The sequence below is a fragment of the Vibrio sp. 10N.261.51.A4 genome, assembly GCF_041471945.1.
In the GTDB taxonomy this organism is placed as follows: Bacteria; Pseudomonadota; Gammaproteobacteria; order Enterobacterales; family Vibrionaceae; genus Vibrio; species Vibrio crassostreae_C.
Window position 1 is genome coordinate 1 of sequence record NZ_JBFRPJ010000013.1, and the last position, 57,417, is coordinate 57,417.

Here is a 57,417-nt window from a genome sequence, read left to right on the forward strand (position 1 = left end):
AATCGAAGAGAACAAAGACCGTGTGGATTACTACACACTACTAGAGCTAGACACGCTAGGTGGCAAACTTTACGGTCAAGAGTTTGTCGACTGGTTCAAAGCTAACGAGAAAGGTAAAGACTTCCTATTCCGTCTTGCTCACGAAACCGGCGTAATCTTACTACCTGGTAAAGGTTTCGACACAGTACACGCCTCAGTACGCGTATCACTAGCGAACCTTACTCACCACGAGTACGAGCTAATCGGCCGTGCAACACGCACTGTATTGGATGAGTACTTCGCTGAGTTTCAAGACGCATAAGTTCAAGTCTGGCTTAGAATCAAATACATGATTTAAAGCCGATGACGTCCAACTCATTAAGAATAAGCCTCGGCGATGTCGAGGCTATTCCGACCAAATAAGCACAGTGGTTAGATCGATAAAACTTCCTATCTTGATGTTCCGTTGTGTTTATTTAGTCGTCTTATCCAAGTATTCAAATCCATTTCAAACTGAAAGAGCGACGCATGAAAAGCATTATTTCTATTCAATCTCACGTGGTTTACGGGCATGCAGGAAACAGTTCTGCGGTTTTTCCAATCCAAAGAATGGGACTCGATGTGTGGCCAATCCACACTGTTCAGTTCTCTAATCACACTCAATATCAACAAGGTTGGACCGGGCAAACATTCGGCTCAGATGATATTCGAAACTTGATTCGAGGCTTAGACAACATCAACGTACTGAAAGACTGTGGTGCGATCCTATCGGGTTATCAGGGAAGCGCAGACCAATGTAAAGCGGTTGCCGAGTCGGTTAATTTAGTTAAAGAAAAGAACCACAGTGCACTCTATGTTTGTGACCCTGTAATGGGTGACCCAGATAAAGGTTGTATCGTTGAGGATGGCGTTAGAACCGCCATTACTAAACACTTGCTTCCTATTGCCGATGTTATAGTGCCAAACCAATTTGAACTAAGTGAATTGACCGGCATTAAAATCCTCTCCCTTTATGACGCGGTTACAGCATGTAAGAAAGCATTGGAGCTTGGTCCAAAGATGGTGCTCGTGAAGCATCTTCACTCATTACCCGATGACGCGTTCAGTATGATTTTAGCAACGAAAAAGGCATGTTATTTAGCCCAACGACCGAACATTGAATTTGCTCAACAACCGGTTGGTGTCGGTGACCTTATCTCTGGCCTGTTTACCGCAGGGTTAATAAAGAGAATGTCTCCCGTAGCTGCATTCCGACATGCAAATAACGCGGTCTATGGTGTGTTGGAGCTAACTAAAAGCTATGGCACTTGGGAGCTACAAACAATCAATGCACAATATGAATTTGTAGAGCCTACCCACGATTTCAACGTGGTCAAAATCGGGTAGAGCGTTTAACTCCGATAGTGGTGGAGGGTGTACCTATTCGATGGGTCGCATCCTACAAACGAGATTACGAGCTAAGACTAAACCTAGCTATATTACTCCCAGAAAGAGACGGACTTCACTTTATCCCTATTTATTAACTTCTCTGTTTATAGCTGTTCTTTTGATTAAACAGAGTCTCTGAATCATTTTAGAGAACATTAAATGAGCCTAATTATGAACCGTCTAATTTCCTCGGGTTTTACCGTTGCTTTGTCATTACTTGTAGTGGCATGTAGCTCACCCCACACGTTGGATGTACGCGTACACAAAGACAATTACAAAGAAGTGGTTGTAGAAGAAGCGATATCAGTAAAAGAGCCATTGCGTATGTGGGCGAGTGAGAACCCAGACTTCTTATACTCTCCAATCGATCAAACAACGCCAATTAAAGTGTCAGGTGAGCAACTAAATATCTTAGCTTTGTCAGGAGGCGGCGCGAACGGAGCCTTTGGAGCCGGTATTTTGATAGGGCTGGAAGAATCTGGCCAATTGAAAGACTACTCAATAGTTACTGGCATCAGTGCAGGAGCGCTAATAGCACCATTTGTATTCATCGGCGGAGATGCATTTCCGAAGATGAAGGAGGTGATGTTAAACATCAATGACAAATCAATGCTCGGCAAAAAGAACTTTTTAAACACCGTGTTTAAAGATGCTTTTACTGACGGTAAAAACTTGAATCAATTTATCGCTCAGGCGTTCCCTGAACCGATGATCGAGCAAATTGCTGCGCGACACCGCAACGGTAAGCGTTTGTTTATTGGTAGCACACACTTTGATTCTGGAGAGCTTGTCATTTGGAATGTGGGCGCAATTGCAAATAGTGACATGCCAGATAAGTCTGAACTTATATATAAGGTTTTAGCAGCAAGTGCTTCTATTCCTGGAGTCTTCCCACCGCAGTTTATCAATGTGAAGTACGAAGGTAAAAGTTATGAAGAACTTCACGTCGATGGTGGTTTAGCCGCTCAAGTATTTTTCAATCCATCTAACTTCGACTATCAGCAGATCTCAGATGCTCTTGGGTTAGAAAAACCACCACAGCTCGATGTTATTCGAAATGGAGCACTGAAAGCGCCGTACCACTCGCTGAGAGATAAGGGTCTAGATTTAGTAGCAAAGAGCGTATCAAGCCTGACTCTTGCTCAAACACGTGGTGATTTATATCGAATGAAATACATCTGTGAAATCAACAACATTGATATGCAATTTACTTACATCGAGCACGACTTTGGTTACGCCAAACGAACCAAAGACATGTTTGATGAACACTATTTATTAACCATATACGAATATGGTTATCACAAAGCAACTCAGGGCAAACCTTGGGTAACAGAATTACCTTAATTTAGGGATATCGTAAAATGAATAAAACAGCTTTAGCGCTACTTATCATGGCAACGTCTAGCGCTGCCATGGCACAAAATGTGACCTCAATGGAACAGCAAAAAGTCGATAACGACATGCTACAACTGGCCGACGTTCAACAAGAAGCGGCGTTGTTCATGGTTGAAGAAAATTCAGACTACGTGGAGATTGATTACATTGGTCAGTGGGTTGACGTGAACAATTACGTCACACACAAAGAAGCTAAAGAACGCCAGCTACAAAAGACCACCAAGAAATATATTTACTCGCAAACAGGTGAAACTCTAGAATCCATCGAGCAGCGAATTGCTGAGCATATTCAAGTGGACCAACCTAGATATTTCAGTGTCGATGTTTACCGTAATTACCACGGTGATTCTGGGGACTTTAACTATCTAGCTCGAATTATCGAATACATTTAAGTTATTCGTTTGACATCAACGATAAAACCTACTAGCTTAAGTAGGTTTTTTTGTTTCAAATTGACGAATTATTTTCACTAATATTATTCTGACAAAGTAGATATTTCGCCAACCTGTGATAATTTAAATACATAACGATTAAAAGTAAGCACAACAAAATGAATTTCAGCATTGAACAACTTCTCGCGTTCGTTACCGTTTATGACCAACTCTCTTTCAGCAAAGCCGCCGTTAAACTCAATAAACACAGAACGACAATCGGGCAGGTTATTACTAACCTTGAAGACCAACTCGCGGTAAGCCTATTTGAAAGGGTTGGGCGCTCTGTAAAGCCGACAGAAGACGGGCATCTTCTTTACCATTACGCTAAACAAACCATTGAACAAGCTCGTACCTTCGATAAGGTAGCATTGAGCCTCTCTTATGGCGGGTTGGAAAACATCACCTTTGCTTATTCTGGTGTGATACCTCATCAAATGCTTTTGGATATTCGAAAGAAACTGCGTCGTGATTTCCCGATGATGCGAGTGAACTTTTTAATCCGAAACAAAAAGGATATTAAGCAGGGCCTTCAAAGTGGCGAGTACCACTTTGGATTAGTCAATGTGCATGACAGCCGGGGTATACACAGCTTTGATGCGACTTTTCTAGGTCACATTGAGTTTTCCCCATTCGTTCAAAAAAATGGTGAGTTCTCATCTTTGGCGCAAGAGGATGTACTTTTAGCGTTAAGAAATTCAAAGCAGTTTATCTTGAGATCGTTTATTGAAGAGGGAATGTCAGAAAAAGTAACCATCAGCTCCGATAACGAAGAAGTCGATCAATTGGCGTTAGTTATTAAAATGGTTGAAGCCGGTTTAGGGTGGGCACTGTTACCAAAAACGTTTGCTCATTCTGAATTTTCCCATTACGACATTGAACCTATACAGTCGTCTGAAATGCACCAAGGATTCAAATTCGGTTTTGCGCTTTGGTGCAATCATTCTAAGCAAGTGAAGGATGTAAAATTATCGGTTTTATCTGTTATACAAGAACATGTTGATCGAGTATTGAGTCAATATTAGCAAAGGAAGAATGTAGGTAACTTATTAATAGAGGCTCATTTATATGAGCCTTTTGCGTTTCTGTCATCTCGAAAGCTCTTTAATTTTGTAGGGCGACATCCTCTATATAGGAGTAGGGCAACACCATTATTTGGCCTATTCTATGCCCGTCGATTAAGGACCCCCTTTATTGGCAATAAGTGTTTAATTTCTATGTTTATTGCAAGGAAGCAAACTTTCGGCCGGGTTTCGTCACCCGGTCTTTTTTATGAGGCAAATTTTATGACTCGCTGCGGCGGCATTGTTCTTCTTTCCTGCTTTTTATTTACAACATCTTCTTTCGCATCGTTTTATGATCCTGTTGATGGTCAATTTGATATGGGGCATCACCTTGCGGAAAACGCATATGGATTTTTGCCTATCCCAATTTTGATTACCGAGCCTGCGGTGGGGTACGGCGGCGGTGTGGCTGGTTTGTTTTTACATGAGACGGATGAGGAAAAGCGACAAAGAAAGCAAGCTGCTCTTTCTGCCATAGATGGTGGTGCGCAGTTAGTACCCTCAGCAATGTCAGTAGTGGGCGCAGTAGGGACAGAGAACGAAACTTGGTTTGTATTTGGTGGCCATAGACGATCTTGGATGAATGATTCCATTCGTTACACAGGAGGCGGCGGCTTTGGTGTTGCGAATTTGGATTTGTACACATCAATCAACTGGGGCCCCATAGATCATGACCTTAGAATAGGCACGTCAACTTCGGTAGCCGTACTTTCACAAAAGGTGCAGTTCCGGATTGGGCATACGCCTTGGATGTTGGGAATAAAGCAGTTATTAGCTAAGTCTGAGATTGAATTTGATAACATGGTTTTAGACCGTATTTTGGGTAACGAATCGGTTACTTCTGGTTTAGGGTTGGAGGCTGAATATGACACAAGAGATAATTTATTTTATCCAACCAAAGGTTACAAATTGTCTGCAGATTACATGGTGTACGACGATGCGATTGGCAGTGATTACAATTACCGAAATTTGAACATAGATGGCGAAGCCTATATCCCAATTGCCAATAAATGGACGTTAGGCTTGGCTGCAAATTATCAAAGCTTCGAACAGCAAGACCTGTTTGTATCACCCACAGCGAAACCGTACGTGTCGTTACGCGGGGTGTCATCTTATCGGTACCAAGGAGATGAGATTGAAACAATTCAAGGCCAATTGACGTATAGCATCACTCATCGTTGGAAGGTGTCTGGGTTTTACGGTTCAGGGGTTGCAAAGCAAGATAACGGCATAAGCCACGACAGTACCGTCAATGCCGGAGGTGTCGGCTTTCGATACCAAATCGCGAGACGTTACGGTTTGCACCTTGGGATGGATTATGCGCAAAGCCATGAAGAACGCGCTATCTACTTTAACGTAGGCAGTGGTTTCTAGAACAACGGAATAGGTTAAATTTTTCCAAGAAAAAAGGCGCTAATTAGCGCCTTTTCGTTTTCTATCACTTTCTTACAGTAAGATTACTTCTTACGGCAGAACTCAGCGATTACGTACATTGATTGACCGCCGTTTGTTTTACCAGAAACAAGCTTAGGATCGTCACCAACGCTGATACCACGAATAACAGTACCTTGCTTAATCACTTGGTTAGTACCTTTGATTGGCAGGTCTTTGATTACTGTTACGTCGTCACCTTTCTTAAGTTCAACGCCATTCACATCAAGAGGCTTGTCATCAGCAGACATGCCGATTTGTGCCCAAACTGATGTTTCTTCTTCAAGGTACATCATGTCTAGCGCGTCCTGAGCCCAGCTTTCTGTGTTCAGACGAGTAAGTTGACGCCATGCCGTTACTTGAACTGGCGCTTCCTGGCTCCACATGCTGTCAGTCAGACAACGCCAGTGGTTGATATCTTTAGGATCGTCAATCTCACCAAGACATTTGTCACATACCATGATGCCGTGATCCACTGTTACGTGGCTGTGTGGCGGCACTGCGTATGCAGTAAGAGAAGAATCAGAACCACATAGTTCACATTTAGATTGGCAGCGTTCTAGCATAGTAGCTTCAGAAGACATAATGGACTCACATTTATTAGGTATTAAATTACGGGGCTATTATCCACTTTATTTACAATAAAGAAAGAGGTCGTACGGTATTCTGTCTTGATTAATTTTAGCTGAGATCAACCATTTGTGTTTTAAAGTTTTATGCAAACGGTCAACTAGGGGACTTGTTCGAACGACAGAGACAAAAATGCCAGCGGTTAGGCTGGCATTTGGTTTAGTGAAAAGCTTAAGTCTTAGTTATTCCAATAAAGCATCCGGTGCTGCTGCATCAAGGCTATCCGACTCTAAGAAATCAGCTACTTGAGCTCTCATTGATAGGGTATGAGTGGCATCAGAAAGGTCTGCTTGCGGTCCGATGATCGTTGAGTGTTTAGCTATTTCGTTATATTGAACAAACACACGATTCCCAGTTGAAGGGCTAGCTTTTGTTGAGTCAGTCAATCCTAACGTCGAATCTAACCCTTCAGAGCCAACAAATGAAGCCGTATATGATAACGGTGCACCATTATCATCATTGCCATTGTTTGGTACCGTTTCATCATTTTGCGACTGGATCAACAACGTTGGATAGCTAGAGCTAATTGATGACTGGTCCTCAGTGTTTGCTATTGAATGTGGATCGACCGTGTCAATAAGGGTTTGAGCGGCGACTTTAAATGCAACTAATTCAGTTTCAATTGCTGCGGCACTAGTTGGATTTTCCTTAGCAAAAGCGGTATAGCAATCGCCATCTTCAATGTCAGCCGCAGTACAAGCTGAAGCCACTGAATCCCGATACGTTGCATTTAACTGTTTAGCTAGATTGTGTTTAATTTCGGGGCCAAAGGTTTCCGATGCGAAGAGTAATTCAGCAATGTGCCCACCTGAATTAGCATATACCGCCGAGCTAAATTTATGTGTACCAGCAATTTCAGATGTAGCTACTGACGTAAATCCAGTAATACCGCCCAATGAGTGGCCCATAAATTTAACGGTTGTGTCTTTTACATCAACTCCGGCTAATGGTGTACCAGTAAAGTCATTCCCCACTTTTTCAAGTGCCATACGAAGACCTATTACATCAAGTGCACTTTGACGGATGTTGTCACGCGCAACGGGCAAAGCGCTTAGATTCAAGTAGTACAGAGCATTATCGTTAGTTGAAATAGCACCTCCGGCAAGTGAACGAGACCCATGAATAGGGTGGTCAATTGCAATGACAGCAAGACCTTCAGCCGTTAAGTTTGCCGCAAACGCATACGCATTCTCTTTTACAGAGGTAATACCGTGTTGGTAGATTACAACCCCGGTTATTGGGTCAGTCACAGGAGTAAACAAAAGCACATCAACAGCTTCAAGTGATTTAATTTGTGGTATTGGTGAATACTGAGTGACAATGCGATCACTATCTAGAGCTGTTCCACTTGCGTCCTTTGTGAGTGTTTTTCCCATTAAAGTCGTGACATCAGCTGCGCTAAGGTTTGTTGGGTCTAATCCTAATTTAACCAACTCTCCACCAACGAAAGAACTTGTAGAGTTATCCGTTAGTGCGCTTTTTATAACCGCTAAACTGTCCAATGCTGATGCAAATGGCGTTGTAGAGAACTTAGTTGGATCGGTTTCCAAGAAATATGGGAGTTGAACAGTACCTTTAGTCACGTTTACCGACGTAGTGCTGATACCAGCGTTAGAGTAAAGGAGATTTATCCCTCCAATCAAAGTGGCATTTTCTGTTGCATCGTCATCGGCAAGATATTTTTTAAAGTCAGCATCTGCAGCGATTGCTGTAGCAAATGGTGTTGTTGATGAGGAATCTAAACTAAGATTGTAAGCGTTTGTCAGATCGATATTATTTGGGTTTGCGCTGCCATTCCAATAAGTCGAAAGTGGGGCCCCAGCATCAATCATTCCGCCAATCAACGATGCTGTAGAGGCAAGAACATCACCAACAGAAGTTGTAGTAAACCAAGCTGAATACACAATCTTTTCCGCATCAATACCAACAGCGGCAGCTATAGCTTCTTGACCTTTAATTAAAGTTTGCGCACTAGCTAAGTCACCGGTTGAATAAGTTTTAGTGGCTGTTTTGAGAGCCGCATAGCTTTGCGATGTACCTACTGGGTTACCATTTACATCTGTAACGTCATCAGTAACAACAAGCAAATATTCAGACTTCTCATCAAAAGGAGTATTAGGTGTAATTGCTAGGTTTGAGCCTACTTTGTAAACTTTGTATTCAGAGCTAGCAACAGGTGTTGGTACTTGAGCCGCTGTGGATGTGTCTGTTAGCTTTTTAGAAAGCTTCAACAATGTCACTCCGGAAGTAACAACTCCAGGAGTATCACCAAAACCGTCGCCTTCAAACTCGATGTAAATTGGCATGCTGGTCGAAAAACCATCGGCATAATTTAATGCTGCTTTTGGGTTAGAAATGCTATCGTCGCCACCTGTTGGGATCGCTAACGTGCCATCTGTAGAGTCAAATAATAGGTTATTGCTTAAAGGAACTGATGCATTACTACCTTGCAAGAGCATTTTTTGAGTTGTCGCTCTTGCCAAAGACGTTTCTAGATAGGCTTCAAGTTGTTGGTTACTTGTTACCGAACTTTCGGTGTTGTCGCCACAACCTGCTAGCAGGATCGCTGAACATAGTAGAGAGATCTTAAAGTTACGTTTCATGATACGATCCTGATTTAGTTAAAAGTGTAGTTAAGCTGAACTGAAGAAAGGTAAGCGGTACCTTCTGCTTCGAAAGTCCTTTCTTGCTGAGCGCCATTTGTCTCAGTGAACTCACCGTCATCACTTACAACAAGTGCGAATCCTGCATCGACAGTCATATTTTCGCTCCAAACATAAGTGAAGCCAGCGCTATACCACATACGATCACTATCAGGAATGCTTAAAGTTGCTTCACCAGCTTGTTCGTCATAAGCGTAACCAGCTCTTAATGTCCACTTACTGTTTAGTTGGTACGTTGCGCCTAGTGAATATCGATTGTTGTCTTCATATTTTTCAGGTTTGTAGAAGCACTGACCTACTACACCGTTGTCAGTACAATCTGGACTTGTTGCTTTTAACTCCTTAAAAGTACTCCAATCAGTTTGTTGCCAACCGTAGTGGATTGCCCATTGTTCGTTAAGTTGGTGAAATGCTGAAAGCTCCAGAATAGAAGGAAGCTCGATTTGAAGACGACCATCAACCTTGGGAGATGTTGCTCTACCTGAATCGTAGCTGGTAAATTCACCGTCATCGAAATCAAGATCAACAGAAGAGCGGTAAGCGATACTAAAGCGATTGTTTTCGTTCAGCTCATACATCGCGCCAACATTCCAACCATAGGCAAATGTTTCACCGGTCATGCCTATAAGTTTGTCAGATGGATTTCCACCAACAAAGTTAGCGAGCTCGCCTTTATGGCGAGTAAGTTCAGCTTCCGCATACACAAGGTTTAAACCTGCACCAACGCTAAATGATTCATTCACGCGATACGCAATATTTGGATTTAGATTTACAGATAAGAGCGACGTATCACCAGCCATATCACCTGCCGAGATGTCATCAGGGTAATCCGTAGCAACACCATAATTGGTGAACATACCGATACCCCAAGCCCATTTTTCGTTGATTGGGCTGATGTAATATGCGGCTGGCACGACTTGTAATGGAGCAACATCTTTTGAATGCTCGTTAGCGTCAACGTCGTAAACGTTAACCTCTGGATCAACGATAGAAACCGCGCCTGAAAATTGGGCTGTATCAAATAGGGTCATTGCGGCGGGGTTTCTCGCTAGTACACTCGCGTTATCAGCTACTGCACCTTCACCTGAAAAGGCACGACCAAGACCTGAGGCAGAATGCTCAGCAACTTGGAAACCAGCCGCAAGTGAGTTACATGCAAATAGTACTGAAAGTGAAACGAGAGAGCGTTGTATTGTTTTCATCCTTGACCCTCCTAGGGCATCGAATTTCGTTATTATGGTTTGAAAACACACTGAGCATTTTTGGTGTTGAAGCTCTAATGTAAATGGCATGTTAAATTCATGTTTTATATAAAGTCAAAGAAAGAGTTGTTATTTTGTGAGGTTATGTTTTAAAGGGGCGGCACTTTAACATCGATAATATAAGTATAATCAATAATTTATTCGTGGTTGGAGGTGTGACCAGAGTGTTTATGCATCGTTGCGGTATAAATAGTGTTCAATAGCTCAATATGTAACAACTTTGTTTCTGTTTACCACCATTCGCTAAATCGGCATAATATCGACACTCGTTAGAAGTCATTAAATTGGAATTTTAAGTTTGGAATTACTCGCGATAGAGTTTCTTGGTAAACCGCTTCGTTTAGAAGGAGCAATGGCAGGGTGGCAACAGTTGTATTGGGATAACACTTTGGTATCTCAATTAGATGCGACCACAGACCAAGAAGACGCCCGAAAACACGAATTTACACTACGCGCTGGCGAAGAAACGTTGCAGTGTCACGTTGAATCGACCGTTCAGTGGCAACCGTTTGAGATGACGTATAAAGCGTCGGTGAATGGGCAAACCATTACCGAAGGCAATCGAAACACCAAAGATATTGAACAACAAACTCCTGTTGTCGCTCCTAAACCAGAGAAGCGTTTTAGCTTAATTGGGTTGGTGTCGCTTGGTATGAAAGCGCTTAAAAGCGCCAAGCTAATCAAGGTCGTACTTGCTTCTGCGAGTTTAGCGGCCTATTCATGGTTGTTTTCAATTCAGTTCGCTTTGGCCTTAATCGCCTGTTTAATGTTCCATGAGTACGGTCATATTAGAGCGATGAAATACTTCGGCATGAAAACCAAAGGGATCTATTTGATACCATTTCTTGGTGGCTTGGCGTTATCCGATGAAAAGATTAATACGCGTTGGCAAGATGTGGTTATCTCAATCATGGGGCCATTGTTCGGCCTGATATTGTCGTTAGTATTTATGGTGCTGTATTGGGCGACTGGCGAAATGTTCTTTGCCGGCCTTGCAGTATTTAATGCTCTATTAAACCTGTTCAATCTATTGCCGATTTTGCCTCTCGATGGCGGACATGTTCTTAAAAGTATCAGTTTCTCGATGAACAGTGTGCTTGGCATTGTACTTTGTGTCGCGGCTGCCGTTGCTGGTGTGGTATTGAGTTATCAGTTGAATTTAACCCTGTTTGGTTTCTTATTGATCATGGGCAGTGTTGAAATACTGTTTGAATGGAAAGGACGTCATCACAGTCACTTGTTACCGTTAGACAAATACGGGCAAGTCGTGTCGTTCGTTTGGTATGTAGGTTTAGTGAGCAGTTTGATTGGTGTTATCTGGTATTTTGCATCTACTGGTGATCAGCTATTAAGCCTACCATTACAAATTCTTGGTACTTAACGAGTGAGTTTCTGTTGTTGGAATTATCCAGCTGCTTAGTGCACTTGAACTGTTAGCAAGCAAGAAACTGAAAATGCCCTAACCAATATGGATAGGGCATTTTTGTATTTACACCAGCTAGGCGATTCTTACTTAGATTACGCTTTGCAATTTGGTCTTGGTGAACCTGATTGAGGAAGCGTTTTTATCGTTGCTTGTAGATCTTTAATACGCGTACTGTGGGAAGGGTGCGTAGAAAGCAACTCTGGCGGTTGATTACCCCCTGATGCTTTCGCCATGTTTTGCCACAAGTTGACACTTTGGTTTGGATCGAAACCTGCTTGAGCCATATACTCTAAACCAACAACATCGGCTTCAGACTCTTGAGTTCGCCCATACGGTAGAATAACGCCATATTGAACGCCTAACCCTAACGCGGCCATCGTCATACCTTGATACTGTTTGTATTCTGATGCGCCTAACGCGACGTTAGTAATAGACAAGCTAGTATTAGCGATTTGAGACTGAGACAGGCGCTCATTACTGTGGTCTGCAAGAACGTGTGCCACTTCGTGACCGATAACCGTCGCGAGTTGGTCTTGATTGACTGCGACCTTGAGTAAGCCCGTGTATACACCGATTTTTCCGCCAGGCAGGGCGAATGCATTCACTTGGTCACTATCAAACACAACAACTTCCCATTCACTAAAACCTTGTTTAGGAATATATTGAGTGATGCTGTTCGCTACGCACTGAACATAAGCGTTAGTTTTGGCATCTTTGCTGATGGGTTGTTCTTTTTTCATTTGTTCAAAAGACTGTGCTCCAAGCTGAGACATGTCTTTATCTGAAAAAAGCAGCAATTGGTTTCTGCCTGTCGGAGAAGCGCTACACGCGGTTAGGCCTGCTAGTGTGAGAAGCGAGGCAAACTTCATCCATGACGTCATACAATATCCTCTGTGTATTCAGTTTTTATGCATGTTAACATCAACTTGCGTAATAACTAAGGGCTGAAAGATAACTAACAGCCAGTAATATAGAAAAAGCTATGCACGCGATAACAAGATCAATAATTAAGGAACCCACATGAGTATTTGGAAAAAGCCCGTTGACCTAGATACCTTCAACGCGACCTCAAAAAATACCTTAATTGAACACCTCAACATTGTTTACACCGAAGTAAATGACAACTCTTTGGTGGCAACCATGCCGGTTTGTCACTTTACGCACCAACCACTGGGTATGCTTCATGGCGGCGCATCGGTTGTGCTAGCAGAAACGCTTGGCTCATTGGCTGCAAACTTCTGCGTACCAGAAGGCTATTATTGCGTTGGGCTCGATATCAATGCGAACCACGTAAGGTCAATGCGTGAAGGGCATGTCATCGGTACTGCTGAGCCTATTCACTTGGGCGTCTCTACTCAAGTATGGCAGATCAATATCACTGATGATCGTCAACGCTTAGTTTGTACCAGCCGCTTAACTATTGCCGTGAAGAAACATAAAAGATAACAGACTAGGCAGTCGTACGCTGGTTTTGTCTTTAGAAGAAGTAATCAGTACTTAGAACAAGCAATTCGTATTTAAAGAAGTAACCCGAGAAGCCCATGGTCATAACGTTTAAAAGTGGAAAAGTCATCGCAACCGCACATGAGTTGGTTGTTCGTTTAGATGGTGAGCATAGAGTCACTTTGCAAGCTCAAGTTGACGCAATTCAATTGATCGGAAAAGGGGCAAATGTTATTTCAGCTAACGGTTCTGAGTGTAAATGGTCGATAAAATTAGACGATGAACAGCAACTCCGTGAAATCGCTAATGAAATTGGCTGCGATGTAATGTAATCCTTTACAGTAAAAGCACTTAACCCTTAAGATTGAATAACATCTTAGGATGTCGTACTCATAATTCACAATAAAATTGTGTCAGTAATATTGATTTTACGCCATAAAATAGGGAAACTGAATTCAATGTCCTTTGAATAAGTTTTCCTCTTTATGAGCAGCCCAAGACTTCGCGTTCAATTTGAAACCCTGTTTGAATACTTCGATGGTAAAGATTCTGATGTTCAACTCGACGACATCACGGATGTGCTTTGTTGTACCCGTCGTAATGCCCGAATGGTACTCAACAAGCTTGAAGAAGAAGGGTGGGTAGAATGGTTACCTGCAGCTGGTCGAGGGAAGTTATCTCAACTTATCTTTAAACAGAATCGTTGTGATGTCAGCGAGAACCTAGCAAGACGCTATTTACAAGAAGGCAAAATTGGACAGGCGCTGTCAGTGCTTGATCACAATGCTGCCAAACTCACCCAAGTTATTCAAAACTACTTGGGTGTACAGTATCAAGAAGGCGAACAAGTTATTCGTTTGCCTTATTACCGTCCGCTATCCATGCTTAATCCGACAAAGTCTATGCGTCGTTCAGAGCAACACATCGCCTGCCAAGTCTTCAGTGGTCTAACGCGTTTGGATGAAAACGATCAGCTCCAGCCTGATCTTGCGCACTCGTGGCAGCAGATTAGCGATTACCAATGGCGATTCTTCTTGAGACCCGGTGTTCGTTTCCATAACGGGGAACCTCTGTTAACCAATCATGTTGTGGATACACTGCTTGCACTCGAACCTCTCAACATGTTTTCGCATATCAAAGATGTCTCTTCACCTGCAAATTGTGTAGTAGATGTTTTTCTCACACGTCCAGACAAGTATTTTCCCCTCGCACTAACGGAATCGGTCGCTAAAGTCACATTACCGATCACTTTACGTGGTGAAGACTACGATATTCGACCGATTGGAACGGGACCTTATCGCATTGAAAAGAACGACGAGAAACAACTCGTGTTAACCGCTTTTAATGGGTACTTTGGTTTTAGACCGTTAATTGATCGCGTTGAAGTTTGGGTGGTGGATGAGGCTTATTCTTCAATGGTTTACCCAAGCCTATCTAAGCCTGTTATGGCCGACCGTGGCGATAGCGATGAAGTAGAACTCGATCCTGGCTGCACGTATTTACTACTCAATAGAAAGAAAGGTATTGCACAAGATCCCGCATGGGCACAGTTTTTATCTAACGCGTTGAATGCGGCGGATCTGTTTGTTCATATTCCAAAAGAGACTGTTATCGATTTGGGCGTGTTACACGCTTATGGGATAAAACCCGGTTGGTATGACATAAAGTTAAAAGTGCCCGTTTGTCCACCAGCAGATTCGAAGCCTACCATAAGATTAGCGTATCAATGCCAACACCCAATGTTCCCAACGCTTGCAAAGGCGATTGTCACGGTGCTGAAGCAATACAACGTCGATGTTGATCTTTACGGTTACGAAACCGATCCTCCGCACGCCGATGATGTTGATGTTTGGATTAACCCTATGGGCATCGCCAATAACAGAGACGACGCCTTGGCTGGCTGGTTAATGGACTACAGTTTTCTTGATGAATCTAGCCCGGCAGAGGACTTCGACCAATGGTGTTACATGATTGACCGTTGGCGTTCTGGTGAATTCGAGCAATTCCCAGCACGACAGTTAGGTAAACAACTGGTCCAAAGCAATCAATTGATCCCGATGTTCCATTGCTGGTTAGGCGTTAATAAAGATCAATGTGGTACGTTGCAAAACGCGAAATGTAATGCATTAGGTTGGTTCGACTTTAGCCAAGTTTGGGTGAAGCCTGACGTTGATTGAAATCCAAGAAAACTCAGTTAGGACCAAATAACTCATTTAGGAAAAAACGATGCAAACTCTGATGGTTACATTTATTACGCTGGTGGCATTTGCTGCTAATTCAGTTTTGTGTCGCTGGGCCTTAATGGATCAAACGATTGATCCTTTGAGCTTTTCGATCGTTCGCATCTTATCTGGTGCGCTTACGCTTCTGATTTTATTAACGTTATCTTCCCAATCTAAGTCTAAACGTGAGTTAACAAACAACACATCGGCATATGCAAAACTCAAATCACAGTTTCAATTAACATCAATACTGTCACTGCTCGTGTATATGTTTGGTTTCTCGTTTGCTTACTTAGAGCTTGGCGCAGGTCTTGGTGCGCTGGTGTTGTTTGTCGCAGTGCAATTTACGATGATTGCCGCGCACTTGCTTTCTGGCAACAGAATGTCACTCATTGAGTGGGGCGGGTGTTTGTTATCTGTGGCAGGGCTTGTTTACTTGTTAATGCCAACGGAATCGACTCAAGTACCCGACTTAGTTTCTATTATCTTGATGTCTCTGGCCGGAGTTGGTTGGGGTATTTACACATTGGCAGGAAAGAAATCGTCAAACGCACTGCAATCGACCACCGCTAACTTTGGATTCAGTTCGCTAGTTATCCTTGTGGCATTGAGCTTATTAGTTTTGATACCGAATGCGTTAACGCAAGTGTCTATCACTGAGAAAGGTTTGATTTACGCGATTATATCGGGCTCTGTGGCTTCTGGTATCGGTTATAGTTTGTGGTATTACGTAGTGAAAAAACTGAATACGGTGGTGGCGTCTATTGCACAGCTTTCTGTTCCAGTTATCGCAACACTTGGTGGTGTATTATTGTTATCTGAACCTGTCACCATGCAATTTATAGTCTCATCAACCGTTATACTTCTAGGGATAAGCTTGGTTCTTGTCGCCCCTAAACTTAAGAAATAAAGAGTTCAATCATTAACTTCTATGGCTAAACCAAACAAGAAACAACCGACCAAGACGGTTCAGATTTTCTGTGCCAAATGTAAAACGCAGCTTTTTAAGTATCGGAAAGGTGGCAAAGGTGCACTCGTGAAATGTTTTAAGGAGCGTATCGTTGAAGATTTCACGACAAAACCATGTGTGTGCCCTGAATGCGGGATTGAATTTGCGCGAGACACTTTGGTTCGAGGTACGCCAGCCTACAAGTTTGTTGGTGGCAAGGTAACGATGAAATAACCCGTCACGATGAAACGACCAATCATTATAAACGAGAAAATAATGTTGAAACTAAAAATGCCACAGCACAGTTTGTGTGTGGCATTTCAACGTTGCTTTTGATACTCAGAGTAAAGAATTGAGCTCAGTAAGCTCTGACACGCCCTTGAAGCTTAAGAAGTAATAGCGAAACAATTGCGCCCGTCGTATCACACAGCATATCTTTCTGTGCATCCCAAATATCACCTTGTGAGCCAAGGAACGCGATACCTTCATCACCACCTGCGATCTCCGCGTACCACCACTCGATAATTTCATAACCTGCAGCAACACTCATAATCGCAAATAGCGCAAAGAAACATGCCAGCACCGGTTGAGCCAGTTTTTTACGAATCAAGTACTCAGCGAGTGGGTAAGCATAAAGGCCAATAGAGAAATGCGCGACACGGTCAAAGTTATTCCGTTCTGAACCTATCATGTTATTGAACCAATCAAATGGCACTTCCGCGAAGGTATATTTTGCGCCTATCGTATGCAAAATCAGCCAGATAAACATCAAAACGTAAGCTGTCTTAGTGAAGGTGAGCTTTGTTGATAACCACCAAATACCCACCAATATTGCGAGCGCTGGGACAATTTCGGCAATCCACACCGCTCTTGAAGAGGGAGCGAACGCTGAAAATAGAAACACAGTCAGATACAGCGTCGTCAATGACAGCAATGGTCGATTTTGAGCAAGTGGCGTGATTGTCATATCAAGATCTCTCGTCGAAGTTTTTAATAGTGTTACACAATAATGAACAGTGTTCAATTGGGTCTTAATCACCAGATTTGTTGAAAAGTGGTGTTATCGCCCAGTATCTAGACAAACGGTTGCTAGAGTTTCACAAAAGTTTGATTTACAACAAAGCGATCCTTAAAATCGCTCTATTACTACATAACAAGAAAGAAAGTCATGAAACTGGAAACTGTCGATTACCTTGCTGACGACGCAGCAGAACAATTTGTTCGCTCTCTACGTGAAACTGGTTTTGGTGTTCTTAAGAACCACCCAATCCCGAAAGAGCTTGTTGAGTCAATTTACGAAAACTGGTACCAATTCTTCATCTCTGAAGAGAAAGAGAACTTCCACTTTAATGTTGAAACACAAGATGGATATTTTCCACCTTCAGTGTCTGAAGTTGCTAAAGGCCACACTGTAAAAGACATCAAAGAGTACTTTCACGTATACCCTTGGGGCCAAATCCCTGAACAGCTGAAAGAACAGATTCTAGATTACTACCAACGTGCGAATGCTTTTGCTCAAGAGCTGCTAGGTTGGGTTGAAGCTCATGCTCCTAAAGAAGTACAAGAGAAATTCTCTATTGCGTTATCAGAAATGATCAACGGCAGTGAACAGACTCTGCTTCGTGTTCTTCACTACCCACCAATGCAAGGTGATGAAGAGCCAGGTGCAATCCGCGCTGCGGCACACGAAGACATCAACTTACTGACGGTTCTTCCTGCTGCAAGCGAGCCGGGCCTTCAAGTTAAAGCTCAAAATGACGAGTGGCTAGATGTTCCATGTGACTTCGGTAACATGATCATCAACATCGGTGACATGCTTCAAGAAGCATCTTGTGGTTACTTCCCATCGACAACTCACCGTGTAATCAACCCATCAGGTGAACGCCAAGAGAAGTCTCGTATCTCTTTGCCTCTATTCCTTCACCCGAAACCAGAAGTAGTGCTATCTGAAAAGTACACAGCAAACGAATACCTAATGGAACGTCTAAGAGAGCTTGGCGTTATCTAGTCAGTTCAATGCTTCGTCCCTAAAATTGGGATAGATGTGAAAGGTCAGCTAAGTCGCTGACCTTTTTTGTATCCGTACCAAAGAATTGCGGCTTTATTACTAGGGCGTGTTGATCTTTCGAGCTGATTTTTGCAGCGAGTTGCTGGGTATTTATACAAGGCAGAGGCTTTGATGTGTAGCTAGCCTACATGAGAAGCCGATAACGTAGTAGAAATGACCAGCAAACGCTGCCCGAAGGGTTCGGCTAAAAGCGTTTTACTCTTTGTTGAGGGAGATTTGCTTAGAATGACTAGGCTACTTCTCTCTCGCCGCGATTAAAACGCTTTTATCTCGAACAAAATTTAACCGCGAAAGGTCAACACGCCCTAATGGTTGTATTCAACGAAATGGTACTCAGTTTTGACGATAAAAGGTGCCTTTAAGCCAAACGTTAGAAAGTTGTTTGTCCTTAAGCTCGACAAATCTTAGAAAATCGCTTTCAATTAAAGAAGATACGCAACGGATGCGAAACAGGTTACTTATAGTATCCACAGTTCTAGAAATCCATTAATTCAGAGAAGCTAACTGAGTCAACTATGTCGAATTATCAAGATGTGAGAGCAAACTTTCATTGCCATATGGAAAACCCATTGCTTTGGCCGATAATGGAAGTGCTTAAGCAAAAGCCAAGCGGATGGAAAGTACACACATTGGCAGCTCATCTGAACGATCTTGGGTTTGTGCCAGTGTTGGATGCTGTGCCTGAGAAAGAGTTGTTTAAAAAGAACTTCCTTATCATGAATGCGCTTTATCAGCTTCAAGAAACCTTACACCCAGATGGTTGGCTCCAAGTCCAAGCGATGGACATCGAATTGATGAATGGTCGTTATCACGGAAGCAGTCACAGCATCGATCATCAAGACCCACTTCGAGAATACTACATTAATTGGGTTAACTATGAAGCGGATGAAGGTGAAGTCAAAAGGCTGTTGAACGAATTTTGGACTCGGTATAGAAAGTATGTTGGTGGTGATGAACTCGATATGGATCGAAGTCGAGCATTGAACCTGTTTGAGTTACCTTTAGACGCGACACACCATGAAATTAGAAAACGTTGGCGACAACTGGCATTGAGATGGCATCCGGACAGAGACGAAGGCAACACCGCAAAATTTCAGACGCTCTGTGAAGCATGGCATGTATTAAGAAGCTCATAATCGACAGGCATTTTTAGCTGTCTAATTGCTTAGAACCCTAAAACAGAAAGCCCCACATTGTGAGTGACACAAGTGGGGCTTTGTCGTTATTACGTTATGTTTTGGGTAACTACGTTATGTGCTGTAGCGACTTAAGTTATTGGTGTTAGGAGTGATCTTTGCTCTCACCACTTTTATGTTCAAAGGCATAGTCGAGTACTTTACGGATATAAGGCGCACCAACTTTTGAGCCACCGTTACCGTGTTCAATAACCACAGTTGCGACATATTCAGGGTGTTCATACGGTGCGAAAGCCGTGTAAAGCGCATGGTCAAGCAAGTGTCTAGCGAGTTTCTTCGAGTTGTAGACCTGGTCTTTCGCAAGATCAAAGACTTGTGCAGTTCCTGATTTACCGCCGCTCGTGTATTCAGTTCCCTTAAATGCACGTCTGCCGCTGCCTCGATTACCGTGGTTTACGAGTCGCATCGCATTGATTGGCACATCCCAAATTCTATCCGGTACTTCGGTGATTGAGGGCATTGGCTCCGGTTCGACAAGTTGTTGTGTACTGAAATCTTCACCGTGATCTAAGGTGGCTCTTAAGATATGAGGTGGCATCACCTTACCATGATTAACCAATACTGACGTTGCTTTAGCAAGTTGCATAGGTGTCGATGTCCAATAACCTTGGCCAATACCAATCGGAACTGTGTCACCCTGATACCAAGGGGTGCGATAACGCATCATCTTCCATTCTCGAGTCGGCATGTTGGCGGTACTTTCTTCATAGATATCAATGCCTGTCGGTTCACCAAATCCAAATCGGTTCATCCAACTTGAAATTCGGTCAATACCCAAATCGAAAGCGGTTTGATAGAAGAATGAATCTACCGACTCTTCAATGGCTTGAGTGACATCGACAGGTCCGTGACCCCAACGTTTCCAGTCACGCCACGATTTAGAGTTTCGTTTAGAGCCAGGAATTCTCCAAACGCCATGGTCGTTACGGATGGTATCTTCAGAGATGACATGTTCTTGCAGTCCTGCCACAGCCATAAATGGTTTAACGGTTGAGGCAGGAGGATAAACGCCTAGAGTGGTGCGGTTAACCAACGGGTGAGCCGGATCATTCAATAAACGTTGGTAGTTCTTACTCGAAATGCCGTCGACAAATAGGTTAGGGTCGTAACTCGGGCTTGATGCCATCGCCAACACGCTGTTGTCTTTCGGATCGAGAATAACCGCGCTTCCAGTTCGGTGATCAAGTTGCTCAAAGACGTATTTTTGCAGCTCAAGGTCAATATTTAACACGATATCTTTACCAGCTACTGGCGGCACGTACTCAATGGTTCGGACTATTCGCCCACGGCTGTTTACTTCGACTTCTTGATAACCTTTGGTGCCGTGCAGAATATCTTCGTAATAACGTTCAACACCCAGTTTTCCTATGATTGTTGTAGCTTGATAATTCGCTTCTATCCCTTGTTCTTCAAGCTTTCTGAGATCGCTATCATTGATGTGCGCCACGTAACCAAGAACATGGGTAAGCACCTCACCATTCGGGTAAAAACGCTTTAAGCTGGTATCGATAGATAAGCCGGGGAACTGGTACTGGTGCACGGAGAACTTGGCGATCTCTTCCTCCGTTAAGTTCTCTAGAATAGTCACAGATTTAAAACGGCGGGTGTTGTGATAGCGTTTTTTGAAACGAGCGATCTGCTCTGCATCACGGGGGACATATTTGTCTAGCTTGGTGAGCATTGCATCGACATCATCGGTTTGCTCAGGAATCATGGTTAGATCAAAGACAAGCTTGTTCTCTGCAAGCAACACGCCGTTACGGTCGTAAATAAGTCCACGAGTAGGGGCGATAGGTAATACTTTGATTCTGTTGCCATCGGCACGAGTTTGATAGCTTTTAAAATTTTCAACTTGAAGTCGGTATAGATTGCCGACTAAGACAAGAGTGAACATCAAGATCCCACAAAACGCGACGATTACGCGGTTTTTGAATAGGTTCACTTCGATTTTATGGTCACGCATCTTAACGCGTTTATGATTCATTGAAGCCTCAAGGGTCTGTTACATTTGGTTACACTTGTCGAATCGGGACTTTATCTGAATATCACTAGGGTTTTGTAAAAGCTGTGTCATGTTTTGAGGGATCGACAGCATTAGATGGCGGTAAACAGTGCCTTTAATTTTCTCATTACAAAAGATGATAAGTAATTGATGTAAAGATTGGTTTTATGAATTTATAAAGTTCAAGAGTTTTGACGACACTAGAGGTTAGGTCAAAAGAGGTTAGATAAATTTACGGCCCTCAGAATGAGAGCCGTAGAAGGTTAATTTGCTTATTTAGTGGCTTAGAAGCTTTAGTAAATTAGAAGATTAAAACTTCAAAAACCTAGAAGCACAATAAATCCGATATTTAACGAAATCAGTTCGAAGGCTTGAACTGAGATTTACGCATACGGTTCAGAGCAGCCATCACATCTAACGTTCTTGGTTTCGCTAGGTCACCGTAGTTAGGCATGTTAGCGTGCCATTCGTTTTCTAAAATAGCGTTAAACTCTTTAGCAGGGTTGTTTGACCAACCTGGAGTTTGTGCGAATTGGAACCAAGCCCAACCGATCGCATTCACTTCAGACGGTGATTCTAATTGCTCAAGCGCAGAAAGGTCTGCAAACTCTTTACCAAAACGCAGTGACTCTTTGCCTTTAGCATTAACACGGAATTTACCGTCAGTCAGAATGTTCATCAGTGAAGCACGGTTCAATGAACGCGGTACAAACGTTTCTAAAGCAGTTTCACATTCGTTAGTACGCTGAGTAGGGTGCTGAGCAATCACGTCTTTTGCTTTTTCAGTCACATCTACCGCTTGGTAGTCGTGCATTTGAATCACAGTGTTCGCGACATCTAGGTAATCACCAGAGCCACCCATTACAACAATGGTAGAGATATCCATCTCTTCACGAAGCTGACCAATGCGGTCGACAAGTGGTGTGATTGGCTCATCGCCTTTTGACACTAGCGCTTGCATACGCTCGTCACGAATCATGAAGTTAGTCGCTGACGTATCTTCATCGATAAGTAGAGTTTGAACGCCGGCTTCAATCGATTCTTGTAACCAAGCCGCTTGAGACGTAGAACCTGACGCATCTTGTGTGCTGAAGTCAGATGTGTCTTTCTGCATTGGTAAATGGTTGATGTAGTTTGACAGGTTCAAGCTGTGCACACATCGACCATCTTCAGCGCGGATCTTCATCGTATCAATCGCAGTTACAATGCCTTCGCGACCGTCACCAGGAATATGGTTGTAGATAGAACGTTCAACGGCGTTCAACAGTGTCGATTTACCATGGAAACCACCACCAACGATCAGCGTAATGCCTTTTGGAATGCCTAGGCCGGTCACGTCACCTTGGTTTGGAGTATTTAACGTAACACTCAATGATTCTGGAGCCGCGAAAGGTACCGCGTCTTTCATTGGAAGGTCGCAGTTACCCGCGATACGAGGTAACACACTGCCGTTTGCAACGAAAGCGGCTAGGTTGTTTTCATCCAATTGAGCACGCAGCGCTTCTTGGTCTTCAACGGCTTCACAATGTTTGATCATTGCATCGATGTTTAACTCACGCTCAAGCGTCGCGCGACGAATAAACTTCGGTAAGTAGAAAGTGATGATGTTGTTCGCTTTCTTAGCAAGAATGCTACGACCATCAGCTGGTAAATTAATACGGAAACGAATTTCGATGCCGTGGTCTGTGAATACAACAGCTGTGTTGTCTAATACGGTTTGACCCGTCAGCGCGATAGAAACGGTCGACTCTTGTTTCGCGAACTCAGAGAAGCTACGTGCGATAAAGTCACGAGCGGCTACTTGGTATTCGTAAGATTTTTCTTTCAGCCAATCTAACCCGGTCAAAGACCACGCGCGCGTTGCACGAAAACGAGAGGCTGACGCGTATGGGTCACCTTGGATGTGGTCGATGTGTAATTCAAAATCAGCAAAGTCGTATTGACCTTTAATTTGTTGATATGCACGGTAGTTTTGTTTTTCGAGCTTTTTAAGCTTTGCAGTCAACTGATCCATAACGAGGAATGCCTATATAAGGGGAAAGATAAAAACAGAAAGGCGGCGATTATAAAAATCACCACCTTTAGAGTAAAGAGAAAGTAGGCCTAAATCCAAAACTAACTGCTCTTTTTCGCTTTAAGCGTAACGAGTTGTCCCCAAATAGTTTTGATTGATTAAGCTGTGTTCGAATTCTTGGCTCGGCATTGGTCTTCCGTAAAGGTAACCTTGGCCCACATCGCAGCCTTCATTAATAATAAATTGCTCCTGAACCTCCGTTTCTATGCCTTCAATCGTCACTTTTAAGTCGAGCTTTTTGGCAATTTGGACAATAGAACGAACAATTTCCGAGTCTTCGTGTGAGTTGAGCATTTGGTCGATAAAGCTCTTATCAATCTTAATGGTGTCGAATGGGAACTTCTTCAGATAACTGAAGGAGGCGTAGCCCGTACCGAAGTCATCTAGTGACAATGTAACGCCAATATCGTGCAAAGATCCCAAGGTATTCTTGGCAACCACTTCATCTGCTATCAGTCCACTCTCCGTAACTTCAAGCTCTAAGAAACGAGGCTCTAAATGATAGGTTTCGAGTAGGTGAACCACTTGTTCCGCAAAGTGTACGTTCTTGAGTTGAATTGCAGACACATTCACAGCCATCTTGAAATCTTCAACGTATTCGGACCACTCTTTGGCTTTTTCAATCGCATTGCGTAAAACAAAGCTGCCCACTTCGAAAATCAAACCGTTTTGTTCAGCCATGTGGATCAGGGTTTCGTTAGAGATATCACCCAAAACAGGATGTCGCCAACGAAGCAAAGCTTCAGCACCGACCCAGCGATGCGTCAACGGGCTAACTTTGGGTTGAAAGTAGAGCATAAGGTCATCATTACGAACGGCTTGAAGCAAATAGCCTTCGATCTTATTAATGTGAGTTTGTTCTTCGGTATGGGATTGAGAGTAGTAAGCGAACTTTTGTCCTGAATCTTTGCAGGCTAACATCGCTTCAGAAGATTTCTGCAGAATGCTTTCCGCGTCATCTTCGTCGTTCGTAATTGCAATCCCAATAAACGCGTGCAAATGCACTTTGTCACTTTCGATGTCGAATTCTGAATGACCAACTTTAACGAGCGTCTGGCAAAGTTCTTCAAGGCGATGGTGTAAACCTTTAACGCTAAACGCCAATACGAGGTCAACCGAAGTAGGGCGTGCAGTTAATACATCGATATCAGAAATACAGTCGATGCGTTTTCGGTATTCAACAAGCACTTGGTCTAACGCGTTATAGCCGTAGCGTGCTTGTATGCGTCTACCGTTGGTAAAACCAATATGAACGACTGCAAATGAGCTGTCTGTCAGCCTTCTCTGTGACAGTAGCTTGTGGTTTAAGCGAGATTCAAATGCGTTTCGGTTTAAAAAGCCGGTGCCGAGGTCGTGATTCTTTTGGAAGTTAATCTTCTGTTCAGCCGCTTTTCGTTTATCAATTTCTTGATTCAACGAGTAATTAAGGCTCGCGAGATCTTTAGTGCGATTGTAAACGCGGTTTTTTAGGTCGCGATTCATTTGGGTAAGCTTGGCGTGTTGGAATAGGGTTTTAAGCTGAGATTCAATCGAAGTCCGAAAGCTCTCTAACAGTTTGATATAAGTAGGGGTGTAGTGATTCTCTTTCGAGTCCAAGATACAAATGGTGCCAAACAGTTCACCGTTAGGCCAAAGTAATGGAATACCACAATAGGAGACTAAGCCGAGTTTGATGTCTGGGTTGTTGTCCCACTTAGGATCGGCAAGCGCGTTAGGCACAAGAAGCTGTCGTTGAGTTTCCATCACTGTTTCGCAGTACAGCCCATTCCCCAGCGTTTCAGAATCACCTTTGTTGTATGGGTTGTTCTCGCTACGACTGGTTGAAAAAACTTCAATGTAATTGGCGTGAACACGCATGATTAGTGCTGCGGGCACTTGAGTAATTTGAGCTAAGAGGTCGACAATATTCTGCCAACCGTGCTCCATATCGTCTGGGATATCTAAATCGAGAGTTTTTATTTTCTTCATATGACTCCGAGTCAATTATGCTAAATGCATCAACACATCCTGTGTTAATTATGATGAACCAAAGAAAACTGTGAATCTTACGTTAACTAAGTATAAGAAATGTTGCACGAAAAAACCTCCGCAATTATGCAGAGGTTTTCAAATGTGAATCCGGGTCTCAGTAATGAGATAATTTTAGATTAAGGCTTTAACTTTATAAAATTTTCTGTATTAAGTTTCTGGCTATAATCTACCGATGGTTGAGCAAACCCATTTAATTGTAGAAATTCTTCTTTAAACCCTTGGTAATCCCCTAAGGTTTGGAAGTTATTTTCGTCCATCTTTTCTAGCAGTTCAGTTACGTGCGCTTGGGTTTCTGGGTCTAATTCCCAATCATCCATACGGATCAATCGCTCACCATCAAGTGGTACTTTGGATTGACCATAAAGTTTACTGCCAAACAGACGCTGCATTTGTTGGATACAACCTTCGTGGGTCTCTTTCTCTTTCATCACCTTATACAAAGCAAGTAAGTAAGGGCTTAATCCAGGGATGAAAACGCTCGCTTTAGTGACTAGGGCTTTACATACCGCCGCGTAAGCGTTGCCATCAAAGTTAGCTAACTCTAGATTAAGAGCGTGGCTGGTTTGGTGAAGGTCGATCTTAGCGCGTCCCAATGTACCGTCTAAATAGATAGGATGTGTGACTTCTGGACCCACATAAGAAAACGCGATTGTCTTACAACCCGGAGCAATAGATTCTGCGTTGATGAGCTCATCTATCCATTGTTCCCAATCTTCGCCTCCCATCACTTTGAGTGTGCTTTCGGCTTCTTCTTCCGTCGCGGCTTCAAGCGTGTTGGTGACCCAGTTGTCGTGTTCCAGAGAAATGGTTGCGCCAGTTACGCTTTCACCAATAGGTTTGGTGGCAGAGCGCCAAAACTCATCGGAATATGGTTTAGGACGAACGCCTGCAGCTAAGCTATAGATAATCAGATCCACTTCACCTTCGAAGTAGGTTTCAATGGCTTCGACAACTTGTGAGCGTGTTTCTTGCGAAAATGCGTCGCCAACGATGTTGATAGCAGTGCGTTGCTCTCGTTCGGCTTCTTTTTTGAAGTAGATGTTGTTGTACCAACCAGCACTACCTAGGGATTTTTCGTTTGGACCGCGCTCGAATGAGACGCCGATAGTGTCAGCTTTTGCGCCGCCAAAGGTAAGGGCAATACGAGCGGCAAGGCCAAAGCCTGAGGAAGCGCCGATAATCAGTACTCGTTTAGGGCCATCTTTGATTTGCGGCGCACTCTTAACAAACTTGATTTGTTGCTTTACGGCTTCTTGACAGCCAAGAGGGTGAGCGCTTTTGGCTACCACACCCTTGATAACAGGTTCGATCAGCATAAATAACCTTACAGTTAACGGTGATATGCACTCAGGCTAACGTAAAGCTGTGTAAAATTTATTGAGCTAGACCATTAAAACTTAAAGATACTGATATAATTCTTCGGCGACGAATTCAGCAATCCAAGGTTGAGCTTCTGGTTTTGGATGCAGTCCATCGTTCATCATCCACTCAGGTTTGAGGATGATATGCTCTAGGAAAAACGGCAAAAGTGGCACGTTTTGTTGATCAGCAAGCGCTGCAAAAACGTATTCAAACTGCTGGTTGTAACGCTTTCCGTAATTTGGTGGGATTTTAATCTGCATCATTATAGGTTTGGCGCCCGCAGCTTTTATCTGCTCAATGATCTGCTCAAGATTTGCAGACATCAGCTTAGGTGGGAAACCACGAAGTCCATCATTCGCACCAAGTTCGATAAGAACGGTGTCTGGAGCATGTTCTTCAAGCAATTGTGGTAGGCGGGCTAAACCATTGCCCGTTGTATCACCAGAAATACTCCCGTTAACCACGGTTACCGTTTTGTCATGCTTTGCTAACGCGTCTGGTAACAGGCTTGGCCAACTCTGTTTGATGTCCATGTTGTAACCAGCACTCAGGCTATCACCAAGGACCAGTAACTTAGAATCTAAGCGGGTATCTTGAGCCAAAGAAGCGGTTGAAAATAAAATAAAGAATAAAAAGGAAATTAGTCGAGTCATGCATACATCCATCATTAAAGCAGAAGCTGTTTCGAAGACAGTGTCTACTAATCAAGAACATTTAACAATCCTAGAGCACGTCGATATCGATATTCGTGAAGGCGAAACTGTCGCGATTGTCGGCACGTCTGGCGCGGGTAAATCGACCTTAATGACGCTGCTTGCTGGTCTTGATGTACCAACGAAAGGCGAAATCAGTTTATTAGGACAGCCACTTTCACAGCTTGATGACGAGGCAAGAGCGAAGATCCGCAGTGAATCGGTAGGGTTTGTATTTCAAAGCTTCTTGTTAATTCCAAGTCTTTCAGCGCTACAAAATGTCACGTTACCTTGTTTGTTAAAGGGAGAAGACGAAGACATCGAACGCGCGACTGCTCTGCTTGAATCAGTAGGCTTGAAAGACAGGCTTGATCACTTACCGTCGCAGCTATCTGGTGGTGAACAACAAAGGGTCGCGTTGGCGCGCGCATTTATGATTAAGCCAAAAATTCTTTTTGCCGATGAACCCACAGGCAACCTAGACCAACAAACGGCAGCCAAAATTGTTGAGTTGTTGTTTGAATTGAACTCATCCCACGGCACAACTTTAGTTTTGGTGACACACGATCCTAAGCTTGCACAACGTTGCCAAAGAACACTCAAGATGCATGTCGGTCAGATAGAGGAAGTCTAAATTGAATTCATCAAACGGACTGAATAAACGCCTGTTTTCATGGAGTATCGAAGAGATTCGACACGGTCAGCTTTGGCCAGTTTCAATCGCTTTAACGCTTATTATTGCTTGTGTATTTGCATTGTCGGCGTTGGCCGAACGTATGGAGCAGGTAATTGTTAAGCAGGGCAAAGATGCGCTTACTGCCGATATCGTGTTTATCTCAGCAAACCCAGTTCCACAATCCTTATTAGACCTCACTCAAGTTGAACAGTTAGAAAGCTCTCAGTTGACTCGTTTTTCAACCATGGCATTCAGTGACAACTCGATGCAGTTAGTGACGGTGAAAGCGGTTGAAAGTAATTATCCATTACGCGGTGAAATGATCTTAGTGGGTGCTGATAAAGCATCAAGTAACCATGTTGAGCCAGGGGAACTTTGGTTAGACGAGCGTATATTTGCACAGTTAGAGGTTGAGATTGGTGACGTTGTCACTATTGGCGATGCCGATTTAGCGATAACTGGACGAATCACTCAAGAACCAGGCTTAAGCTTTAACCCATTCCAACAGATGCCAGCCGTTCTGATTCATACAAGCGATATTGATGCCACGGGAGCGATTCAACCGGGCAGTCGTGTTAGTTTTAGGCTGTTTCTCAACGGTGATGATACAAAACTGCAAGCCGCGCAAGACAGCGTAGAATTAACACCAAGCGATCGCTGGCGTACTCAAGATTCTGCGAGCCGTACTAACGACATGTTCGAAAGCACGACTCAATATCTTTCGTTAACCGTTGCTATTGTTGTGATCATGGCTGCGACCACTTTGGTACTCACTTGCCAACATTATGTTGCGAGTCGCCGTAAAACCATCGCGATGCTTAAGAGTTTGGGTGCAAGCAAGCAGTGGATCGTTAAATGGTTGTCTGTACAGGTATCTTTATTAGTGGTTATCGGTGCAGTACTGGGAATAACTATCGGTATCGGCTTAGAGTTTTTGCTTCGTATACCTCTGGGTGACTTATTACCAACGCCACTTCCTAGCTATGGTATTGAACCTGCAATCTTGGCGATTTTATCAAGCATCTTAATTGGTGTTCCTGCTCTTGGTATCCCGTTAATTGGCTTGGTCAATACCTCGGCAATCAGCGTTATCCAATCAAGTCACCAGTCCAATGAAAGCTACAAGAAATATTTGTTGTTACTGGTACCGATTATTCCAATGATGCTGATGTATGGCGACAATCTATTGGTATGGATAGTTCTAGCGGGTATCGCTTGCCTGTTCTTAGTACTTGCGGTCGTTAGTACGCTTGTTCTGCGTTTGGTTGGCAAGTTGCCGACATCTACGTCTATGCGTTTAGCATTGAGCAGAATTAATCGCACACCTTTAGCGACGGGGATTCAATTTGGCTCTTTAGCGCTTTCACTGATGTTGCTGTCTATCATCTGGTTGGTAAGAAGTGATTTACTGTCAGATTGGCAGCAAACCTTACCCGAGAACGCACCAAATGCGTTTGCACTTAACATTGCAAGCTATGAGAAAGACAGTTATCTCGAGACGATTGATGCAAACGAAGTAGAGCGTACTCAAGCGTTTCCAATTATCCGAGGACGACTGACGACGATAAACGGTGTTGAAGCGTCGGAATACAGCGATACCTCAGGCGAAACAGACGCACTAAGCCGTGAGATCAACTTCACTTGGGGAGATAGCTTACCTAAGTACAATGAAGTATTAGAAGGCAGCTGGACACAAGAGCATGGCGTATCTGTAGAATCGGATGTCGCGGAGCAACTGGATCTAAAGATTGGCGATGAGCTGTCATTCACAATCAACAGCCAGAATGTTTCTGCCAAGGTGAATAGCATCCGCAAAGTCGAGTGGCGAGAAATGAAGCCGAACTTCTACTTCATTTTTACTCCAGATGTCTTGAGTTCAATCCCTTCTACTTGGCTAGTGAGCTTCAGATTAGAAGAACAACACAATCAGATGCTCAACGAACTCTCTCGAAATCATCCAACCGTGAGTTTGATGGATATTCGTAAGATGGGTAGCAAGATCCAAGAGTTGCTTAAGCAGATTGTTTGGTCGATTACCGTACTTGCGGCGTTAGGTGTGGTGGCGGGGCTGTTGCTTATCTTCACTCTATTGCGATTGAGCTTATCTCAAAGACAACAAGAGATACGCTTGTATCGAACATTAGGCGCGAGTAAGAAGCGAATTCTCAATACTATTTGGTGTGAGTACGGTTTAATGGCGTTAGTCGCAGGCTCAATTGCAGCCCTTGGTTCTGAGCTCAGCGTGGCAGGAGTGATGAACTTTGGTTTTGAGTTACAACCTTCACTTCACCCGATGTTGTGGATAGCGCTACCGGTGCTAACGTTCATCACATTAGCCGCGGTAGTGAATAGCTTAATCAAACGTTTGTTGGCACCAGTAAACAAGGATTTTGGCTAGTCGTTAGCGAGATCTAGCCAAGCGCTTAAAACGGTCTAAAAGTGAGATTATTTATACTTAGTCATGCACTATTTATAATACGTCGCTTTAGACCGTTTTTTATTTAACCAACCGGTAGCATAAGTAAAAAATATCGCACCTTAGATTCCACTGTTTTTAGCATTTTTTAAAACTAATTACCCAATAATGCCGATTTAATGAACAGCGGTTAGTCCCTGTAAACAAAGGGTTTGCGCAACTTAGCAAGAACGTTATCAACAGTTATCCACAAAAACGGTGGATAACTTTAGGGATAAGTTAACCGCTATGTTTTAAGAGTACTGAGGCAGCCTTTATGTGGCGTCACTTAGGACAAATTTGACTGTTAGAATAACCTTTAAAACCCTATCTGGAGTTATTGAGTCAAGAGATTATTTATGTTTTTTACATAGATATTAAATCCCGCCTATCTAAGACCTTGATAAAAATGTGTTTTAATTCATCGCAGAACAAAAGTAGAATAGAGGCAGTTAATCTTATTCTACAGAACACGATGAACCACAACAAAACGGATACAAATCAACCTTCTATTGCCATTGTTGGTGGTGGTATTGCCGGAACAACGAGCGCGATTCACTTTAGTGAGTTGGGTTTTAAGGTCACTATCTTAGAAAAAGGGCCGAGTTTGGTTAATGGTCCACCAATTTGCCACCTGCACGCTGGCGGCAATTTGTATCGAGATATTTCTGTAGAGCAGTGTCTTCAATTGCTCACACAGTCAATTGATACCGTCCGCTTATTCCCTCATACGATCAATATTCGTCCGACAATCATCGCCGTTCCGCACAGTGATGGTGGAGAGCCGTTGGATCTGCTTCCTCGTCTCAAGATAATCAAAAGCGCTTATGCCGATCTTGTTAAACAAGATAAAAGCAACCAAGTGCTCGGTGATCCGGAAGAGTATTATAAGCTGTACAGCAAAGAAGATTTATTAGCACTTTCTGCGAAAACACAGCCTCTGAAACCAACATCGCTTGATGATTGGTGTATTCCTTTCGCCAAGCATACGGATTTAGAGACCCTAAAGTATCCTGTTGCGATGGTCCAAGAGTATGGCTGGAGCGTATTCCGACTTTCTGCGACCGCTCAACTCTCTTTGGGGCAACAAGCTAACTGTACTGTGTTAACCAACAGCCGATTACAATCTGTTGAGTCGACAGGTCAAGGTTGGTCTTTGACTTATACCGATGCCGAAAACCAAAGCTGCCAACTAACGACCGATTACTTGATTAATGCGAGTGGGTTTGAAACGGGTATCGTAGATGACTTTGTTGGCTCTAAGCAGCAAAGACTTGTTGAGTTTAAAGCTGCATACGTTACAGAGTGGCCATATTCGCAAGAATGTAAGGAAGAGTGGCCAGAAGTTATCTTCCATGGCCCGAGAGGCACACCGCAAGGCATGGCGCAATTAACGCCGTATGCTGATGGTGTGTTCCAACTTCACGGCATGACAGAAGGGATTACTCTGTTTGAGGGTGGGCTTGTTTCATCGTCAACAGACTCGTCACAGCCACAGTTGCCTTCGAAGCTGCTTAAGAAAATCGTATCGGGTTGGAGTGAAGATCAGCTTGAATTAAGAACTCGCGCGGCAATAACGCATATGTCTCAGTTCATCCCAAGTTTCAGTTCTGCATTGGTCGGTGGTAAACCTTTGTTTGGTGCACAACAGATTCCGGGAACCGATCCAAGCTTAAGAGCTTCAGACGTTTCATTCTGTGGGGATCGCTATGCTCGACTTGAAGTAGTAAAAGCTTCTTCAACATTAGAAGCGGCACAAAAGGTCGCTGAGCAATGGTTTGATGTATCAGAGGCGGCATCTATTGAAGACACACACTCAGTGACAATGTCACTTAATCTAAATGATATTGAAAACAGAGCGATAGATTTGACACAAGAACGTGGATACCCAGAAGCGCTTGCCAAGGTGTCAGGTCAAGATCACGCTTAATAGCCTATAATTAGTCTATCATCATCGACTGCGTTTAATTTCTTCAATTCGGCTTACTGTAATAGGTAAGCCGAATCTTCATTTCAACATCTGCTTAGATACCGAACCTCATCTAAATGACATCTTCCTAGTTGATTATTCTCAGCTACATAGCATTTAGCACATAACACATCGCAAAAACTAATAGCCGAAAAACTGAGCCCATTGGCACCAAACATCTTGTAAGCCCAAGCGATCGCCCTTGCTAAACGATATCGCATGTCCAGGTTTTGCTTGCGCCAAGCGTGGTAAATCGATTCTGGCGACACATCCTATCTTCGGATAACCACCTATGGTCTGTCTATCATTAAGCAGCACGATAGGCTGTCCATCTTGTGGAATTTGAATCGCACCTAAGGCAATGCCTTCTGACAATAGCGAAATGTCAGGCGAGTCGACGGGTTCGCCACTGAGTCGATAACCCATCCGATTTGAGTTTTGGTCAACGTGATACTGCGCGTTATACAAAGTCTCTTTTGCTGACTCGGAGAATAGCTCGCTTTGATAGCCTTCAATCACTCGTAGGTTCACGGGTAGATTGTAATCAGGCGTGTATCGGAAGGTAACACTCAACGCTTTAAATGGATGAGAGAGTTGGTGTTGGGTAAAAGCGATTTGTTGCCCTTGCTGGCATGGCTCGCCATCTTGCGTTAATCCACCAATCTTTTCACGAGTGACTGTAGAGCAGCTATCAAGAGTTGATGGAACATCGAAACCGCCCTTAATGGCTAAATACGCCCTTAGACCATTTTTAGGCAAACCAAATGAGAGAACTTGCCCCTTAAAAGCTTGAAAAGTGTTCCAGTTAGCCTGTGGTTTACCATCGAGTTTCGCTTGTAAATCACCCCCGCATAGTGCCATCTCACAATCAAAATCGATTCGTAACGCACATTGCCCAAGCGTGATTTCCAACGCCGCTTGGTTGACTGGGTTGCCCAATAGATGGTTGGCCCAGCTATAAGAGTAGTCATCAACCGGTCCACCTTGCGTTAATCCAAGATGAGCAACACCAAATCGCCCAAAGTCTTGAATCAAACTCAACGGGCCGGGCTTAATCACTGTCAGTGTTGGTTTAGTTTTTGTCTTAGCCATTTACGATGCCTCCACCTAACTCTACAAATTCTTTTTTTGAAATCGCTATGAAACGGACGGTATCACCAACATTAAGCAGAGACAGTGGTCTTTGCGTGATATCGGCATTCTTCAACTGGCTATGATCGAACAACGGAAGTGGGCAATTGCCAATAATATTCCAACCGCCCGGTGAATCCGAAGGGTACACAGCTGTTTTAGTATCCGCGATGGCGATGCTGCCTTTGGGCACATTTAAGCGTGGTGTCGAGTGGCGGGGCAAAGCAAGCTCATTAACCACATCAGACATAAACGCAAAGCCAGGCGTAAACCCAATCGCACTAACGCTGTATGTCTGTGAGGTGTGATATTGAATAATATCCTCCAGAGATAGGCCTCTGTCTTGATATCGGTCTAAATCGAGCGCCGTTTCTGGTGAGTAATAGGCAGGAAGCTCAATCGTATTACGAGTTTTATTAACACTAGAAAAGGACGATAGAGCATGACTCAACAAATTATTGAGCTGTTCAATGAGCTGCTGTTCTGATATGCGGTAAGGTAGGTAATCGACCAATATTGTGTGGTAAGCCGGTGTCACATTCATCAACACAGATGCTAAATTTTGGCGAATGGCATCGGAAAAGTGAGCCATGTAATGCGCATATTCGGCGCTAGATTGATTATTTGAAGGCGATAGCGTCAAGGTCACCAAAACGCTGCATTCCGCGACTGGCGCTATATTGAATTCAATCTGATTCGTCGTCATTTCGTTTCCATACGTTTGTTATCTTGCCTTTTTTAGCTTACTTGGCGTGTCTCACTTCCGTGTCCAAGCCAATACAAATCAATTAGATCTCACGAGCGATTAGACCATGCGTCATACCAATCACACGCTTCATACTAATTAAAAGCGTTGAGGTCTTGTCTGATTTTTCTAATTAATGCGATGGATTGAGGGTTATCACCATGAACACAGATAGTATCAGCTTCAATAGGCAGTCTTTCGCCCTCTAAAGTCGTAACCGAGCCATAGTTAATGATTTGCATAACTTGGTTATAGATATCGTCTTGATTGACGTAAACCGAGCCTTTTTGAGTACGTGGCGCTAATTGTCCGTTATTTAAATAAGCACGGTCGGCAAACGCTTCAAACAAGAGAGGCAAGTCATGGTCGTCAGCAATATCCAAATACTGTTGATTGTCTGATGAAGAGAGAATCATCAACGGGATGTTAAACTCAGCGACGGCTTGGGCTACCGCATTGAACACATCAATGTTTGCCATCATATCGTTATAAAGAGCGCCATGAGGTTTCACATAGCCAACAGTGGTATGGTGATAGCGGCAAAGGGCTTGTAATGCACCGACTTGATAACAAACCAGCTCACTGATTTCGTCCATGGTGTGTGGAATAGAACGGCGACCAAAACCAACGAGATCTTGATAACCGGGATGAGCACCAATTTGGGTGTGATAGTGCTGCGCCAGTTTTATCGTCTTGGACATAACGTGCGGATCAGACGCGTGGAAGCCACAAGCGATGTTTGCCATATCGACCCATTCCATGACCGACTCGTCATCGCCCATCTTCCAATTGCCGAAACTTTCTCCCATGTCGCAATTAAGCAAAATCTTCGTTGTCACGTGGTGCTAATCCTTTACGTTGAGGTAAGTAATGACGGTCTTATAAATACCATAAATAAACAGTGACCTAACTCAAACTTTCGACACCGTAGATTTACCAGTATGGCATTTCATATATAGTTGAACTATTGATTAAAGGATTAATATCTATCTGTATATTAGGTGAGCACATGATATCCCGCCAGGTTTGCTTAGGACTAGCATTAACGATACCTGTTTTTGTCTCTGCTCAAGAAAACTCTCTAGACCAGCTCATGTCGATGAGCCTTGAAGAGTTGTCTATGTTAGATGTCGAAATGGAAACGGCTTCGAAAGTGACACAAAAACTTACCGAGATTTGTGTCAACCAAGAGTCTGTATATGTGAGGATCTCTCATGAATTCTAAATGGCTTAAGCACCGCATTAAGCTCGGCTTATCTAAACTAGGCTTAGCGGCTTTAACGATGCTTATTGTGCCGTTGAACACCTCAGCTGCTAGCTTCAAACCTTATGAAGTGAAAGCGGTGTACCTTTTTAGAATTGCGAATTTTATACGTTGGAATGATGAAAGCTCAATGAACGCTGTGAACTTTTGTGTGATTGGCGATGAAAAGGTAAGCCAAGTGCTAACGTCAATTACCGAGGGGAAATCTATTCGTTCGCTCGCTATCCGAGTTCAACAGTCGATTACTTCTAAGTGTGATATTACGTATTTGTCTGACCGTAAAAATGACCAATTTCTTAGTCAAGAGCACTCGCCACATACTGTGACAATCAGTGATATCCCTAACTTTACGGACTTAGGTGGAATCATTGAACTCACGCACATCGATAATAAGCTCAAACCTAAGATCAATCTAGAGAACGCAAGGCGCGGTGACTACGTCATTGGCTCGAACCTGTTACGAATCGCTATAGTGGAGGGCCAATAATGTTGTCTTTCATTAATAACATATCGATTAAAAACAAGCTGATATTACCCATTATCATCTTCATCGCAGTCACTTTTGTAACGATCCAATCGGTAAATTACACTGTCACGTTTGAGAGAGAGAAAGAGAGTCTTATTCAGCGTGTTAAAGTGCTAGCACAAGGTGTTGCTTATAACTTGCAAGCCGCGATTTTATTTGAAGACAAGTCATCGGCTCAGGAAATATTGTCAGCTTTCGTCGCAGATAAAGATATTGTTAGAGTGAAGCTCTATGACATCAACGAACAGCTTTTTGCCAGCTATCAGGTGAGCAACACTCTGGTTCCAAGGCCAAACGCAGAAGAATTAGACGATATCGCCGATCATCAATTTGCCATCTCTGAGCATTTCATCTTCTTGCTCGTTCCAGTGACACTGGATGGCGCAGTGATCGCGAACTTGAGAGTAACAATATCGAAAGAGACGTTTAATTCGATCTTAACGAGTATTTTCAAGGTTGCGGTCGTCTACCTGTTGTTTCTGGTGATGTTAGGCGGAGTAGTGGTCAAATTGGTGCAACGCTTGATTATCGAACCGATGTTTGACCTCAATGAGGCGATGCAAGCCTTTGTTGAGCGTCGTTCGAAGCAGCCTAAATTAGTCGTAACGAACCGCGATGAAATCGGCGATCTGGTTCGAGCTTTCAATACCATGTTAGAAAGGCTTCAACATCGCGATAACCAAATCAATTTTACGTTAGACAAGTTACAAGAAGAAAAATCATTCGCAAATGAGGTCATTGAAACCGTTCAGCACTCTTTGTTGGTGGTGGATGAAAAAGGGCTCATTCTTCATGCGAACGCAGCTACTCGGGATATTTTTAAATGCTCGGAAGCCTTTCTTGAGAATTTGTTGATCCAAGAGTTGATCGCGACCAAGCAAACGGGTTACTTACAAGATGTTATTGATGCCAATATTGAACTTAATGACGAATTGCTGGAAACCACCGATCTCTTTCAATCAAAACGCTGGCTTCGTGTGAGCAGTCGTTCTTTAACAAAAGATGGTCGTATTCTTTATGCAATCCAAGATGTCACCGACATAGAAACGGCCATGAGTCGCCAACGTATTGCTGCGGGTGTTTTCGAAAACAGTAAAGACGGCTTGATCGTGCTCAACTCATCCAATGTGATAACCATGGTTAACCCGGCGATCACACAACTTCTCGGTTATCACTCTGATCTGCTGGTGGGCAAAACACCATTTGAAGTATTTTCGTGGCAGCAATTTTCATCATTGATGCCGACAATTCGCAGTTCGTTAGACAACTATGGTCAATGGCAAGGCGAAGTGTGGGAGAAAAGCGCGTCCGGCACGTTAGTTCCAATGTTTGTCAAAGTGAATCGAATTGCCTCAGACAACGAGAAAGACGAGTTTGATATGGTATTAACGCTGTCTGATTTATCCAACGTTAAAGAGATGGAAAGACTCGAACACTTGGCTCATCACGATGCATTAACCGGGTTAGCGAATAGAGCGCAGCTGTATAAGGTTATGGATGATGTTGTCACGTCGAGCCACTATTCAAATCAGCATTTTGCGGTTATTTACTTGGATTTGGATGGCTTCAAAGAAGTGAATGACAACTATGGTCACGATGCGGGTGACGAAATCCTTAAAGAAGTGTCAAACCGGTTATTATCTCAGGTAAGAGCGGGGGATTTGGTTGCACGTTTGTCGGGTGATGAATTTGTTCTTATTATTAAACAGACAAACAAAGTCTTATTAGCGAAGTTAGCCGAGCGATTGTTGGATCTGATCGGGCAAGAAGTGAATTATAAACAGCGTTCACTTCATGTTGGGGCGAGCTTAGGTATCAATTTAGTTGATGGCTCAGAGCGTGATATTGACGTGATTCTAAAGGTTGCTGATGAGGCTATGTACCAAGCGAAACGCAAAGGAAAAGGTCAGTTTGTGTTCGCTCGTGAGGGTAAATAGGCACCGGTGTTTGTGAGCTCACCCTAAGTTGTTGTATCATAAGTGATAGGTTGAATATTTTTAATTAAAAGGTCTGCTAAGCATGAATGTTTTAGTTACAGGTGGCATGGGTTACATTGGTAGCCATACAAGTATCCAGATGATCAACGCAGGTATGACACCTGTACTTTTTGATAGCTTGTACAACAGTAAACCAAGCGTTCTAGAGCGCATCGAAAAAGTCTCGGGCGTTCGTCCCAACTTCATTGAAGGTGACGTTCGTGATAAAGCGCTTTTGACTGAAACTATGAAGCAACACAACATCGAAGCGGTTATCCATTTTGCTGGTCTGAAAGCCGTCGGAGAGTCTGTGGAAAAGCCTCTTGAATACTACGACAACAACGTAAACGGCACTTTAGTTCTTGTTGATGCAATGCGTGATGCGGGTGTAAAAACCTTGGTATTTAGCTCTTCAGCAACGGTATACGGTGATCCTGCAAGTGTGCCAATTACTGAAGACTTCCCAACAAGCGCTACCAACCCATATGGTCGTAGTAAACTAATGGTTGAAGAGTGTTTAACCGATTTCCAAAAAGCCAATCCTGATTGGAGCATTACACTGCTGCGTTACTTTAACCCTGTAGGTTCACATCCAAGTGGTGAGCTAGGTGAAGACCCGCAAGGTATCCCAAATAACCTAATGCCATTTGTCTCTCAAGTAGCAGTGGGCCGCCGTGAATTCCTATCTGTATTTGGTAGCGATTATCCAACAAAAGACGGGACTGGCGTTCGCGATTACATCCACGTAATGGATCTGTCTGATGGCCACATCGCAGCGCTTGAGAAAGTAGGGTGCAAAGACGGTCTTCATATCTACAACCTTGGTACGGGTAACGGTTCAAGTGTGTTAGACATGGTTAAAGCGTTTGAGAAAGCGAGCGGTAAAGATATCCCTTATAAGCTTGTCGAGCGTCGCCCGGGTGACATCGCAGAATGTTGGGCAGACCCAGCCAAAGCTCAGAAAGAACTCGGCTGGAATGCTACACGTACACTGACTGAAATGACTGAAGATACATGGCGTTGGCAGTCAACCAATCCTGATGGTTTCCCTGGTTGATCTAGTTGTTTCATGAATAGTTAACTTACAAAAAGATGCTTTCGGGCATCTTTTTTGATCTTAATCGAATAAAAAGTAAATTAGTGGTTAAAAAGTATCATTCTGTATCCGCTGTGTTATTATGCTCGCGAATTATATGTTTAATGTTAATTTTCTTTGGAGTTAATCATGGAACTAGGCCTAATCATCACTTTCATCGTTGCTGCTGCAGTAATGGTTAAAAAAGAGATGGCAGAGAAGTAATTTCACTTATTACCTTTTTTATACAATTTTTTAGTGAAATAAATTAAAAGCCAGCAATTAAGCTGGCTTTTTAGTTTCTGCTGTATCAGATTCTGTCGTTAAGTTTTCTAACGAGTTAGAATTCGTATTTAGCTGAAATACCGTAGTTTCTTTCCGCTTGAGTGTTCTCTTTGTAAAGTTCATCATCACCGCGAATATCATTCCAACGGTAGTACTCTTCGTTAGTTAAGTTGAACACACCACCACGAATCGTCAGATCCTTCATTGGTTTGTAGTAAGCTGTTAAATCAACAACTGTTGCGCTTGGAAGCTCAGCCTGGCCTGCGTTACCGCCACTTTCGTCATCGAAGTTGATGTCTGAACCAGATTTGTCAGCTGTGTAGTTTAACTTAACGCTAGTACCCCAATTTTGGTTTGGCGCATCATAGTTAAGACCTAACACCGCATTCCAAGGGTTAACACTATTTAGTGCATTTCCGTTTCCGTCCTCACCCTCTGTGTATGAAGCTACGAAGTGAGTTGAAATACCCTTAGGCGCACCAACCAAGACATCCCAAAGTAACGTGTTCGAGAATTCAATCCCCTTTATCGTTGCCGAATCCAAGTTAACGTTAGAATAGTGCGTTGTTCCACCAACCTTTTTCGTAACCACTGTCTCGATAAAGTCATCGTAGTCACTGTAGTAGGCCGCGATTTCAGATGATGAAGCTTGAGTGTTGTGACGATAGCCTAGCTCGTATGAAATACTGGTTTCTGATTTAAGATCTGGATTTGGATCATTTACGTACCCATGTCCAGGGTTATCATATGTATAGTAAAGTTCATCAAAAGAAGGGGCTCTAAAGCCTTGGCTAATTTGGCCAAAAATAGTGCCTGTATCTGTAAGTTTGTATGTTGAACCTAAACGACCAGTTACCGCAGAATCTGAGAAATCACTCAACGTCTCAGTGGTGTTGTTACCAGGATCAGTTGAGAAATAGTCAAAGCGTACACCAGGGGTAACAATAAGTTTGTCATTCACTAAGCTAATTTCGTCTTGAATAAACAAGCCAAATTTTTGCTCCTTAGCATCTGGAGTATATACATAAAGTTGGTTATCAGTAGCAGGATCAGAGTTATACTCCATATTGGTGTTGCTGATGTCACTATGTGTATAAGTTGCACCATACACTAGGTAATGGTTGTTAATTTCTTTATCTAGCTGAGTCTCGATTTCAAGCTTATCTTCAGTGTACTCGTAGTCTTTTGTTTGTAAGTTGTCGTTGTTAGCTGGTACCCAAGGTGGCATACCTGGGCCTGCAGGTTTAAAGCGCTTAGTTACACCATTCTCTTCTTTAGAAATGTACGATACTTTACTCGTTACAGTATCGGCAATTGTGCCATCAGCGAACCAAATGTGCTTAATAGCGAATCGATTTTGCGTTGTGTCATCAGCACCTGTATAGCTATCGTAGCTTGAGTGGTAGATGTCAGAGTCTGAAGTATCTTTGATTAGCTCAGCTAAAAACTCGATACGATGACTTTCGTTTAACTGATATTGCAACTTAACCAAAAGATTATCTGCTGAAGTATCTTGACCTTCTACAGCGTAGTTCTCTAAGTCGTTAGGGTTAGGGAAGTTTTGCAACTCTTCACCATCTCGACGAGTGTAGGCTACCAATGTTTCTAGGTCATCGAATCGATTAGCTAATGCAACGTGCTCACTGAAAGAGTTATCTTCTGAAGAGTAAGACAGTTTCGCTTGACCGCCAAAGTCTTCTCCATCTTTTAAGAAATCAGAAGGGTCTTTAGTTTCAAAGGCGACAACACCACCAATAGCGTCGCTTCCGTGTAAACTTGAAGCCGCACCTTTGATAATTTCGACACTTTTCAGCATATCGGGATCGATTGAAATACCGCTAGAGTTAATAAATGCGTAAGGGCCACCATCAAATGAACCTGGTTGCGATGAGCCATCTACTAAGATCTTAACGCGCTTACCTTCCATGCCACGAATATTGATAGTTTGTGCACCTTGACGAGAGCTTGAGTTCATCGTTACACCCGGAGTGTATTCGAAGATTTCATTAACATCTTTTGCCATGTTCTCTTCGATTTGCTCGTCAGAGATGACCGTCACAGAAGCTGCTGTATTGATAAGTGTTTGATTAGTACGAGTCGAAGATACAACAACCTCGTCAAATAGGGCATAATCTTCAGCAAAGGCTGATGTTGATGAAAGCGCTAAAACGATTGAAGCAGAGAGTAGGGATTGCTTATACATCTGATAGTTACCTTAATTCCATAGTATTATCTTGATTTGGGAAAGATAATATTGGATCTAAATGATAATTACTATTATTTGCATTTCAATTTATTTGTACTTTTGTCATTAAAAATACGCTTAAACCGTATAACTCATTGTATTAAAAGACCTTTAATGGTTCCATTTATCTGGTGAATGCTTCCATTTTTGTGATTAACCTCTCATTTATAAAGTAGGAAACTGATGCATAGTCCAATAACACTTGAAGCATTACACATATTAGATGCCATCGACCGACGTGGAAGTTTCGCCGCTGCAGCCAATGAAATGGACAGAGCACCTTCATCACTCAGTTATCAAATCCAGAAGCTTGAACAAGATCTGGACATCATGATTTTTGACCGTTCTGGACATCGTGCAAACTTCACAGAAGCGGGCCAGTTGATACTTGAGCAAGGTAGGGTAATTCTTGGAGCAACAGAACGCCTTGTTAATGAGGCAAGCATTCTAGCCAATGGTTGGGAGCTCGATTTGACCATCGCCTTTGATGGTATTATCCCGATTGCTAACTTTTTTCCGCTGGTAGATGAACTAGGAAAAATCAGTAAAACACGCGTTCGTTTGCAAGAAGAGATCTTAGCAGGGTGTTGGGAATCCCTTTCAGACGGCCGAGCAGATTTACTGGTGTGCCCAAAGGTTGACACTATCCCAAACGACATGAAAAGTGACGTTATCGGTAAAATGGAAATGGTTTGGGTAGCGGCATCAAGCCACTATGTTCACAAACGTTCTGGTGAATTCGACCAAAAGGCGAGAGAAAGTTACAGGGTTATTGCCATTGCAGACACCGCTCGCGATCAGCCAGCATTAAGCATCAATATTCTAGAAAAACAGCCACGATTAACTGTGACAAGTTTTCCTGCAAAAGTAGAGGCTTTGACATCAGGACTAGGGATTGGCACTTTGCCGAATAGTGTCGCTAAACCTTTGATTGAATCTGGCATTCTACAGCAGATCTCCGGTACCGAGCCGCAGCCTATTGATATCGTTATGGCTTGGCGACGCAACAAAATGGGCGACGCCAAGTCTTGGTGCATCCAACATCTTAAAAAGACGTGGGCGTTAAAGTAACGGTAACACCATATCTGCAGTACCATCTTCAAAACTGATATCTAGCTTAAAACCGAGCTTTTGAGCTAGTGTCAGCATCCCTCTATTGGTTGGCATCGTCATACCCGACATCTGCTTAGTTTGCTTTGCTCGACAATAGTCGATAACCTTGGTCATAAGAATGCGACCTAGACCAACACCTTTAAGGTCAGAACGAATCAATATTGCGAATTCGGCGTCCGTGTTCTCAGGGTTAATCAGCGCACGGGACACGCCGATGATCGCTGGAACGCCTTGTTCCTCGCGAACGACCACAAAGGCGATTTCTCTATCGAAATCAATCTGAGTGAAATTCGCCAACGCCTCATGATTGAATTCACCGACATCACTAAAGAAACGCTTATAGAGATCTTCCTTAGACACACGGTTAATGAAGTCAGCATGAAGCGGTTCATCTTCGGGAAGAATAGGGCGTAACAACACTTCGGTTCCATCTTTTAGCTGGATACGTTCTTCAAGCTCGACTGGGTAAGGGCGAATGGCCAACCTTTCTTGCGGGTCTCCTTCGTACGCTTTCAAGATGATATCGGCATCTAATATCGTGAACTTGTCACCATTGGCCAGTACTGGATGGATATCCAAATCATGTATTTCAGGGCAATCCACTACCATTTGCGATATACGTACCAATAACTCAGACAAACCTTCTATATCGATGGGGTTAGGGAGTTTTTGTAGACGAATCTTGCCGCTTTTTATCGCTCGAATAATCAAGTAACGCGCCAGTGTCATGTTGAGCGGTGGAAAAGCAGCTGCGGCATCAATCGACTCATCCCACTCCGAACCACCTTGTCCAAGTAATATGATTGGGCCGAAGGTTTCGTCTGTTGTAACCTTAATACGCAACTCTTGGCCGCCCGCGAGCTTAGCCATACCTTGAATTAACAAGCCGTGGATGTTTGCTCTAGGGAAGGATAATTGAGAACGATCGAGAATTGCCTGAGCCGCATTGGCAACTTCACTGCTGTTTCGCAAATTGAGCATCACGCCTTGTACGTCTGACTTATGTGCAATATCCGGCGAACGTAATTTTACTGCGACGGGATAACCGATCGTTTCAGCGATGTGTACCGCTTCACTTGGGTCAGAAGCGATCCAAGTTGGTAACACATCGAGGTTGAAGCTCTTGAAAAACTGACTGTTTTGGTGAGTATCAAGGCTAACTGTATCTTTATCCAGTAGTTTTCTTTCTATCCAACCTTTCGCATCTGCTAGATCTTCAATGTGTACTTTTTCTGCAGTGGTCGGCGTTTCCATTAACTGACGTTGGTTACGTCTGTACTCGACTAAGTGCATGAATGCGACCACAGAGCTTTCAGGGGTCCGATAAGTTGGGAAACCCGCTTCGGTAAACAGCTTTCGTGCGGGCCTTGCTGTTAGCTCGCCAGACCAATTCGTCAGGATGTTAAAGCGCTTGTGGCGAGGGTGCTTCTTAATCGCTTCAATAATTCGTTCTGCCGTTTTAGCGGAATGTGCGACCGCTGAAGGGCTGTGCATGATAAGAATCGCGTCTGCTTCATCGCCATCGAGTAAGATGTTTATAGTGTCGATATAACGTTGATCACCAGCGTCGCCGACAATATCGATAGGATTGCTATGAGACCAACTCGATGGCAAAACCTTGTTCAACTTATCAAGTGTCTCTTCTGAAAACTCTGCGAGCTTACCACCGCGGTCAAATAGGGTGTCCACAGCCATAATCGCAGGGCCGCCACCATTAGTAACAATAGCCAAGCGCTCGCCTCGCAATGGTACTGAATGAGTCAGTGTTTCTACCGCAGCAAACAGTTCATGTAAGTTCTTAACTCGTAGCATGCCGCTGCGTCGGATTGCAGAATCATAAATAATATCTAATGTGTCGGCACCGCCAGTGTGAGCCATTGCTGCGGCTCTGCCTTTCGCCGTTCGACCGCCTTTCAACACCAAAATTCGTCGGTTACGCGAAGCCGCACGCGCTGCAGAAATAAAGCGCCTCGCATCAGTAATGCTGTCTACATAAAGCAATATCGCTTCGGTGTGAGAGTCGGTACTGAGATAATCCAATAACTCCGAGAATTCGATATCGCTACCATTGCCTATAGAGATAAACGCCGAAAAACCGATCTCTTTGTCATTAGCCCAATCGAGAATAGTGGTACACACAGCTGCCGACTGAGAAACAAAGGCGATCTTACCGGGTAATGCTGTCACTGGAGAGAATGAGGCGTTCAAATTTAACCAAGGGACAATCACCCCCAAACTATTGGAACCCAACACTCGAATGTTGTGCTTTTTGGCAATCGCTAGGCATCGTTCATCATACGTCTCACCATTATCGCTTTCTTGCTGCATGTCTGAAGAAAGCACAATGACAGAGGCTATACCTTTCTCAGCCAGTTCTTCAAAAATAGCGACATTACGGGTCGCATTGGTACACAATATTGCGAGGTCAGGAACAATCGGTAACGACAAAATGTTCTTGTAAGAAAGCACACCGGCCACTGAATCATATTTCGGCGTAACCGGCATCACCGCACCTTTAAAATCCCCATGCAACAAATTGTTCATAACAATATATCCTGCGCGTGTTTCTCGTTGAGAAGCACCAACAACAGCGATTGAACGGGGTTTAAGTAGGGGATCAAGATGATTCATAGACATATCCTAGCAATGCACGTAAGTTCATCGTAACTTACTTTGCACTCACAGGTTGATGGCAAATTCACCGAATTCAGATGAATAAGCAAACACTGCATAAAGTTTGTGAAATAGGTCACCCACTAATGGTGTATAATCCCAAAGTTAACTTGATTCTAAACCGACGTATCGGCATGATTTATAGTAATTATTATTAAGGATATAGAGCTTTCCATGAAAAAATTTGCAATTGTGACTTTGCCACTGCTCTTGGCTGCGTGTGTATCTGACGACTACGTTACCAATGTCACTTCAGATAGTTATCAAGAAGAGTACAAAACGGCAAAAGTTGAAGCTCCAGTTGTATCTCAATCTGAGCAAACAAGCGTTGTTGAAGAAAATGTTGTCAACGTTATCAGAACCGAACCTGTTGAACAGAAAGTCGCTCAAACGACTAAAGCTAAGCCAGTTGCAGTAGTGACAGGCCCAACCAAGAAACAACAAGACATGAACCAACGTTTTGGTTACACAGTTCAAGTTGTTGCTGTTGGCAGCCAAAGTAAAGTCGATTCTTTCGTGAAAATGCTACCTACGACTTCTCAACCAGTTTGGGAAAACTACAAAATGGTTAACGGCACTAAGTGGTTCACGGTACTTTATGGTGACTACGCAACACGCTTAGAAGCTAAAAAGGCAATCTCAACACTGCCGAACACTTTCCAAAACTTGAAGCCGTTCGTTAAGAGCATTGATGACATCAAGAACTCTGAATACCCAACGCTTAACAAGTTGAACTAAGTTTTGATTCATAAAGAAGGGGCAAATGCTCCTTCTTTTGTTTTAAGACTCGCTGTTTTGTTTAATAGTTAATCGCTCGATCTTTCGAACGCAATTTTAACAATCAAAACACTGTACCTATCTCGACTTTTGTTTATCATTGAAGTCAGTACTCCTAGTTTCAAGGACCGAATTTACCCATGAACACCACAAACATCCTTCTACTTTGCGGCGGTGGATCTTCAGAGCATGAAGTATCTTTAGTTTCAGCCAATTACCTTTTTGAACAACTTAATAGCGTTGCAGATTTTAACGTTGTAAGAGTTGAAATTAAGAACGAAGGCTGGTGTCTTGATTCAGGTGAATTGGTTTATCTTGATATTAACGACCAAACCTTACGCGGTGACAATTTAGCATCTAAAGTCGATTTCATTGTGCCTTGCATACACGGTTTCCCAGGTGAAACAGGTGACATTCAATCACTGTTTGAAATGGCTAAAATTCCATACCTAGGTTGTGGTCCAGAAGCAAGCAACAACAGCTTTAACAAAATCACGTCAAAGCTTTGGTACGACGCACTTGGTATTCCAAACACGCCGTACCTGTTCTTATCAGACAACAATGATCAAGCTCACTCACAAGCAACTCAAGCATTTGAAAAGTGGGGTAAAGTGTTTGTGAAAGCGGCTCGTCAAGGTTCTTCTGTAGGTTGTTACCAAGTTAACCAAGTAGAAGATTTAAGCGAGGCTATCAACAAGGCGTTCACTTTCTCGGACCAAGTATTGATTGAGAAATCAGTGGTGCCTAGAGAGCTAGAAATTGCTGCTTATGAAATCGATGGCGAGCTACACATCAGCAAGCCGGGTGAGGTGATTGCACCGAATGGCGCATTTTACTCTTACGAAGAGAAGTACAGTGCAGACAGCCACTCGATCACTGAAGTTGAAGCAAGTAATTTAACTGACGAACAGCGTGAATTGATTGCAGACAGCGCACGAAAAGTCTTCACCCAGATGAAGCTTCGTCACTTGTCTCGTATCGACTTCTTTTTAACGCAAGACAACGAGATCTACCTGAACGAAGTCAACACCTTCCCAGGTATGACGCCAATCTCCATGTTCCCTAAAATGGTTGAGCATGACGGCCACAAATTCAGCCAGTTCTTAGAAAACTGCGTGAGAACAAGCCTTTCTTAGGTTTCTAACTCGTTTTCGTTCACTTAGAGCTGAACCCAAAAGTGCCTTAAGCTTTCGCCAAGGCACTTTTTGTTTTTAAAGCTAGCCGTTTTTTACGAATCTATCATTTAGCCACAACTTATATCCAAGTAATTACGAACCGTTTATTGCCAAGGTATTAGCGCCTTAAACTTCATCTTCTCACTCTCAGCCGTTCCCGTGAAACCCACATATTGGGCTGGCATGGCAGGGCTAAGCCAGCGACCAAAGTCCTGAATCTCTCTAACCTTAAGACCTTGTTTCGACAACTCTTGTGCAGCACCAACACGAATCGAATTTCCAGAGAAATGGTGATTTTCTGGCAGTTGAAGTAAGTCGCTAGCTCTTCTCAATATCCTATAGATGGACGAATCATCTAAAGGCTGCAAACCAATATTCTCATGCTTGTCTATCGCACGAAATACTGGCAAGTCATCTTGTATACCAGTAAACGAAAGCCAACGTTGAAGTGCAACACTGGCTATTTGTGACAACTGATAAGCTGAATCTTTGACTGTTACTTGGTAATGATCTTCAACGTACTCAACATCACTCATCGATAACAACTTAAGCTCTGAGCGCTTTAAAGCACACTCGAACATCACGTTATAAATAGCAATGTCTCTGATCTCTTTCAGGTTTGCTTTCTCATGGGAGAGTAACGTATTCAAATCAGTGAGATGCACAGATGTCATAGCATTGGTTTGTTTAGCGTCACCGGCCATTTGAGATTGTAAGTGGAGTAGGGTAAAGCGAACTTGCCTGTGCTTGATCGGGTTAGCAAAGCTCAACACAGTATGTAACATGCTAAGCGTTGCAGTGTAACGTTTTAGCGATGCGTATTTTCTATCGTTAGACTCCGTTTCAAGAAAACGACGAACAGCGGTTATAGATGCGGGAAGTGTGTTAATACGATGTTTGGTACAGAACGCATGATAGCGATTCCAATCACTGTAAATGCCCAACAGTGAATTGCGAGAGTATTGAAATCCTGTCAACTCATCTATAATTTCTATTGTCGCGTTGCTGTTTAATTTTTCAACAAATGAATTAATTATCACAGAGTCAGTTAAAATAGGGACTTTTTTTCTCAAATTACCATACCTCGACAGGTGTTTTTACCATATTATGCTTGATATCATTATTAGTATACTTATGATTAATGCAGTGAAAACAGAAAGATGATTAATAGATATGGCTAATTCAATTTACCGAAGCGTCCATCTTCAATCGATAGATGCTAACAACACAGTTTGGCGTGCTAAGTTAAAAAACAACGTTATTCAGGGCAACCTAGCTGCCGTGAAAAAGAGTATTGATTGGTGGATTGATACCGCATCTATTATTGATCCAAAAGAATTCATGTCATTAAATAAGTCGAGAGGAACTGGTGGCTCGACTGAAAACTTCAACGGGTACCAAATCAAGAATGACACCGGTGAGCCTAATGCGTGGTATTGCATGTTTAACGGTCGCTTAATCAAAGGCGGCAAGGTTGCAATCCAACGCCATATAGAAGCTTACTTACTCGCAAAACAAAAAGCAGAGCAACAAAAGAAGTAAATTATGAGCCTAGTATATTCAACAGAAACAGGTCGCATTAAGCCTGAAGAAGAGAAAGTCCAACGTCCTAAAGGCGATGGTATCGTTCGAATCCAAAAAGAAACCAAAGGCCGTAAAGGCAAAGGCGTTTCTGTCGTAACTGGCTTAGACCTAGATGACGCACCATTAAAACTAATGGCAGCAGAACTCAAGAAAGTTTGCGGCTGCGGTGGCTCAGTAAAAGATGGCAACATCGAAATTCAAGGTGACGCGCGCGACAAGATCAAAGCGCACCTTGAAAAGAAAGGCTACAAAGTTAAATTTGCTGGCGGTTAATCTCTAACTAATACCAGGGTTAAAATCGAAGATTATTATCACTGGTTATTAGGTATTTTATGGTAAATAGCCAGTATGGTTAAATACACAGTATAAATTAGAGAATATCGGCACAATACAAAGGCAGGGCATCGCACAAAGATACCTGCCTTATAAATACCAAACAACATTTAACATAACGTACATAATACGCACTTGGACCAGTTTGCTTTTGAGGGGCTTTCTGGGCTCATACAGAGATTCTGAACGTTGTTACTGACAAGGTTTTACGTGCATGCTCCATTGCTTGCTTGTCTGTCTCATATGGTCCATAGATTTTTACGTTGTGGTTTTCATCTCCATCAACGTTTGTAACTGACATGAACCAGTCACCAACCAAGAATATCTCATCAGCAAGTTCATTCACTTCTTGGAAGTTTAAGCCAACAACATTCGACACCATACATTGAACTTTGTTTGTATCATCTCGATAGCCAAGCATCTGTACATGGTTTTTGTTGGACTCACTCATGAGCAGCATTTCTTTTAATAGTTCTAAGCTGTCGAAGACTTTTTTGTACTGACGCTTGGCAACTACATCATTGGCATCATCAACAGCTTTATCTACATCGTTGTGTAACCAGTTAATGACTTCTTGGAGTTCATCAGATTTCATGACTTGATCTTCCATTATTTCATCGACCTCACGAGCTTAATGCCGAAGCGTTTTAATTCCAGTCCACCGAAGTTATTCACGGTAAAGCTTGAGCTATCAAGTTCGTAGTTTCCTGATTTATATGCTGATTGGTCGTCTTGTAATGAGAGCTTCATTTCGACTGGGAACTTACCACCCAGATATGCATATCCTATTTGTTCTCTTATCGTTCTGGCTTGTTTACCATCTTTGCCTGGTAATGTTCTTGTGATTGGTTGTTCGTGTTCTGGGAAGATTTCTACTTTCAACATATCTTTTCCTTAAGCTACGTAAGCTTTAAACGGCAGCACATTTGATTGCGCTACTTTCGGTAGTTGATACCAAGATGGTATCTGTAGGGGCTTCTGAACATTCATGGATTCTCATCCGTTCAAAATACAAGTCACAACGTCACTAGCCGTAAAAACACCATATATTTAGCCACTTAGGTGCGGTGACACAAATACTGACACCTAAAATGGCGATTGTTCCACTTTCAGAACTTGCTGTAATTTAATTACAACCCAAAGCCAAGAAATGCCTGAAAAGTGGATCACTCCGACATAACTTACTGAATAAAAGGAATTTAATGGTTTTGGATAGGTCGGGAATTTAGGGTAGCTAAAGAGTTGGTATGTACGAGATAATATACTAGAGGGTAATATATTTAGTTATAGTGCACTATCGTATTAAAAAAGAAGGGCTGATGCCCTACTCTTCTTTATTACTCATTTCTTCACGGATTTGCTCAGCAACGATTTTGATAGCTTGTGCTGTGCTGATGCCTTGGGTCATCATTTCTTGAATTCGTTCAACAGCTTTCTGTTGTTCTTCGTGAGAAAGGGTTGGTAAGTCGTTTAGCATGCTCTGCTCCTTTATTTAGGAGCAGAACTATATAAGGACTGTTAGTAACTAGCAAGGAAATTGATGGATGCACCCATTGCATTTTCATTCGTGTAGTTAGCACTTAGATCTAGCTGAAACAAGTTCAATGGCGAGATACCAACACCAGCTGTCACTGTTCCTTCTGAATCAGAGTAAGCCAGGTTCTTGTAATACCCTCCCCTTAGCTTAAGCTGACGTAACAGGTCGACTTCAGTACCAACACGAATCATCTGTTCGTTGTCTTCGAACGAAGTAAACTTCTCTGCTTCATTCAAATCATAATCAACACTCAACGTAAAGTAATCAGAAACGATCCCCGCACCAACAGTGTAGACAGGCCCCAGGTTATAAGAATGACTCGATGTTACTGTTCTTGTAGCCCCTGTGCTGCTTGTTAGCTGTTGGCTAACGGATTTAGTTTCAATCTCACGGTCTATAATATTCGTTGCAGAAAAACCCACTCTAAATGGGCCGTAAAACCAAAGCGCACCTGCATCAATATTAAATGTAGTTTCCGCGGTGTCGTTTTCTCGAACATCACTTAGATCGTAGTTTTGTGCCGAGGCAATGTAGTTATACGTATAGATTCTTTGGAGTTTTGGAGAAATACCAAACGACAAATGTTGTCCCATGAACGTTTGATATTTTGCTAATGATATACCAGCTTCCATAATGCCAATAGAAACAGCTTTAACAGCAGTTAACTCAGCATTAACCAAGTCACTATTAGCAGCGTCACTAGATGTATCAGGGGTTACAAATGATTCAGTGTATGCTTTTGCAAATACGTTTGCTGCAATATACTGATTTGGTAGAGCGAATGCTACAACACCACCTAAATCAACATTCAGGCTATCACCATTAAAAGCATCTAGATCAGAAGCAGTCACAGTACCTGACTCAATGCTGTCAACTAAATTATCGATATCATCAACTAAGTTATTAGGGTCATTATAATTACCGCCAAAACTTGGCGTGATCATTCCCATGTCATCATTACGACGATAAATCGCAACAAGTGCTGGGTTATAGAATGGAGCAGTTAGGAAGTTTGCTGAAACAACACCAACACCACCCATCGCATCACCACGCGCTTCAATGGCGTAGTTTGCTGCTGAAAGAGGAAGACTGGCGAATGCAATTGACGCTGCGAGTAGTTTTGTAGTTTTTTTCATGCCGTTTATCTTTGTTAGATCCCTTACATAGTTAACGGCACAATTTTAAATTACTTTAACTCTTCTTCGCTAGAAATATCATAAGTTTTACTGATAGTTTGTGCTTGTTCTATCGCTATGTCGCCTTGCCAGCGTGAATGCACCATTGAAACCGCTAAAACATAGCGATCATTAGGAAGTTCTTCACCAGTAAGGTTCATTGGATAATCAGATTCATAGCTCTTGCCCCACACCTGCTCATAGTGTTCATCGACATAATCGTACAAACCAATTTCGAGTTTAGGAAGAGGACAATAAGGGTTCAGAAGTTCTTTTTTATCGATTCGCCAGGTGTCTTTTGAAGACCAGCGAACTTGCTGACGCATTGCAACTTCACCAAGGATAATCCAAGTACTCCAAGAATTTCCACCATCGCCTTTCACACTTAAACGATACAAACCCGATTCAAGTTGAGAGGCTAAATTGTAACGCTTGCGGTATAGACTCACCGATTCGTTGTTAACCACTTCACTGTCTTTGGTTAACTCACTGTCCGAAGAAACGATCTTATCGACCCACTTCTCGAAGGTAATGTCTTGAATGTTGTTTTCGGATTCAACATTAATCGATACACGAAAGGTATCTCGGCCAGGGCTTTGAATGATGTGTCTTTTAACGACGACTGAACTAATCCAATCTGGGAGTGTTTTTCTGGTGAGAGTTTTACCACAATCTTTGTTCAATGCTTGATCGAACAGTTCATTGAGGTGATCTTCTCGTGATTGAGACGAGTTGATTTGCCAAACTTCCACTAATGAGTCAAACATCTGAGGTAAATCATTATCTAGCAGATGTTTATGAACTTGAGTCAGAGCATCGCTGCTCTTAAACCAATCCGTTGCTTGCGCGGTATTCGCTACGCAAGAAAACATTAATAGTGGAAGTAAGGCTATTCTCATTACGCTTTCATCTTGTAACCAACGCCACGCAGCGTTTCAATTTCTAGACCCGGCAGTTTCTGTCTTAGTTGCAGAACGTGCGTGTCTACCGTACGTGTTGTTGGGAAATGGTTGTAACCCCATACATGGTCAAGCAGTTCATCACGTGTAAACACACGTCCAAGGTTACTTGCCAAGAACAGTAGAAGGTCAAATTCAGTGCGCGTTAACGTTACTTCCTGTTCATTGAAAAACACTTCACGTGTCGCTTTATCGATAACAAGATTCTGAGCGATAACTTTTGATGCATCTTGTTCTTCAGAATCTGGCAGGCGAAGTTGAGCACGAATTCGAGCAAATAGCTCAGCCTCTGCGAATGGCTTTGTTAAGTAGTCGTTTGCACCTGAATCTAGGCCCGCTACTTTGTCTTTTACTGTCACGAGAGCCGTCAGCAAAATAACTGGGATATCTTTCTTTTTCTTCCAACCTGGAAGTGAATCTACTGAGTCGCCATCAGGAAGTTGACGGTCTAGAATCACTAGATCCGCTTGTTCCCAGTAGCCTTCAACTTCAGAGATCAGTTCTGCATGCAAACATTCATATCCAGCTTGCTCAAGGCTAACTAATAAACCGTCAGCTAAATTTTTATCATCTTCAACGAGAAGCAATGTCTGTTTCACAAGGTATCTCCAAAATAAATGTTGTTGGGGGGCCGATAAGCGTCATGTGACCGCCCATTTTTCCAACCATAGATTCCACTATCGTCAGACCTAAACCGAGTCCACTCTTACTTACGAATGGCTTTCTTAGTTGCCCCCAATCTTTGCGAGACAAGTCTCCATTATCTATAACTTTGAATGTCAGCTTCTTGTCAGAAGTATTCAGTTCTAGAATTACTGGAGCCACACCGTATTTCACGGCATTTCTGATTAGGTTATCGATGCACGTTCCCAACCAATATACGTTCACTTTTGCAGCTATATCTTTGTTTACACGGAGTTCAATCCCCGGCGCAAAGTCTTCTTCAACTTTGTATTGGAGCCACTCTTCAACACTTGGCACCCACTCTGTTGCGAGCGGTTGATTATCTGATTGCAGGTAATCTTTACTTGCTTCCGCCAACTGTCTTAAACGGCGTGTATCTTCACACAGCCTACGGAACTCATCATATACCGATTCTGGTAAGTGTTCGAACTCACGCCTGAACCCTTCCACCGTCAATGACAAACTCGCAATCGGCGTTCTTAATTCGTGCGTTAGGATTTGAAGAACCAGCATGCGACTCTTCATCTCTTGTTTCTTGCTGTTCCAGCGGTAAATCGCCCAACCTAAGACAAGCATGATGTTGGCAATAACCAAGATAAACATGGCGACTTGCAGAAGCTCTGAATGATCTTCTATTTCCCAACACACATTACCACGCTGGACAAAACAGCTTTTACCTTCTGAAGACAAGCTAAACGATAACCCAGCAAGCGTGGCATTTTCGTTCCAGACTGATTTTTTATACAGGTAATATCTGTCGCCGCGTTTTACCCACATCTCATCAAGCTCAACAAACATACTGGCACCCGCTAACAGCGCGGTGATTGCTTCGCTATCCATTTGTTGCAAGCGAGACAGTAGTTCATCGTGTTCGGTGTTTGGTCGCTCTTGAATATGCATAAAGCGCTTCAGAGAGTCGAATTTTTCTGGGTACTTCTCAACGTATCGTGCCGCATAAGAACCGCCGCCAGGGTGAATCAAACCACTACGGCTAAACCAACGGTCAGAAAGCTTGGTGCCTTTACACATTGCACGAGTAAAAACTAAAGGCTCAGTAATCAAAGGGCTTAACGGCAGTTTACCACTACAGGTTTTTGATAACTGGTACAAGCGCTGAATGTCTTTTAACGGGTACTCTGCTGTTTGTGGCAGCATAGAAGACGGCATGATCAAACCTGTTGGATAATCAGCCTGTAGCACTCGAATATCGTAAGATTCGATTGCCGTTTCATGATCAAAGAGTTTGGTGAAATTATCGATACGCTCAGGTAAAGAGTCAGCAAATGCGTTTGCAGACACAGACAACGTAGCGATAAGAAGAGTAAATGTTCTTTTGATGATCACAAACCAACGCAAATTCATATAGATCAACCAAATATATACCATTCGCTATCAAAGATAAATTTTTAACCGCATGAGAAACATTGAGAATGGCGAGCTACAGAGATAAAGGCCAATATATTACGGCCACATTGTACATACGTACTAGTAGGCTGATTGGCAAGCCAAACCTCAATTGCGACAAGTTTTGCATCAGGCTTCGTCAACTTCGTATCAACTGAGATCACACATAGAGTCGCTTTCGTAAGATAAAAAAAGGAGCTCAAATGAGCTCCTTATCGAGTTGTTACATATTGTTTAGAGGTGATCTCTATAGGTGTTCTAAGATACTTAGACAACTCTTTTTAGCATCACCAAACGACATTGTTGATTTTTGATTGAAAATTAACCAGCTTCTTTTTCTAAGTAAGAGAAAACCTTCAAAGACATGCGTTCACCGTTAAGCTCGATAACATACTCTTCGTTGGTATCTACATTATAATAAAACTCTTTAAACTCACTTTTTTGAGCACCTTGTGGCCTGTACTCTTGAACAATTTTAAATTCATTGTGTTGAGTAGCGACAACACCCGCTATGCCGAGGCCATCGTCCCAGTGGCCATGATAAAAATCCATGGAGAAGTGTTGTGATGACCCGTCTTTCGCGTCAATGAACACACCTTCTGTTGGTTTGCCATCTAACCAAATATTCAAGCAGATTAGATAATCCTGCGTAGCTACCGACTTTAGGTTATTGTAATAGCCATTCTCCCACCAACCATCGTCTCTAACCAACCGAAATTCATCTTGCTTTGTATCGAATGCTTTACAATTGTAATCCACGTAATAATTACCTCGCGAAATACCTCCATAGAAAGACACTAGGTTAATGTCATTATCTGGATTTAGAACAAGGTCTATTATTTCAACCGCGTCTTCTTGAAATTCAAACTTAAAATAATGGTCGTCAGCAGCATATCGATTGTGAGAAACAATACTGTTGTTCAATATGATGGGATAGTCAGAATCTAAAATCACATCCTCGCTTTGACCATTAGCCCATATATAAGTTAAATAGTTGCTCGTCACTTCCGGAGTTTGCCCCTCATGCACAACAATATTATTGTTTTCGTCTACAGCAAAGGCATAAATTTGCTCCCCTTGAGATACATCATGCACTCTATCGAATACAAACACTCCAGAATCGGCATCTAGGCTGTATCGGCCTATGTAGGTTCTATAGCCTGCCTCATCACCTTCTAATTCTACACCACGGTAATAGATAGCATTATCGTAAGCAACTTGATTAGAGCTGTTAACACTAGCAAACTCATGAGCCAGCCATAGGGTTTGCAACTCTCCATCCCTAAGCATTGGATAAAGCTCACCCGTTAACTTGTCTTGGATAAATGCGTATCGACCAACGTACTTGACATCTTCATAGTCGATAGTCGCATTATCAATCTGAACTAATGAATATTTTTTATTGATATCAAAGACTCGAAGAATATCAGGCTCTACGATATCGCATTCATTGATACCATCCTCATCTACTTTACAAGATGGGTTTACAGGGATGCCAACACCTGTATCTGGGTTTATGTGTTCGTACTGGTTAATATCACCGCTTGAATAAGCGGTTCTTGTGTTGCCTTGAACTCGGTCGAATGTTTGATATCCAACTTTCGGTGGTGTTAGGTACTTTAGTGAATCGTTCTCACCATTCCCGTTACTATTGTCACCATCGCTACCGCCACATGCCACCACAGACAGAGATAGTAAACTAGCTATCATTTTCTTCATTTTCTAAGCATCCATACATCTAGATTGGGTTTACATAGATTGATGCTAATTTTGTTGGATTTCGATAACCTATAAACACATGGTTACAATTTAAAATACTAACTCTTGTTATTGTTGACCACCTCACCAAATGCGCTAACTGTTAGATAGAAAAAAGCCCCGCAATAGCGATAATGCCGATCAGTTAAA

The 57,417-nt window shown here is 42.9% G+C and carries 49 protein-coding genes and 1 pseudogene; 26 read left to right on the top strand and 24 right to left on the bottom strand.

Features of this window, described 5'->3' with window-relative positions; all coding sequences use genetic code 11:
- The 6 genes and pseudogenes from AB4384_RS04550 to AB4384_RS04575 all read left to right on the top strand — a co-directional run.
- Positions 1-301, top strand: a pseudogene (locus AB4384_RS04550) (bifunctional aspartate transaminase/aspartate 4-decarboxylase); the annotation flags it as partial.
- A 206-nt stretch (positions 302-507) separates the two neighbouring features.
- On the top strand, positions 508-1,365 hold the full coding sequence (gene pdxY, locus AB4384_RS04555) for a pyridoxal kinase PdxY (protein WP_017060057.1): 858 nt from the start codon (positions 508-510) through the stop codon (positions 1,363-1,365).
- Between the two features lie 213 nt (positions 1,366-1,578).
- Positions 1,579-2,751: a patatin-like phospholipase family protein gene (locus tag AB4384_RS04560; RefSeq protein ID WP_136974619.1), complete on the top strand. Its 1,173-nt coding sequence runs from the start codon at positions 1,579-1,581 to the stop codon at positions 2,749-2,751.
- Between the two features lie 17 nt (positions 2,752-2,768).
- Positions 2,769-3,194: a hypothetical protein gene (locus AB4384_RS04565; protein ID WP_372128968.1), complete on the top strand. Its 426-nt coding sequence runs from the start codon at positions 2,769-2,771 to the stop codon at positions 3,192-3,194.
- A gap of 158 nt (positions 3,195-3,352) precedes the next feature.
- Entirely contained in the window at positions 3,353-4,258 is a 906-nt protein-coding gene (locus AB4384_RS04570; protein WP_102320827.1) for a LysR family transcriptional regulator, read from the top strand.
- Positions 4,259-4,519: 261 nt separating this feature from the next.
- A complete protein-coding gene (locus AB4384_RS04575) occupies positions 4,520-5,671 on the top strand; it encodes a BamA/TamA family outer membrane protein (protein ID WP_017069662.1) in 1,152 nt (383 codons plus the stop codon).
- Between the two features lie 83 nt (positions 5,672-5,754).
- Here AB4384_RS04575 and AB4384_RS04580 read toward each other — a convergent pair whose 3' ends face one another.
- From AB4384_RS04580 to AB4384_RS04590, 3 genes are all read right to left on the bottom strand, one after another.
- The gene (locus AB4384_RS04580) at positions 5,755-6,312 is read right to left on the bottom strand and encodes a PhnA domain-containing protein (RefSeq protein WP_017060062.1); all 558 of its coding nucleotides are present in this window, start codon (positions 6,310-6,312) and stop codon (positions 5,755-5,757) included.
- A 228-nt stretch (positions 6,313-6,540) separates the two neighbouring features.
- Positions 6,541-8,961, bottom strand: coding sequence for a VolA/Pla-1 family phospholipase (locus tag AB4384_RS04585; protein WP_372128969.1), 2,421 nt, complete (start codon positions 8,959-8,961; stop codon positions 6,541-6,543).
- A gap of 14 nt (positions 8,962-8,975) precedes the next feature.
- Entirely contained in the window at positions 8,976-10,223 is a 1,248-nt protein-coding gene (locus tag AB4384_RS04590; RefSeq protein WP_136974605.1) for a porin, read from the bottom strand.
- A gap of 358 nt (positions 10,224-10,581) precedes the next feature.
- Here AB4384_RS04590 and AB4384_RS04595 point away from each other — a divergent pair, with 358 nt between their 5' ends.
- Positions 10,582-11,664: a site-2 protease family protein gene (locus AB4384_RS04595; protein ID WP_372128971.1), complete on the top strand. Its 1,083-nt coding sequence runs from the start codon at positions 10,582-10,584 to the stop codon at positions 11,662-11,664.
- 137 nt (positions 11,665-11,801) lie between these two features.
- Here the strand turns inward: AB4384_RS04595 and AB4384_RS04600 are convergent, their stop codons facing one another.
- Complete coding sequence (locus AB4384_RS04600) at positions 11,802-12,590, bottom strand: M48 family metallopeptidase (protein ID WP_136978581.1); 789 nt, start codon at positions 12,588-12,590, stop codon at positions 11,802-11,804.
- 139 nt (positions 12,591-12,729) lie between these two features.
- Here AB4384_RS04600 and AB4384_RS04605 point away from each other — a divergent pair, with 139 nt between their 5' ends.
- From AB4384_RS04605 to AB4384_RS04625, 5 genes are all read left to right on the top strand, one after another.
- Entirely contained in the window at positions 12,730-13,155 is a 426-nt protein-coding gene (locus AB4384_RS04605; RefSeq protein ID WP_017060067.1) for a hotdog fold thioesterase, read from the top strand.
- Between the two features lie 95 nt (positions 13,156-13,250).
- Entirely contained in the window at positions 13,251-13,484 is a 234-nt protein-coding gene (locus AB4384_RS04610) for a DUF3389 domain-containing protein (RefSeq protein ID WP_017064605.1), read from the top strand.
- Positions 13,485-13,637: 153 nt separating this feature from the next.
- Positions 13,638-15,329 carry an SgrR family transcriptional regulator gene (locus AB4384_RS04615; RefSeq protein ID WP_102394480.1) on the top strand — a complete coding sequence of 564 codons (1,692 nt, stop codon included), beginning with the start codon at positions 13,638-13,640 and terminating at the stop codon, positions 15,327-15,329.
- Positions 15,330-15,378: 49 nt separating this feature from the next.
- The gene (locus AB4384_RS04620; RefSeq protein WP_372055038.1) at positions 15,379-16,284 is read left to right on the top strand and encodes a DMT family transporter; all 906 of its coding nucleotides are present in this window, start codon (positions 15,379-15,381) and stop codon (positions 16,282-16,284) included.
- Between the two features lie 21 nt (positions 16,285-16,305).
- Entirely contained in the window at positions 16,306-16,557 is a 252-nt protein-coding gene (locus AB4384_RS04625) for a hypothetical protein (RefSeq protein ID WP_017060071.1), read from the top strand.
- A 124-nt stretch (positions 16,558-16,681) separates the two neighbouring features.
- Here the strand turns inward: AB4384_RS04625 and AB4384_RS04630 are convergent, their stop codons facing one another.
- On the bottom strand, positions 16,682-17,290 hold the full coding sequence (locus tag AB4384_RS04630) for a DUF2238 domain-containing protein (protein WP_017067299.1): 609 nt from the start codon (positions 17,288-17,290) through the stop codon (positions 16,682-16,684).
- A 201-nt stretch (positions 17,291-17,491) separates the two neighbouring features.
- Here AB4384_RS04630 and AB4384_RS04635 point away from each other — a divergent pair, with 201 nt between their 5' ends.
- Together AB4384_RS04635 and AB4384_RS04640 are read left to right on the top strand one after the other, a co-directional pair.
- Positions 17,492-18,331, top strand: a complete 840-nt coding sequence (locus AB4384_RS04635) for an isopenicillin N synthase family dioxygenase (RefSeq protein WP_372128973.1) — start codon at positions 17,492-17,494, stop codon at positions 18,329-18,331.
- 575 nt (positions 18,332-18,906) lie between these two features.
- The gene (locus AB4384_RS04640; RefSeq protein WP_029235437.1) at positions 18,907-19,527 is read left to right on the top strand and encodes a DNA-J related domain-containing protein; all 621 of its coding nucleotides are present in this window, start codon (positions 18,907-18,909) and stop codon (positions 19,525-19,527) included.
- Positions 19,528-19,672: 145 nt separating this feature from the next.
- Here the strand turns inward: AB4384_RS04640 and mrdA are convergent, their stop codons facing one another.
- The 5 genes from mrdA to AB4384_RS04665 all read right to left on the bottom strand — a co-directional run bounded on the left by mrdA (position 19,673) and on the right by AB4384_RS04665 (position 27,709).
- Positions 19,673-21,571 (bottom strand): penicillin-binding protein 2, encoded by a 1,899-nt coding sequence (gene mrdA, locus AB4384_RS04645; protein WP_017060075.1) that lies wholly within the window; start codon positions 21,569-21,571, stop codon positions 19,673-19,675.
- Positions 21,572-21,947: 376 nt separating this feature from the next.
- A complete protein-coding gene (locus AB4384_RS04650; protein WP_017064599.1) occupies positions 21,948-23,603 on the bottom strand; it encodes an ABC-ATPase domain-containing protein in 1,656 nt (551 codons plus the stop codon).
- Between the two features lie 120 nt (positions 23,604-23,723).
- Positions 23,724-25,631, bottom strand: coding sequence for an EAL domain-containing protein (locus AB4384_RS04655; protein WP_372128974.1), 1,908 nt, complete (start codon positions 25,629-25,631; stop codon positions 23,724-23,726).
- A gap of 179 nt (positions 25,632-25,810) precedes the next feature.
- Positions 25,811-27,010: an enoyl-ACP reductase FabV gene (fabV, locus tag AB4384_RS04660; RefSeq protein WP_372128975.1), complete on the bottom strand. Its 1,200-nt coding sequence runs from the start codon at positions 27,008-27,010 to the stop codon at positions 25,811-25,813.
- 81 nt (positions 27,011-27,091) lie between these two features.
- A complete protein-coding gene (locus AB4384_RS04665; protein ID WP_017060079.1) occupies positions 27,092-27,709 on the bottom strand; it encodes an arylesterase in 618 nt (205 codons plus the stop codon).
- Between AB4384_RS04665 and AB4384_RS04670 the strand changes: the two genes are divergently transcribed.
- From AB4384_RS04670 to AB4384_RS04680, 3 genes are all read left to right on the top strand, one after another.
- A complete protein-coding gene (locus AB4384_RS04670) occupies positions 27,708-28,382 on the top strand; it encodes an ABC transporter ATP-binding protein (protein ID WP_004730959.1) in 675 nt (224 codons plus the stop codon). The two genes, AB4384_RS04665 and AB4384_RS04670, sit on opposite strands and share 2 nt — an antisense overlap.
- A 1-nt stretch (position 28,383) precedes the next feature.
- Positions 28,384-30,822: an ABC transporter permease gene (locus AB4384_RS04675; RefSeq protein ID WP_372128976.1), complete on the top strand. Its 2,439-nt coding sequence runs from the start codon at positions 28,384-28,386 to the stop codon at positions 30,820-30,822.
- 532 nt (positions 30,823-31,354) lie between these two features.
- A complete protein-coding gene (locus AB4384_RS04680) occupies positions 31,355-32,809 on the top strand; it encodes an FAD-dependent oxidoreductase (RefSeq protein ID WP_017060081.1) in 1,455 nt (484 codons plus the stop codon).
- 180 nt (positions 32,810-32,989) lie between these two features.
- Here AB4384_RS04680 and AB4384_RS04685 read toward each other — a convergent pair whose 3' ends face one another.
- The 3 genes from AB4384_RS04685 to AB4384_RS04695 form a co-directional block, all read right to left on the bottom strand.
- A complete protein-coding gene (locus AB4384_RS04685) occupies positions 32,990-33,940 on the bottom strand; it encodes a biotin-dependent carboxyltransferase family protein (RefSeq protein WP_372102572.1) in 951 nt (316 codons plus the stop codon).
- Positions 33,933-34,685, bottom strand: coding sequence for an allophanate hydrolase subunit 1 (locus AB4384_RS04690; protein WP_017071505.1), 753 nt, complete (start codon positions 34,683-34,685; stop codon positions 33,933-33,935). The genes AB4384_RS04685 and AB4384_RS04690 overlap by 8 nt, the downstream gene beginning before the upstream one ends.
- Before the next feature lie 134 nt (positions 34,686-34,819).
- Complete coding sequence (locus tag AB4384_RS04695) at positions 34,820-35,563, bottom strand: 5-oxoprolinase subunit PxpA (protein WP_017060084.1); 744 nt, start codon at positions 35,561-35,563, stop codon at positions 34,820-34,822.
- A gap of 170 nt (positions 35,564-35,733) precedes the next feature.
- On the opposite strand from AB4384_RS04695, the gene AB4384_RS04700 reads away from it, so the two are divergent.
- The 4 genes from AB4384_RS04700 to galE all read left to right on the top strand — a co-directional run bounded on the left by AB4384_RS04700 (position 35,734) and on the right by galE (position 39,547).
- On the top strand, positions 35,734-35,949 hold the full coding sequence (locus AB4384_RS04700) for a hypothetical protein (protein WP_102394477.1): 216 nt from the start codon (positions 35,734-35,736) through the stop codon (positions 35,947-35,949).
- Entirely contained in the window at positions 35,939-36,475 is a 537-nt protein-coding gene (locus AB4384_RS04705) for a YfiR family protein (RefSeq protein WP_017060086.1), read from the top strand. The genes AB4384_RS04700 and AB4384_RS04705 overlap by 11 nt, the downstream gene beginning before the upstream one ends.
- On the top strand, positions 36,475-38,451 hold the full coding sequence (locus AB4384_RS04710) for a diguanylate cyclase domain-containing protein (protein ID WP_372128977.1): 1,977 nt from the start codon (positions 36,475-36,477) through the stop codon (positions 38,449-38,451). Before AB4384_RS04705 ends, AB4384_RS04710 begins: the two co-directional genes overlap by 1 nt.
- A gap of 82 nt (positions 38,452-38,533) precedes the next feature.
- Positions 38,534-39,547 (top strand): UDP-glucose 4-epimerase GalE, encoded by a 1,014-nt coding sequence (galE, locus tag AB4384_RS04715; RefSeq protein WP_017069914.1) that lies wholly within the window; start codon positions 38,534-38,536, stop codon positions 39,545-39,547.
- Between the two features lie 358 nt (positions 39,548-39,905).
- On the opposite strand, the gene AB4384_RS04720 is transcribed toward galE, so the two are convergent.
- A complete protein-coding gene (locus AB4384_RS04720; RefSeq protein WP_372128978.1) occupies positions 39,906-42,053 on the bottom strand; it encodes a TonB-dependent hemoglobin/transferrin/lactoferrin family receptor in 2,148 nt (715 codons plus the stop codon).
- A 225-nt stretch (positions 42,054-42,278) separates the two neighbouring features.
- Here AB4384_RS04720 and AB4384_RS04725 point away from each other — a divergent pair, with 225 nt between their 5' ends.
- Positions 42,279-43,166: a LysR family transcriptional regulator gene (locus tag AB4384_RS04725; RefSeq protein ID WP_372128979.1), complete on the top strand. Its 888-nt coding sequence runs from the start codon at positions 42,279-42,281 to the stop codon at positions 43,164-43,166.
- Here the strand turns inward: AB4384_RS04725 and AB4384_RS04730 are convergent.
- Positions 43,158-45,839 carry a GNAT family N-acetyltransferase gene (locus AB4384_RS04730; RefSeq protein ID WP_372128980.1) on the bottom strand — a complete coding sequence of 894 codons (2,682 nt, stop codon included), beginning with the start codon at positions 45,837-45,839 and terminating at the stop codon, positions 43,158-43,160. The genes AB4384_RS04725 and AB4384_RS04730 overlap by 9 nt on opposite strands.
- Positions 45,840-46,055: 216 nt before the next feature.
- On the opposite strand from AB4384_RS04730, the gene AB4384_RS04735 reads away from it, so the two are divergent.
- Together AB4384_RS04735 and AB4384_RS04740 are read left to right on the top strand one after the other, a co-directional pair.
- A complete protein-coding gene (locus AB4384_RS04735) occupies positions 46,056-46,619 on the top strand; it encodes an SPOR domain-containing protein (protein ID WP_017060092.1) in 564 nt (187 codons plus the stop codon).
- Positions 46,620-46,798: 179 nt separating this feature from the next.
- A complete protein-coding gene (locus AB4384_RS04740) occupies positions 46,799-47,794 on the top strand; it encodes a D-alanine--D-alanine ligase (protein ID WP_372128982.1) in 996 nt (331 codons plus the stop codon).
- A 143-nt stretch (positions 47,795-47,937) separates the two neighbouring features.
- On the opposite strand, the gene AB4384_RS04745 is transcribed toward AB4384_RS04740, so the two are convergent.
- The gene (locus tag AB4384_RS04745) at positions 47,938-48,906 is read right to left on the bottom strand and encodes a tyrosine-type recombinase/integrase (protein WP_102320805.1); all 969 of its coding nucleotides are present in this window, start codon (positions 48,904-48,906) and stop codon (positions 47,938-47,940) included.
- Between the two features lie 100 nt (positions 48,907-49,006).
- Between AB4384_RS04745 and AB4384_RS04750 the strand changes: the two genes are divergently transcribed.
- Both AB4384_RS04750 and yciH read left to right on the top strand, forming a co-directional pair.
- On the top strand, positions 49,007-49,375 hold the full coding sequence (locus AB4384_RS04750) for a DUF3319 domain-containing protein (protein WP_017060095.1): 369 nt from the start codon (positions 49,007-49,009) through the stop codon (positions 49,373-49,375).
- A gap of 3 nt (positions 49,376-49,378) precedes the next feature.
- Positions 49,379-49,690, top strand: coding sequence for a stress response translation initiation inhibitor YciH (gene yciH / locus AB4384_RS04755; RefSeq protein ID WP_008221404.1), 312 nt, complete (start codon positions 49,379-49,381; stop codon positions 49,688-49,690).
- A gap of 229 nt (positions 49,691-49,919) precedes the next feature.
- On the opposite strand, the gene AB4384_RS04760 is transcribed toward yciH, so the two are convergent.
- The 8 genes from AB4384_RS04760 to AB4384_RS04795 all read right to left on the bottom strand — a co-directional run bounded on the left by AB4384_RS04760 (position 49,920) and on the right by AB4384_RS04795 (position 57,228).
- Positions 49,920-50,345 (bottom strand): hypothetical protein, encoded by a 426-nt coding sequence (locus AB4384_RS04760; RefSeq protein WP_240698184.1) that lies wholly within the window; start codon positions 50,343-50,345, stop codon positions 49,920-49,922.
- Positions 50,346-50,359: 14 nt separating this feature from the next.
- Positions 50,360-50,635 (bottom strand): G5P family DNA-binding protein, encoded by a 276-nt coding sequence (locus AB4384_RS04765; protein ID WP_016767415.1) that lies wholly within the window; start codon positions 50,633-50,635, stop codon positions 50,360-50,362.
- A 439-nt stretch (positions 50,636-51,074) separates the two neighbouring features.
- Positions 51,075-51,227, bottom strand: a complete 153-nt coding sequence (locus AB4384_RS04770; protein WP_004731009.1) for a YoaH family protein — start codon at positions 51,225-51,227, stop codon at positions 51,075-51,077.
- A gap of 41 nt (positions 51,228-51,268) precedes the next feature.
- Positions 51,269-52,423, bottom strand: coding sequence for a conjugal transfer protein TraF (locus AB4384_RS04775; protein ID WP_372128983.1), 1,155 nt, complete (start codon positions 52,421-52,423; stop codon positions 51,269-51,271).
- 50 nt (positions 52,424-52,473) lie between these two features.
- Positions 52,474-53,361, bottom strand: a complete 888-nt coding sequence (locus AB4384_RS04780) for a DUF2861 family protein (protein WP_102320802.1) — start codon at positions 53,359-53,361, stop codon at positions 52,474-52,476.
- On the bottom strand, positions 53,361-54,020 hold the full coding sequence (vxrB, locus tag AB4384_RS04785; protein ID WP_017060099.1) for a response regulator transcription factor VxrB: 660 nt from the start codon (positions 54,018-54,020) through the stop codon (positions 53,361-53,363). Before vxrB ends, AB4384_RS04780 begins: the two co-directional genes overlap by 1 nt.
- Positions 53,995-55,467 carry a sensor histidine kinase VxrA gene (gene vxrA, locus AB4384_RS04790; protein ID WP_102320830.1) on the bottom strand — a complete coding sequence of 491 codons (1,473 nt, stop codon included), beginning with the start codon at positions 55,465-55,467 and terminating at the stop codon, positions 53,995-53,997. The genes vxrB and vxrA overlap by 26 nt, the downstream gene beginning before the upstream one ends.
- Positions 55,468-55,830: 363 nt before the next feature.
- A complete protein-coding gene (locus AB4384_RS04795) occupies positions 55,831-57,228 on the bottom strand; it encodes a hypothetical protein (protein WP_017060101.1) in 1,398 nt (465 codons plus the stop codon).
- Positions 57,229-57,417: the final 189 nt, after the last annotated feature.

Excerpts from the sequence above, each read along its gene's own strand:
- pdxY (WP_017060057.1), top strand. The coding sequence starts at position 508 with ATGAAAAGCATTATTTCTATTCAATCTCACGTGGTTTACGGGCATGCA.
- AB4384_RS04560 (WP_136974619.1), top strand. The coding sequence starts at position 1,579 with ATGAACCGTCTAATTTCCTCGGGTTTTACCGTTGCTTTGTCATTACTT.
- AB4384_RS04565 (WP_372128968.1), top strand. The coding sequence starts at position 2,769 with ATGAATAAAACAGCTTTAGCGCTACTTATCATGGCAACGTCTAGCGCT.
- AB4384_RS04570 (WP_102320827.1), top strand. The coding sequence starts at position 3,353 with ATGAATTTCAGCATTGAACAACTTCTCGCGTTCGTTACCGTTTATGAC.
- AB4384_RS04575 (WP_017069662.1), top strand. The coding sequence starts at position 4,520 with ATGACTCGCTGCGGCGGCATTGTTCTTCTTTCCTGCTTTTTATTTACA.
- AB4384_RS04580 (WP_017060062.1), bottom strand. The coding sequence starts at position 6,312 with ATGTCTTCTGAAGCTACTATGCTAGAACGCTGCCAATCTAAATGTGAA.
- AB4384_RS04585 (WP_372128969.1), bottom strand. The coding sequence starts at position 8,961 with ATGAAACGTAACTTTAAGATCTCTCTACTATGTTCAGCGATCCTGCTA.
- AB4384_RS04590 (WP_136974605.1), bottom strand. The coding sequence starts at position 10,223 with ATGAAAACAATACAACGCTCTCTCGTTTCACTTTCAGTACTATTTGCA.
- AB4384_RS04600 (WP_136978581.1), bottom strand. The coding sequence starts at position 12,590 with ATGACGTCATGGATGAAGTTTGCCTCGCTTCTCACACTAGCAGGCCTA.
- AB4384_RS04605 (WP_017060067.1), top strand. The coding sequence starts at position 12,730 with ATGAGTATTTGGAAAAAGCCCGTTGACCTAGATACCTTCAACGCGACC.
- AB4384_RS04610 (WP_017064605.1), top strand. The coding sequence starts at position 13,251 with ATGGTCATAACGTTTAAAAGTGGAAAAGTCATCGCAACCGCACATGAG.
- AB4384_RS04615 (WP_102394480.1), top strand. The coding sequence starts at position 13,638 with ATGAGCAGCCCAAGACTTCGCGTTCAATTTGAAACCCTGTTTGAATAC.
- AB4384_RS04620 (WP_372055038.1), top strand. The coding sequence starts at position 15,379 with ATGCAAACTCTGATGGTTACATTTATTACGCTGGTGGCATTTGCTGCT.
- AB4384_RS04625 (WP_017060071.1), top strand. The coding sequence starts at position 16,306 with ATGGCTAAACCAAACAAGAAACAACCGACCAAGACGGTTCAGATTTTC.
- AB4384_RS04630 (WP_017067299.1), bottom strand. The coding sequence starts at position 17,290 with ATGACAATCACGCCACTTGCTCAAAATCGACCATTGCTGTCATTGACG.
- AB4384_RS04635 (WP_372128973.1), top strand. The coding sequence starts at position 17,492 with ATGAAACTGGAAACTGTCGATTACCTTGCTGACGACGCAGCAGAACAA.
- AB4384_RS04640 (WP_029235437.1), top strand. The coding sequence starts at position 18,907 with ATGTCGAATTATCAAGATGTGAGAGCAAACTTTCATTGCCATATGGAA.
- mrdA (WP_017060075.1), bottom strand. The coding sequence starts at position 21,571 with ATGAATCATAAACGCGTTAAGATGCGTGACCATAAAATCGAAGTGAAC.
- AB4384_RS04650 (WP_017064599.1), bottom strand. The coding sequence starts at position 23,603 with ATGGATCAGTTGACTGCAAAGCTTAAAAAGCTCGAAAAACAAAACTAC.
- AB4384_RS04655 (WP_372128974.1), bottom strand. The coding sequence starts at position 25,631 with ATGAAGAAAATAAAAACTCTCGATTTAGATATCCCAGACGATATGGAG.
- fabV (WP_372128975.1), bottom strand. The coding sequence starts at position 27,010 with ATGCTGATCGAACCTGTTATCAAGGGTGTGGTAGCCAAAAGCGCTCAC.
- AB4384_RS04670 (WP_004730959.1), top strand. The coding sequence starts at position 27,708 with ATGCATACATCCATCATTAAAGCAGAAGCTGTTTCGAAGACAGTGTCT.
- AB4384_RS04665 (WP_017060079.1), bottom strand. The coding sequence starts at position 27,709 with ATGACTCGACTAATTTCCTTTTTATTCTTTATTTTATTTTCAACCGCT.
- AB4384_RS04680 (WP_017060081.1), top strand. The coding sequence starts at position 31,355 with ATGAACCACAACAAAACGGATACAAATCAACCTTCTATTGCCATTGTT.
- AB4384_RS04685 (WP_372102572.1), bottom strand. The coding sequence starts at position 33,940 with ATGGCTAAGACAAAAACTAAACCAACACTGACAGTGATTAAGCCCGGC.
- AB4384_RS04690 (WP_017071505.1), bottom strand. The coding sequence starts at position 34,685 with ATGACGACGAATCAGATTGAATTCAATATAGCGCCAGTCGCGGAATGC.
- AB4384_RS04700 (WP_102394477.1), top strand. The coding sequence starts at position 35,734 with ATGATATCCCGCCAGGTTTGCTTAGGACTAGCATTAACGATACCTGTT.
- AB4384_RS04705 (WP_017060086.1), top strand. The coding sequence starts at position 35,939 with ATGAATTCTAAATGGCTTAAGCACCGCATTAAGCTCGGCTTATCTAAA.
- AB4384_RS04710 (WP_372128977.1), top strand. The coding sequence starts at position 36,475 with ATGTTGTCTTTCATTAATAACATATCGATTAAAAACAAGCTGATATTA.
- galE (WP_017069914.1), top strand. The coding sequence starts at position 38,534 with ATGAATGTTTTAGTTACAGGTGGCATGGGTTACATTGGTAGCCATACA.
- AB4384_RS04720 (WP_372128978.1), bottom strand. The coding sequence starts at position 42,053 with ATGTATAAGCAATCCCTACTCTCTGCTTCAATCGTTTTAGCGCTTTCA.
- AB4384_RS04725 (WP_372128979.1), top strand. The coding sequence starts at position 42,279 with ATGCATAGTCCAATAACACTTGAAGCATTACACATATTAGATGCCATC.
- AB4384_RS04730 (WP_372128980.1), bottom strand. The coding sequence starts at position 45,839 with ATGAATCATCTTGATCCCCTACTTAAACCCCGTTCAATCGCTGTTGTT.
- AB4384_RS04735 (WP_017060092.1), top strand. The coding sequence starts at position 46,056 with ATGAAAAAATTTGCAATTGTGACTTTGCCACTGCTCTTGGCTGCGTGT.
- AB4384_RS04740 (WP_372128982.1), top strand. The coding sequence starts at position 46,799 with ATGAACACCACAAACATCCTTCTACTTTGCGGCGGTGGATCTTCAGAG.
- AB4384_RS04750 (WP_017060095.1), top strand. The coding sequence starts at position 49,007 with ATGGCTAATTCAATTTACCGAAGCGTCCATCTTCAATCGATAGATGCT.
- yciH (WP_008221404.1), top strand. The coding sequence starts at position 49,379 with ATGAGCCTAGTATATTCAACAGAAACAGGTCGCATTAAGCCTGAAGAA.
- AB4384_RS04760 (WP_240698184.1), bottom strand. The coding sequence starts at position 50,345 with ATGAAATCTGATGAACTCCAAGAAGTCATTAACTGGTTACACAACGAT.
- AB4384_RS04765 (WP_016767415.1), bottom strand. The coding sequence starts at position 50,635 with ATGTTGAAAGTAGAAATCTTCCCAGAACACGAACAACCAATCACAAGA.
- AB4384_RS04770 (WP_004731009.1), bottom strand. The coding sequence starts at position 51,227 with ATGCTAAACGACTTACCAACCCTTTCTCACGAAGAACAACAGAAAGCT.
- AB4384_RS04775 (WP_372128983.1), bottom strand. The coding sequence starts at position 52,423 with ATGAAAAAAACTACAAAACTACTCGCAGCGTCAATTGCATTCGCCAGT.
- AB4384_RS04780 (WP_102320802.1), bottom strand. The coding sequence starts at position 53,361 with ATGAGAATAGCCTTACTTCCACTATTAATGTTTTCTTGCGTAGCGAAT.
- vxrA (WP_102320830.1), bottom strand. The coding sequence starts at position 55,467 with ATGAATTTGCGTTGGTTTGTGATCATCAAAAGAACATTTACTCTTCTT.
- AB4384_RS04795 (WP_017060101.1), bottom strand. The coding sequence starts at position 57,228 with ATGAAGAAAATGATAGCTAGTTTACTATCTCTGTCTGTGGTGGCATGT.